This window comes from Pseudoalteromonas rubra, from assembly GCF_000238295.3.
GTDB classification, from domain to species: domain Bacteria; phylum Pseudomonadota; class Gammaproteobacteria; order Enterobacterales; family Alteromonadaceae; genus Pseudoalteromonas; species Pseudoalteromonas rubra.
The window spans coordinates 1153428-1211098 of sequence record NZ_AHCD03000044.1 but is presented as its reverse complement, the minus strand read 5'-3'; the positions used below and the strand labels follow the sequence as shown (position 1 = coordinate 1211098).

Below are 57671 nucleotides of genomic sequence, written 5' to 3'. Positions count from 1 at the left end.
AACTAACTGAGTGGCTGGTGTGACAGCAACATTTAACCTGCCATCGACACTGATAACCAGTGTTTTAAATACTTTGTCCGGTGTCAATGCCAGTGCCTGAGTCGCTTCGTGTGCGAATTCAGTGATATTTGGGTCGTGCTCGAACTTAAGTATTTCAAAGCTGACCTTATGCTTTTTAAGTAGCTGAATAGCGGGTGTCATACTGGTGCTTCCTGTCCTATATCATCAAAAAATCAATTCTGCTTCATCACCATTTAAGCCCAATTAGCTAAATACACAACACCCTAAAGACGAGAGAATTGCAGACCTTGTCGCCGGCTAATTAGGTGCCAGCATGGGCTTTGCAGACCTGCTGATGACGAGCTAAGGTGCTTACGTTGGAAATAATTTATCGCAAGTTACTTTTAATACCAATTTGCTTAATTAAGTGATCTATTTTGAGGCGAGAAAATAGGGTCGATAACAAGGCAAAAATTTTGCTATTTAGTTGTTCTAAATAAGAAATTTTTAACACTGTTAGCGTCCTATTAGCTACTTCAAATAGACCAAGTATTAAGTGAAATTGGTATAACCCTATCTTAAGGTAGACAAAACGCCAAATTAGACTAAAGTCTTATTAACTCTATACGCACTGTATTATTGCGCGGGAGAGTCGTTATGAACAAAGGTCTTGTTCGTATCGCAGCCGTATGTGCGGTTAGCTATTTTACTTTGTCTTTTTTGACTAACGAATATTATTTTTGGGAAAGCAGTGTGGCCTGTGCGTCCAAGTGTAAGCGACTAGGCTGTACCGACGGACTTCTTTTAACAGGACACAGTCGAACAGTACTGGCATGTAAGTGTACTGGAGATATGGACTATCTCATGCTGTTAAACTGAGAGAAAACGGCGCCGTTAAGCGCCGTTTTGTTTTTCTGATATGCCAGCAGGTTCAGAGGCATCCCCTGACATTATTTGGTCAGGTCATCAAAGAACTTCTTTACACCATCAAAGAAGCCTTGTGCCTTCGGACGATTTTTTCCAGCATCGCTGCCCATGCTCTCTTCGAGCTCCTTCAGCAACTCTTTTTGTCTCTCATTAAGATTAACCGGCGTTTCGATCACGACTTTACAGATCAAATCACCTACAGCACCGCTGCGAACCGACTTCACGCCTTTACCGCGCATACGGAACATCTTGCCAGTCTGGCTCTCAGAAGGCACTTTCAGGTTTGCACGACCATCGAGAGTAGGTACTTCAATCTCACCACCCAAAGCCGCTGTTGTATAACTAATCGGTACTTCACAGTAAAGATTGTTACCATCCCGAACAAAGATGGGGTGTTCTCTTACGCTCACCTGAACATACAAGTCACCTGCAGGTGCACCGTGCATGCCAGCCTCACCTTCTCCAGATAACCTGATACGATCGCCCGTATCAACACCCGCAGGGATTTTAACTGACAATGTTTTGGTTTTTTCAACGCGACCCTGACCGTGACAGCTATCACATGGATCAGAAATAACCTGCCCACTTCCCTGACAGGTAGGACAAGTTTGCTGAACGGCAAAGAAACCTTGTCTCATCTGAACCTGACCAGCACCATGACAAGTAGGACATGTCTTTGGTTTAGATCCAGACTTAGCACCGCTACCATCACAAGGCTTACAGGACACCCAGGTCGGTACCTGGATCTCGACTTCTTTGCCTCGTACTGCATCTTCCAGGCTCAGATCTAAACTATATCGTAGATCTGCACCGCGCTGCTGGCGTGATTGACGTCTCCCGCCACCAAAAATATCACCGAATACGTCCCCGAAAATATCACCAAAATCAGCACCGCCGCCAAATCCACCATGGCCTGCACCACCGTTTTGTTCAAAGGCAGCATGGCCGTATTGATCATACATCTGGCGTTTTTGACTATCTGATAAGACTTCGTAGGCTTCTTTTACTTCCTTAAACTTTGCTTCCAATTCAGCATCGCCCGCAGTTCTGTCTGGGTGATACTTCATTGCAAGTCGTTTATAGGCCTTTTTAATGTCACGTTCACCGGCGTCTTTTGATACCCCAAGAACGTCGTAATAGTCTTGTTTTGACATAGTTCTCACACAATTATTACTGAGCGATCAGCCATTGTGATGACCGCCTGGCGAATACGTGTTTGATTGCGCTGCTTACGAGACTTGCCAGCTCCAATCGCAATCTACTTATCGCCTAAATTTAAATACGTCAGAGCCTGCTTACCTCTGCCATTCGTTAGAACTTGAAGGATAAACAGGCCCTGTTTAGCACCGCAGGCTAAGCCTGTGGGCACTGATAAGTCAACAATTACTTGTCGTCTTTCACTTCTTCAAACTCGGCATCTACTACGTCGTCGTCAGCCTTGTTTGCTTGCTGCGCACCTGCGTCGCCGCCAGCTTGTTGCGCCTGAGCTTTCGCCTGAGCAATTTCCATTAGCTTCTGAGATTTTTCTGCAAGTGCCTGGGTCTTAGCATCGATGTCTTCTTTGCTTTCGCCTTTAATGGCTGTTTCCAACTCAGACAGTGCTGCTTCAATCGCAGTTTTGTCGTCAGCTGGCAAATCATCACCTGCTTCTTCAACTTGTTTGCGAGTCGCGTGAACCATAGCATCAGCCTGGTTACGAGCGCCAACTAGCTCTTCGAACTTCTTGTCTTCTTCAGCATTCGCTTCGGCATCACGAACCATGTTTTCAATTTCATCATCGCTCAGACCTGAAGATGCCTGAATAGTAATCTTCTGCTCTTTACCTGTGTCTTTGTCTTTCGCAGAGACATGCAAGATACCATCCGCGTCAACGTCAAAGGTTACTTCAATCTGAGGTACACCGCGCTGTGCAGGGCGAATACCTTCCAGGTTGAACTGGCCAAGAGACTTGTTGTCACTTGAACGCTTACGCTCACCTTGCAGTACATGAATTGTTACCGCAGACTGATTGTCTTCTGCTGTTGAGAAAGTTTGTGACTTCTTAGTAGGGATAGTCGTGTTTTTCTCAATAAGCGCAGTCATGACCTGACCCATAGTCTCGATACCCAGAGACAGAGGGCAAACGTCAAGTAGTAGTACGTCTTTCACGTCACCAGCCAGTACACCACCTTGAACCGCAGCACCAACTGCTACTGCTTCATCAGGGTTTACGTCCTTACGAGGCTCTTTACCGAAGAACTCAGCTACTTGTTTCTGCACCAATGGCATACGTGTTTGACCACCCACCAGGATGATATCGTTTACGTCGCTTACAGACAGGTCTGCATCAGCCAGTGCACGTTTCAGCGGCTCAATAGACTGTGCAACCAGATCTTCAACTAGTGACTCAAGTTTTGCACGCGTGAGCTTCACGTTCATGTGCTTAGGACCAGTTGCGTCAGCAGTAACGTAAGGCAGGTTCACCTCAGTTTGCTGTGCAGATGAAAGCTCGATTTTCGCTTTTTCTGCTGCTTCTTTCACACGCTGCATTGCCAGCGGGTCAGTTTTCAGATCAATACCCTGGTCTTTCTTGAATTCAGCAACCAGGTAATTGATTACGCGGTTGTCAAAGTCTTCACCACCAAGGTGTGTATCACCATTAGTCGCCAATACTTCAAACGTGTGCTCGCCTTCAACTTCGTCGATTTCGATGATCGAGATATCGAATGTACCACCACCTAAGTCGTACACTGCAACGACGTTGTCGCCTTGTTTTTTGTCCATACCGTAGGCAAGTGCCGCAGCTGTTGGCTCGTTGATGATACGTTTTACATCAAGACCAGCAATACGACCGGCATCTTTTGTTGCCTGACGCTGTGAATCGTTGAAGTAAGCAGGAACTGTGATTACCGCTTCTGTTACTTCTTCACCAAGGAAATCCTCAGCGGTCTTTTTCATCTTTTTCAAGACTTCAGCAGAGATCTGAGGTGCAGCGCGTTTTTCGCCGCGTACTTCAACCCAGGCATCACCGTTATCTGCTTTAGCAATTTTAAATGGCATGATGCTGATGTCACGCTGCACTTCTTCATCTTCAAAACGACGGCCAATCAAACGCTTGATTGCATACAGTGTGTTTTGAGGGTTAGTCACAGCCTGACGTTTTGCCGGTTGACCTACTAATGTTTCGCCCTCTTCGGTAAATGCAATAACCGATGGCGTTGTACGATCCCCTTCAGCGTTTTCGATAACGCGTGTCTTATCACCATCAAGTACCGCTACGCAAGAGTTAGTAGTACCTAAATCGATTCCAATAATTTTACCCATGTGAATCTTCTCCGACTTCAAAAATTCGTTGTTCTGTTAGATGACTTGATAAATAGGGGCGGCAATTTGTAATTCAAGCGTCACAACAAAAAAAAAGTGTTTTTTTTTGAAATTTTTTCGCCATGCCGTTTTTTTCATCAAAAATCAGCTAAATTTGACTTTTAAACTCTGGTATGACCAGATAAAAGAAATTCAAGACCAACCAAAAGTAAGTGCTATGACATTTGATCAACTCATTTCACGGCCTGACCTGAAACACGCTCAGGCCCAACTTTCCTTACCGGCAAGCTGGGGACAAGGTAGAACAGTCTTTGGCGGCCTTTCAGCTGCCCTGATGTTACAAAGCATGTTAAATCAACTGGACGACCAAAATAGGCGCCTGCTTTCTTTCAGTTGCAATTTTGTCGGTCCTCTTTTGACTGACATGCCATTTGAACTCAATACTCAACTATTACGTGCCGGTAAAAATGCAACTCAGATGCAAACCACTATTACTCAGAATGACCAGGTTTGTCTTGTTGCGCTCGCCTGCTTTGGCAAACCGCGTTCATCAGCTATCAAAGTCTCTGCACAAGATGAAAGCACACTTGCAGAGATTAACCATACGCAGACGCTTCCTTATATAGAAGGTGTAATGCCGGCCTTTATCCAACACATTGACCTAAATCTGCAACAAGGTGCAATGCCATTTAGTGGCGCCAATTCCAGTCATATAGGTGGCTGGATGAAATTTAAAGAAGCAGCACAACCGCATTTATCAGTGCTTCATTTACTTGCTCTGGCAGATGCCTGGCCCCCTACACTGCTGCAACTCTGTGAAGGCCCAACACCCGCAAGCAGCATGTCTTGGTACGTTGAATTTTTAGATGACATAGAATTAGCAGGCACTGAGTGGTTTGCCATGGAAGCTGTCACACATCAGGCTGAACATGGCTACGCCATAGAAGATGCTAAGCTATTCTCGCAAGATGGCAAATTACTGGCACTGAGCAGGCAGACGGTAGCCGTATTTGACAGTTGATAAAAACCTCTAAGTCACTCACACTATGTGCAGTAGTGAGCTTAGGTATTGGTTAAACAGTGATAGTCGCCTGTCAGCATTGTGATTTTTTAGTGTCCATTCAAGATCTGGGCGAACAGCAAAGAGCTGTTTGTCCGCATTGCGGCAATGTATTGGCAACGACCCAACGCAACTATACACAATGGATAGCCGCGTTTAGTCTTTCCTCTATTATCTTTCTGCTATTGAGCCTGCAACCGCATTTTATTTCCTATGCGCAGCATGGCCTTAAGCAGACCATAAGTTTAATGGCAGCAATAATGCAACTTGCCGAGCACTACAGTGTATTCCTGGCAGTTCTGCTAAGCACCAGTATTGTTATCCTGCCATTCATAGCCAGCGCCCTTATTCTCCTTGTGCATACACCTGTGTGGCAAAAAATGAACCCACATAATGCCCGGGTCGTTGCAAAATTTATCATGGCACTCAGGCCTCTCAATTTGGCCGATATCTTTCTGGTAGCGGTATTAATTAGTGCTTTTAAGCTTACGGCGTTCGCTGAGATTGAAGTAGGACTTGGCTTTTGGGCTTATATATTATTTGTTTTGTGTTTTATTGAGACTTTGTCTTTACTAAGCCAACACCAACTCTGGCAACTGCAGCAAGCACATTTCACCCCCTCTATTGAGCATTGCGCCAAACGTGCAAGTACACAAAGTCTCAAACAATGCCATGTCTGCCAGCAGATCAGCCGCAGTGCCCACTGCCCGCGCTGCATGGCGAAATTACGTTACCGCAAAGATAACTCTGTCGCGCGAAGCGCGGCCTGGATGCTCACTTCACTCATATTTATGATTCCAGCCCTGTCTTTTCCAATTATGGATACCATAAACCTGGGATTGCACACACCGGCAACCATTTATGGTGGTGTAGAAGTTTTGTGGAAAAATGGCTCATACCCGATCGCCATAGTGATTTTCATCGCGAGTATCTGCATCCCACTCATAAAAGCAGGCACATTGTTCTATTTGCTCTATCGCGTTAGCTACCCGACTAACCCAAAAGTGGCGGCTAAATTCTATCGTGCCCTCGAAGCGGTTGGTAAATGGTCAATGATCGACGTTTTCGTCGTGATCCTCTTGGTTTCTCTCGTTCAGCTTGGTACTGTACTGAGCGTAGAGCCACAGCCAGGTATCGTCTTTTTTACCGCCATGGTCATTTGTCAAATCTTTGCTGTGAACAATTTTGACCCTCGTTTACTTTGGGACTCTTTAAATAAACATGAATAAAGAAGCGCATATCGAGCCCAAACCCAGGCTTTCCGTTATCTGGGTCGTTCCCTTATTGGCCGTTTTGATTACGGGCTGGATGCTCTATCAGCATCAACAGAACAAGGGTCATCAGATTTACATCAAGATGAAGAGCGCCGATGGCATTATCGCTGGCAAAACGGAAATAAGAGTCCGCAGTGTTAAAGTCGGCGTTGTTGAATCACTCCGCCTGCAAGTAGAACAGAAAGCTGTCGTTGCCACAGTGCGCATAGAAAAACACTACGATAACTTGCTAACAGAAGATGCTAAGTTTTGGATAGTGAAACCACGCATTGATCAATCCGGCATAAGTGGACTTAACACCTTATTGTCTGGTGTTTATATAGAGTTGCTGCCCGGGGAAAGTAAGCGCCGAACCAGTCTATATACCCTTCAGGAACAGCCAGCGTTGATCTCTACGGACATTGAAGGTGTGCGCTACAAGCTCAGCTCAACCAGTGGCGAAGTGCTGGATGTGGGCACTGGGATCTTTTTCCGTAATTACCATGTGGGGCAAATTGAGAGCTCAGTGTTTAATACTGACTCTTTGCAAATGGAATACGGGGTTTTCATTCACTCCCCCTACGACCGTCTAATTACTCACAATGCCATTTTCTGGATCAATTCAGGAGTAGAACTTTCCCTCACCAGTGAAGGCATTAACCTCAATACAGGCTCACTTGCAAAAATGATTAAAGGCGGAATATCTGTTGATTATCCACCTGGGCAAAACGGTACAGAGATTGCCCAGGAAGGCAGAGCATTTACGCTACATCAAAATTTCGCCGTTGCGTTAGAGCGGCGCTTTGATTTGTTTGATCACTACCTGGTTGAGTTTGAACAGTCCATAAGAGGATTAAAACCCGGTGCGCCGGTTGAGTATCGGGGTATGCGCATTGGTACTGTCGAGCAGGTACCCGCCAGACTTGAACGAAACGGACAACCACTTTACTTCCAGCAAGGCAACACGTCCATTCCTGTGCTTATCAAAATTGAGTATGGGCGCATTTATGAAGTCGATGCCAAAGCCAAACAGTATTGGCAGGAAAATATAGAACAATGGATTAAAAATGGCCTAAGGGCGTCACTAAAAAGTGGTAATATTTTAACAGGTGCGGTATATATAGAGCTAGATTTTTACAATTCAACCCCTCCGACCAGCTTAGGGATGAATTTCGCGTACCCGGTGTTGCCGAGTGTACCGAGTGGATTTACAGCTTTATCAGAGCAAGTTATGGCTTTGTTGAACAAACTCAACAAACTGCCACTAGATAACTCGCTCAATGAAGCACAACAAACGATGCAGGCGTTCACAGCACTGGCAGAAGAAACGCAGGCACTGGTAAATAGTTTCAACACAACGAAAGTATCTGAGAAAGTGGAAAAAAATCTAACACAATTACAGGGAACGCTGGCACAACTCACTGCCAGCCTCAAACAATTTGAGCAGACACTAAACAACTATCAAAAAGGCTCAGGTATGGTCGAACAACTGACGGATACCCTGCAAGAACTTGAAAGTCTTAGTAACTCGCTCAAACCTGTATCAAAAGGCCTAAATGAACAGCCTAATATGCTGCTGTTCGATAAAGAGACTTTGGCAGATCCTGAACCCAGGAAGCAGCGCTAATGAGAGCGGTTATTGCGCTGCTGGCAATCATACTGACAGGCTGTGCGGGATCAGACCCAGCTCAATATCAGTACTACCGCTTTGATTCAGCGCTCGATACAAAGGAAAGCCCCCGCATTGGTGCCCCCAGGGTATACGTCGATGAGGTCAACATTGTTGGGGTTGCCGACCAGCAAGCACTGGTCCAGTATACTTCAGAGCATACTGTTCACATTGCTAACTATCATTATTGGGCAGAACACCCGAAGCTAATACTGACCAAAGAAACACTCAAGCACCTCGAAGGTAAAGGCTTGTCGCCCGTACTCTCTGCCCATGCCAGTGATTTCAATACTGGTGATTTCAGATTGCTTATTGAAGTCTCAGATCTGGCCGGTCATTACCAGCAAGGCGCCATTTTGAGAGGTGCCTGGCACCTATATCAAATAAGTGATAATGGTACCAGGCTGATCCGTGTTAAACACTTTGACTATCAATCAGCGCTCTCGCAAGATGGCTTCACGGCTCTGATAAGCGCTCACCAGGCTAACTGGCAGCTTTTGATGGCACAACTGCACGCTGAAATCGGGTCAGGGGATATTATCTCTCCAGCAGATTAACGTATAAGTTAGTCTGCGCCATACCCGGCACAAGCTCAAACCGGCCAACCAAAACAAAGTTGAGCTTTGCTAACAGCTTGTTACTCGCCGTATTTTCAGGGGTTGTAATAGCTCCGAGCGCCTTATACTTGCCACACTTATGAACAAATGACAGTAATGCCGCTGCCGCTTCGAAAGCATAGCCTTTACCACAATATCGATCGAGGAAAGCGTACCCCAGATCTGGAAACTCTAGATAGGGCCGCTGATAGAGACCACAAATACCAATCGCAGTTCCGTCATTTAGCGCGACAATGTAAGGGCTTGGCGCTGCCAGGTCGTATGGCGTAAAAAAAGCACTTTCAATGTACTTTTGCGCATCGGACAAGGTGCGGATCTGTTTATCCGCAACGTTATCGATAAAGCTCCGTTGGTTAAGCAGTTCAAAAATCAACTCCGCGTCTGCGATTTGAGCCCTGCGAATAATTAACCGCTCTGTGCGCGTCACTATGTCTGACATAACAATACTTCCTCAAGAAAGCGGGACAATTTGTCCCGCTAACGTTATATGCGTTTACTCAAAACGCGCCTTCTTATAGAGCTCAGACATTGAGTCGAGCTTCACTTCATTTGGTAAAGTAGCGAATGGTTTATCAGCAAACGTCTTACCACGGATCTGCACATTGATTCTTGATGCTTCAGTATTGAGCATACTTTGCTGGTAGTAAGACTGGATATCAGCCAGTGTCACCTGTTCTGTCGCAGCGATAAGCTTTGCTTTGGAGTCAAATGTCAGATTATCACGATACCAGTCTATCAGAATTGGCTGAGATTCTTCTGTCAAATTCTTTGGCACCTGCTTCAAAGACAAGAGCGCAGCCTGCTTGAGCTGTGCAAAGGTTTCTTCATTGAGCTCTTTCAATGCCAGTGCATATTCCTGCCGATAACGGTCAAACCGTGCTTGCATTGACTGCACATCCAATACAGGCGTCTGAATATAAAAGCCAAACGCCGAGTGTTCATCAATACTTTGAGCCACTGCGCCTACAGCATAGGCCAGCTGCTCCTCGGTTCGTAAAGCATTAAATAAATGGCTGCTCAAATGCGATTTAAGGATCTGGGCCGCTGCTTTTTGTGCATACCCAGGTTCCGGATGAACAAACATGTCAACAATGGCGACGTCTGCCGTCTCACTGTCTTGCTGCCAAACCAGTGCTTCACCGGCTTGTGGTTTTAGAAAATCAGCTCGGACATAGTCATTGCGCTCAACAGGCTTTGAGAGCGCTCCCTTCACTTGCTTCACTACCTCCGCGAGGAACTGTTTGTCGTAGTTACCATACCCAAAAATGCGCACGGTGTGATGATTCAAAATATCATTTTGAGCCTGACTAAATACATCTGTGGTCATCTTAGAGGCCGTATCAATCAGTCGAGCTTCATCGAAGTTGCCTGAACGGACAAGGGATTGATAACGACCGAATGCCTGGTAGAACGGAAATTGCTGGCGTTGATTTTGAATATTCCGGACAAATCGATCGACTGCTTGCTCAAGTTGCTTAGCCGTTGGTTGCACTTTTAACCCTTCCAGTGACTGAGACAACAGCATCCCCTGTTTGTCTGTAAACCCAGATAAGGTGAGCAATAAGCCGTTGTTCACGCTCATGCGCATCCCCATACCCGCAATCGATGCTTCTGTTTGCAATTTTGCTTTTTCGATTGCGTATAGGTCGGCCCAGAGTGCTGCTGCAACCCGAACCTGTATACTGTCTAACGTCAGTGGAGAGTTAATATGAACCAATAAGCGACCCTTTGGTTGCTCGCTGTATTTTTCGCTGGTCTTCTGCCAAACTGCGACCGTGCTGTCCTGATATATTTTATCGACTGTATCCGAACTTTCAGATTGAGTAACGATATCAAATTGTTCAGGAAGCAACCGATTAATACTTGGGAGCGACAACTCCGGAGCGGGTGCACCTTGCCAAGATGCAATTTCTTGCTCTGTAATATCAGCAACCTGATAACGACCATCATAAAAATGTAGTTTTTGGTCATTTGGCTCTTGCTTACTGATATACCAGACCCGAAGCTGTTGTGGGTTTAACTGCTCCAGGACATTTCTAACAGCTTGCTCGTTAAAATCGGCAAAGTGGTAAGGTGCATTTATTGCGTGGTTCAACGGGTATTTTTGCATGCTATCGGCTAAGTCCGACACATAACCAAATTCATCCCCCCGCTCCAGGAAACGAAACTGATTCGCTAGAGAAGTCTTAATTTCGTTAAAGTACTTGCTATCGATCCCCTGCTCTTTGATCAATGCAATATATTGCATAACAGTCGCAACGATTTGCTCACGTTGTTGCATACCGAGGTCGGTCAACTGGATATCTATGCTTAAAGCACCAAAGTTACCGTACAAATCTGGCGAAGCATTAGCTGTAAGCTCTGAGATCCACCCTTTTTGCTTCAGTACCTGTGCCGGGCTACCTTGCATTTCATTACTAAGCAGATACGTCACGAAATAATTCGGTTTAAAGGCAAATTCTTCGCGGTTATTGGCTATGGTGAAGTCCAGCTTCAGCGTCTTAACGTCTTCATTGGGCACATAATGAATACGCTTCTTTCCTAGCTTCGAGAAATCAAGCTCAGCCTCTACTTGTGGCTTTGCAATTTGTTTGTCTTCAATCGTGGCAAAATAGCGCTGCGCTTTTTCAGTCATATCTGACAAAGGTAAATTAGATATCATCGCCAGCTTCATGATGTTTGCTGAATAATATTTATTGTAAAAAGCAACGGTTTCCTGATGCAGGTTACTGCCTGGTTTGTCGCCCAAGGTCTCAAGATTACCTATCAAAAAACGATTCGCCGGGTGCGAGCCCATCATACTGCGGGACAGTTTATATTGACCAAAGAAGTCCAACTCCCGGCGCATTGACCATTCGGCATTAACTGCATTCTTCTCTTTGTCGGTATACTCTGGATAAAGCTTGGGTGCTTTAAAAAAATCAGAAAAGCGGTCGAGCGCTTCATCATAAGCCTGATTATTTACCTTGAACATATAGTTAGTGATGTCTAACCAGGTATAAGCATTGTGAGACCCGCCGTTACGGCTCATAAAGTCTTTGTAACCCTGTGTATCGGGAAAACGGTCAGTGCCCAGAAAAAGCATATGTTCCAGGTAATGCGCCATGCCTTGCTGTGACATAGGATCATGAAGTAAACCAACACCGACGCTTAACGCCGCTGCTGACTTTTCAACTTCAGGGTCTGAAACAAGAATGACCTCTATGCCATTTGACAGAGTAAGCGTCTTATACTGTCGATTGTCATTAGGGCTGACAACCAGCTCACTAGCTAAAGGTGCAACTGACGTATTCCCCGCTCCGTTGTGCGTTGCCACACACCCGGATAACAAAGCCAGCGTGATACTGGCCACTAACATCGTTTTTTTCATTAACTGTCCATCTCAATACTTTATTTTTAGCCCGGTTAATCTAAGGCTATTATCGATACTCAAACGCTACCATCTAACCCCGGTACAATTCAATTCTCCGCTAGATATTTTAGTCACTTACGGTCCAAATGGGTCGACCTCTCAGATGCTCAAGGCGTGCCCAACCGGCTTCCTTATGCTAATTAGTAATAATAATCACCAGCCTTAAAAGAATTTTTTATCACATAAGTTTATCCATTTGATAACATTAGGCGCGAAATATAATGACAACTACAGATCATCAGGGGCACACAATGGAAATAAATCAACCGATCTGCGATTTTGGGCTGCACAGCGGTGAACCATACTGCAAATTACCAGCGAGCTTTCTAAATTGGATGGTCGCAACCGGCCATGCCAAGCAAGCGTTAGCTAAAGATGAGCTTACTCGCAGGCACAATGCGGTATGTGACTCAAGAATGAAGTCAAAAGTTCAATAATCAGCTATGTTTACTTAGAGCTTTTAGTTTAAACTAGAGCGCATAGTTCGTCCCCACTGAAGTAAATTTATGCGCTTTATCATTCCGTCGCTGCTGGCACTATCGCTGACAGCGTGTTATTCGACACAACAGTCAACTAATCAATCTACTGACAATACAATCCGCTACCTCACTGTGCTACATACCAATGACCACCATGGTCGTTTTTGGCACAATGAAGATGGTGAGTATGGTATGGCAGCCAGGAAAACCCTGCTTGACCAGCTCAGAATCCAAGCCCATGCGCAAGGTCACAGTGTTGTATTACTATCCGGCGGAGATATTAATACAGGCGTGCCTGAGTCAGATTTACAACATGCCGAACCTGACTTCAAAGGCATGAGCCTGCTAGGCTATGATGCTATGGCCATTGGTAACCACGAATTTGACAATCCGCTGGATGTGCTTGAAAAACAAATTGCCTGGTCTAATTTCCCGCTTCTATCCGCCAATATTTTACACAAGCACAATGGCGAGCACGCCTATCAGCCTTATACTGTTATTGAGAAGCAAGGGCTTAAGATCGCAATTATTGGATTAACGACCGTTGATACGGTAAAAATTGCGAATCCAGAGTTTGTTGGGGACTTAGATTTTGTAGATCCTGCGCCTATCACGGCCCAGCTATCTCAGCAGATCAAATCACAATACAACCCTGACGTAACCATTGCAGTAACCCACATGGGCCATTACCACGACGCTTCTTTTGGAATTAACGCACCAGGTGACGTGACACTTGCCCGCAATGTGCCAGAAGGCACGCTCGATATGATCATCGGTGGTCATTCACAAGAACCCGTTTGTATCGACGAAAATGGTGCTGAGGACAATAATTTCGTACCAGGAAAGGCATGTAAACCAGACCAGCAAAATGGTATTTGGATAATGCAAGCTCATGAATGGGGTAAATACGTCGGTAAAGCGGTATTCAAAATTTCAGACGGCAAAAAAACACTGCAAAGTTATGAACTATTACCAGTTAACCTTAAAAACGACCAGGGAAATTGGGCAACAAATTACATCGAACATGATCCTGAATTGAAAGCGTTCCTTGCACCATTCCAAAAAGCAGGTGAAAGTAAAATTTCAGGCGCTGTCGGTGAAGTTGATGAATTTCTGGATGGACGCAGAAACACAGTTCGCTTTAAACAAAGTCCACTGGGTGATTTAGTTATCAAAGCGCAAATGGCGGCTGTCGGAGCGGATTTTGGTTTTATCAGTGGTGGCGGGATACGTGCCAGTATTAAAGCCGGAGAAATCAGTTATAAAGATATTCTCACAGTACACCCATTCAGAAACCGAATTACTTATATCGATTGGCGTGGCGAGCAGCTGCTCGACTACTTATCTGTCGTTAGCCGCTTTCCACCAGATTCAGGTGCCTATTTGCAATATCACGGTATCGAATTCGATTTGCTCAATGGTGAACTGGCGAACGTAACAATCCAGGGTAAGCGCGTTGAACCAGACAAGACCTATCGTATGAGTATCAATAGCTATAATGCTGCAGGAGGTGATGGCTACCCAGTCCTAACCGACAAGCCAGGGTTCACAGCGACAGATAGCACCGATGCTCAGGTCCTGAAAGACTATATAGAACGTCATAGTCCTATCAAGCGCTCGTCTCTATAATCATCGAACAGCGTTGGGGTATGCCAAATACTTACCCCGACCTTCTACTTTCCTATCACTTCAACGTCATTCACACCTAATGCTTTTAGCCCATAACTATGTAATTTAGAACGTGAACCTTCTCCATGTGCTTTAGGAGGATATAGCTTTAATCTTAGATCGGGTTGATGTGTCAATAACTCATCCAGTGCAGCTCGTATTTCACTGAGGGTTTTTTCCAGACTGTTCGAAAAGTTAGGACGTTTCCTGATGGTGTGTCCTAACGCCACTAAGCGATGAAAATACTTATCAGCAATATCCAACAACTCATCTGGCAGCTCTTTATTCTGATTCAATGACACTTTTGGGTTATGTAAACAAAACTCCAGTAAAGCAAGATAAAAACATAATGGCTTATTAGCCAGCTGAACCTGACACGCTTTGTCTCCGCTAAGACATAAGGTCTTTGAGTATAAATCCACAACCAGGTGCTGAGGTTGAGGTTTAGCCGCCACCGTTGTCGCAGTTTGCCGCTTGGCTTGCTCTCTTTTATTAGAAACAGATTTATAAAAGGCAAGATTTAACAGTGCGATTAAGATTGGAATAATGTACAGCCAATAGTTATGGCCGGTATTAGCCTGATAACCCACCGCCGTATCACCATCAGCACCTGACAGTAGCAACTGGCCTTCTTTCAACTCTCCATCACTGCTGGCGATACTCACTATCCGGATCCGACTGGTCTTCTTTTGTAAATTGTCGTTGAGCGCATCAATGTAAGCCTGCACCCGGGTCGCGTCACCAGCATAATTCAGATGCGGGACCGCAATGGGAAGCCTGTTCTTATCCAGCGCCACTCTTAACTTGATACTGTCTAAATCCTGCTCGATAGCGTGTCGAATTGCTTGTTCATGTGCAAAAACAAAAATCACCGTAAAAATGACACTATATATAGCAAAAGCAAGCATGCCTGTTTTACGACTCATTTTTTTCTCCAATAAAATAAACAGGTAACTCATTGCATTGCCAATACAAATCTAATTCGTCAAAGTAACTTGAGCCATTGTTTTTAGCAACTTCCTGCAATAAATTCTGTAACGCACAAGCCAGATCCGTGTTGTCGACATCCATTTTCATATACCAACGGCTACCGCTGATATTCTCTCCAATCGGTGTAATGTAATTAGCAGAAAAGCGGCTTTCGTCGCTTTCCTGCCAGTAGGTGGCGATAATGTCCAGCTCGCCAGATGACAGCTTTTCTCTCAGTACCTGATGAGAGCTGACGTACTGAATATCCAGAACACGCATATCCAGCTCAAGTCGTTTAAACATCTGTTTAGGAATAATGTGGCCGGAGCGGCTAGTAGGGTAATCGAGCAAGCCGATTTTTTTATCTAAAAAGTAAGCTTTGTCTAATCTGGGCTTTTCCCGATTTGAGATAAAAAAAGCTGTGTAGGTGGGATAACCTACGACTGGCATATAATTGTAAGTTGATTGTGCCTTCAGCGCCGCCATAACATTGTCTTTTGACAATGTCAGATCAGCAAGCCCCTTCGCGATATAGTCAATTTGCTCAGCCAGCTCACCACTATAACGCACTTCGACGTGGCCATACTGTTTGGCTACAACCTCATCCTGACACAAGGCAGGCGCCAGCCTGCGGGCCAATGGCTCAACGGGTACATGCACCCTGAACACGGCTTGGTTACTGCTGGAGCGTGTCTTACATGAGACGCTACTTTCAACCAGCTTTGGTAACTCACCAATGGGTCTGGCCGTGAGGTTACTGGCAAGTAACCAACAGCACCAGACTGACAGAAACAAAACTGTAACAATAGTTGTTTTATTGCTTAGAGAGTGATTATATTTCAAAACATCATATTTCTTTTATTGCGCGCCCCTATATTAGATCAATTTTTATTACTCATTGCAATAGGTAATCTTACTAAAAAGATATAAATAGTTGTTTTTACTGCTTTATTAACAAGAAATTATGAATCTCATTGAGTCCTTTTCTTTTTCTGAAAAATCCGGACAATTGGCCGCATTCCAAATGAGTAAACAATACCCATTTTAGGTAATGAGAGATTTTGATGTTACGAGCTTCTATTAAGGGTTTAGCGTTGTCAGCGCTACTTATAAGCACCAGTGCCTGGTCTTGGGGCATGAATGGTCACAGAGTAGTGGGCGAATTAGCCCAACAACACCTCACCCCGACGACAGAAAAAGCGGTAAAAGCCCTGTTATCTGAAGATTCTTTGGCCGAGGTGTCTACCTGGGCAGACGAAATGCGTGCCAACCCAGATACGTTTTGGAAAAAACAATCTGGCAAATGGCATTACATTAATATTAAAGATCCCAGCAAGATGGCTCAACACAATAAAGCGATTGAGCACAAACATCAGGTGAAGCATATTCTCGATGGGATCAACTACGCCGTAACCACACTCAAAAATATAAAAGCCTCTAAAGAAGACAAGCAGTTTGCCTTAAAGTTCCTGGTGCACCTGGTAGGCGATGCTCATCAACCTTTTCATGCCGGTCGCAGCGAAGATCGCGGTGGTAACTTAATTAAAGTGACCTTTTTTAAAGAAGAAACTAATCTACACTCCGTATTCGATACTAAACTCATTGAGCATCAGTCTCTGTCATATCGCGAGCTCAGCGATTTTATTATCACGCGCGACAAGAAGAAAATTGCTCAGATGTTAGACAGTCGCCCAGCTGACTGGCTTTTGGAGTCAAATCAAATAGCTGAAAAGATTTATGACAGCAATGAAACTGACATCAGCTGGGGGTATATTTACAGGTACACCCCCGTTGTAAAGTCTCGGCTTCTTCACGGTGGGATTAGACTGGCAGGATTGCTAAACCAAATTTTTGACAAAAATTCAAGGCCACTCGAAACTGCATTGAAAGCAGTTAAGTGAACTTGACGATTATTATTTAATAAACCTATAACACGGGAAACAACATAATGAAAACGCAACTACGCAAAACGGCCCTATCGCTTGCAGTCATTGCAGGTATTGGCGCTAGTGGTGCTGCATTCGCTAACGAAACCTCTTCATCTGTTAAAGGTCAGATCGTTGGCCCTAACGGCAACCCTGCCGTAGGCACAACTGTCACGATCATGCACTTACCAACTGGCTCTACAAAAGTCACAAGTGTTAACGATGCAGGTTACTTCAGTGCCAAAGGTCTGCGCGTTGGTGGTCCTTACCAAATTATCGTTGATTCAAACAAATATGAAGATCAGCTGCTTGAGAATGTTTACCTTTCTCTGGGCTCTGACTACCCAGTAAACGTTCAACTTCAGCCAGAATCGAGCATGGAGCAAATCGTTGTTACAGGTCGTCCAATCAGCCAAATGGCCGGTGGTACAGGCCCTGCTGCAACGTTTACGCTAGAAGATCTACAAGAAGCACCAGCTATCAACCGTGACCTGAAAGACATTGTTCGTGCAGACCCACGTGTATACGTTGATGAAACACGCGGCGCGATTCAGTGTGGTGGTGGTAACCCACGTTTCAATGCTTTGACTCTGGACGGCGTTCGCATGAACGACAACTTCGGTCTTAACGCAAATGGTTACCCAACAATTCGCGCACCATTCTCGTTTGACTCAATCGAGCAGGTTGCTGTTGAACTTGCACCTTTCGACGTTCAGTACGGCGGTTTCACCTCTTGTAACATCAATGCTGTAACTAAGACTGGTTCAAATGAAATCCACGGCGGCGTATTCTACGACTACACCAGTGATTCAATGAAAGGTGATAAGTCTAAAGACAAAGAGTACGATAATGGCGATTACGATGAGAAACGTTACGGTTTCAACGTTGGTATGCCAATCCTGAAAGATAAGCTTTTCCTTTTCACATCTTATGAAAAGCTTGAAGGTGTTCAACAGTTTAGCTACGACCCACTTAATTCGACTGTTAGCCAAGCTGACTTGAACCGTATTATCGACATCACCAAAAATGTCTATAACTACGACCCTGGTACTATGGTACCAAGCATGCCAGTTGAAGATGAAAAGCTGCTAGTAAAGCTTGACTGGAACATCAATGATTCTCACCGTGCAAACATTGTTTACAACTACAATGACGGCTTTGCACTTTCTCAGTCTGACTCTGGTAGCCGTGAGCTGTCTCTGAGCAACCACTTCTATGAGCGTGGCGCAGAATTTACCTCAATCGTAACTTCAATCTACTCAGACTGGAATGACGAATTCTCAACTGAAATCCGTGTTGGTAAAGCAGACCTTGACGCGCGTCAACAATCTCTAGATGCAGCAAGTGGCTTTGGTGAGTTCCAGGTTACTGCCGCTGACGGTGGTAAAGTTTACATTGGTCCGGATGACTCTCGTCAGGCGAATGACCTTGACTGGGATAACTTCACTGTAAAACTGGCAGGTACATACTACCTTGACCAACACACAATTACTGCGGGTTATGAGTATGAAGATCTGAACGTATTCAACCTGTTCATGCAGCACGTTCAGGGTGAGTTCCGTTTCGACTCTATCGAAAACTTCGAAAAGGGCTTGGCGCAGCAGGTTTACTATAACAACGCAGCGACAACAAACGATCCTAACGATGTAGCAGCTAACTTCTCATACCAGCAGCACACCTTCTACATTCAGGACGAGTATAGCTTCTCTGATATCGATGCAACATTGACTTATGGTCTTCGTTACGACAGATACACCAGTGACGACACACCAACTCCAAATGCACATTACGAAAGCATTTATGGCTTCTCTAACACCACTAACATGGATGGGGTTGACCTGTTACAACCGCGTGTAGGTTTCAACTGGTATGTTGATGATGCTCTAGAGGTACGTGGTGGTATCGGTCTGTACTCAGGTGGTAACCCGAATGTATGGTTGTCGAACTCATATTCTAGTGATGGTGCTACACAAGTATTTACCAGCCACAGAAAGAATGATGACAGAGGCATAGGTTATTACGATTTATTTGCCAACGAAATGACTAATTTCGACGGCGGTACACCTGGTTTTGACGTACCTAAAGAGCTATTCGACAAAGTTGCTGCAACTAAAGTTGAAGACGGCAAAGGTTCTGTAGACGCAACAGCTCCTAACTTCAAAATTCCTTCTGAATGGAAAATTTCTCTAGGTGCAACGTATACCACAGAAAACGAGTATGTTATCAGTGCTGACTGGTTGTACACTGAGAAGAAAGACTCAGCAATCGTCCGTCATATCGGTTACAAGCTATCAGGTGAAACGACCTTTGATGGCCGTCCAATCATGGTTGAGCGTGATCCTAACAACCCTCGCGGACGTGACTACTTATTGACTAACGTTTCAGGTCCAGATGGTGAGTCACAAGTCATGTCATTGTCTGTTGCAAAACGCTACGAAAACGGTATTAACTTCACCCTGTCGTATGCTTACACAGACGCTAAAGACATTACGCCAATGACCAGCTCAACGGCGTCGTCTAACTATGGTAACATCGCGCTTACTAACCCTTGGAGCCCAGAGCTGGCAACTTCTGATTATGAAGTACCGCACCGCTTTACTTTGCAGTTAGGCTACAAGCATGAGTTCTTCGATGGTTATGCGACTAAGTTCAACTTATTCGGCCAAATCAGTGAAGGACAACCGTACAGCTTCACATTCAATGAAAGTGATGGCATCTGGGGCGATAGCAACTCATCTGACGGTCGACAGCTGCTGTACGTTCCACTGGAAAACGATCCTAACGTAAGCTACGACATGACAGCTGAAGAGCTGAAAGAGTTCAACGACTTCATCGCTGCTGAAGGCCTGGAGCGCGGCACTATTCTTAGCCGTAACTCACAGAACGCTAAGTGGATGACTAAGGTTGACTTCAAAGTGACTCAGGAACTACCTGGTTTCATGGAAGGCCACAAAGGTGAAGTATTCTTCGTCATTGATAACCTGACAAACCTACTTAACGACGACTGGGGCACCATGTACAAAGGTGGCTTCGTAGGTAACCGTGTTGTTGATGCTAAGATGGTAGACGGCAAGTACGTTTACTCTAACTTCAACGGTGGCGCTATCTCACCTACAATCCAAAAAGATGCATCTCTTTGGGAAATGCGTGTAGGCGTTAAGTACACTTTCTAATATCTAAAACACGTAATTAGATAATCTCAAAGGTCAACTTCGGTTGACCTTTTTTCGTTTTAACTCTGTAATTATCAAATCGCTTGCGCTTAAGATATTTAAACAAAGCCAGAGTGATACAACAATTAGCAAAGCCATATCACATGTGAGGCCTGAAAAAGCGCTCTGTAACTCATTTATTGGAGAGTTCTGCCTCTTCAATTCATTGATGCTGAATGTAAATTGATACCTCAGGTTTAACGGGTGAGAAAGTGCCCTTCCAGCTTTTGCATCATTATTAATAGTGCCTGCTTTTCTTCGGGATTTAGTTCACTCAACAGTTTGCTTTCCCACGCCAGTGCTTCCGGCGTCAAAGTTTCGTACAACGCAACCCCTTGCGGGGTCAAATGCATTTCTGTCGCACGTTTATCTGTCTCGCTTTGCTGCGCCACCAACATACTCTGTTGCTGTAGCTGTTTAATAGCGCGCGACACCGTTGATTTGTCCATGCTTGCCAGATCGCATAGCTGCTTAGCTGTCGCACCCGGATGCTGAGCCAAATGAACCAGTACCCGCCACTGAGGCACAGTCAAACCAGCTTGCTCATACACTTCAGAAAAGGCTTCACTCATGGCATTCGCCAGTCGAACCATGCGATAAGGAAGAAATTCATTAATATCAAATGCCACTATCAAGCTCCTGGTACACCGGCCCAATTCCTGTACATAAAAATTTACACATCAATATTGGCCAAAGATTGAAAATACTCTCACATGAGAGTATCTTTACAAAAAACATCAACGGAGTCTATGCAAAATGAGTGCAGAATTCGAGTACATGAGTGGTTTTGGTAATGAATTTGAGACTGAAGCCTTGCCTGGTGCCCTGCCAGTCGGTCAGTTTTCACCACAAAAAGTAAAATATGATTTATACGCTGAGCAGTACAACACCACTGCTTTCACAGCACCACGCGCTGAAAATCGCAGAAACTGGTTTTACCGAATTCGCCCGTCAGTCGTACAAGGGGATTACCAGGCTATGGACAATGGCCTGTTGCGTACAGCGCCGATCACAGAAGTCCCGACACCGCCAACTATGTTGCGTTGGAACCCGGTTGAAGTTCCGGCTGAAAAAACAGACTTTGTCGATGGCTTAGTGACTATGGCAGCTAACGGCAGTGCGAATGGCCAGGCTGGTATAGGTATTCATGTCTACGTTGCGAACGCTTCTATGGAAGGTCGTTATTTTTACAACGCAGACGGCGAGCTGCTGTTTGTACCTCAGCTTGGAGAGCTGGTGCTGCACACTGAGTGTGGCAAGCTGGCAATTAAGCCAGGCGAAATTGCCGTAATCCCACGCGGTATTAAGTTCCGCGTTGAGCTACTGAGCGAACAAGTTCGTGGTTACATTTGCGAAAACTATGGTAACCCTTATATTTTACCTGAGCGTGGGCCAGTAGGCGCAAATGGCTATACAAACGAACGTGACTTCCTATATCCGGTTGCCTCTTTCGAAGACTTAGAAGGTGATTTCGAGCTCGTCGCTAAGTTCAATGGTAACCTGTTCCGCTGTGATATCGGACATTCTCCGTTAGATGTTGTTGCCTGGACTGGTAACAGTGCACCTTACAAATATGATCTGGCCCGTTTCAACGTGATGAACACCGTCAGTTTCGACCATCCGGATCCGTCAATTTTTACAGTACTGACTTCACCTTCTGGTACACCTGGTGTAGCAAACGTCGACTTTGTTATCTTCCCGCCACGCTGGATGGTTGCAGAAGATACGTTCCGCCCACCTTACTACCACCGCAATATCATGAGTGAGTTTATGGGTCTGATTGAAGGTGTTTATGATGCAAAAGAGCATGGTTTTGTACCTGGAGGCATGAGCTTGCATAACTGTATGTCGCCGCATGGTCCTGAGGCTGATGTTTTCGAAAAAGCGTCGAATGCAGAACTTGAGCCACAACGTTATGAAAATACACTGGCGTTCATGTTTGAATCGCGTTACGTCATTTCTCCGACCAAGTACGCACTGGAAGGTAAAGAGCGCCAGCCAAATTACCTTGATTGCTGGAAAGGCATCAAAAAGTACTACAAAGGTGCATAAAATAATTGGTAAATAACATATGACAGATTAAGCGGGCTCAATGCCCGCTTTTCATCGTATTTTATTCGACCTCAATACTGAGCAGGCTATTTTATAGCAGAGCCAACGTCGTGAACAAAAGGACCAAACATGAAACTGTATACTTATTTTCGCTCTTCTGCCGCATATCGTGTGCGAATTGCACTCAACCTAAAAGAACTAGATCATGAATTAATACCGGTTAACCTGCTAAAATCAGAACAACAAGGTACCGACTATCTGAGTAAAAACAATCAGGGACTACTGCCTGCGCTGGAAACAGATCAGGGCGTGCTGGCTCAATCATTGGCTATTCTGGAATGGCTGGAAGAAGCTTATGAAGCTGCTCCATTACTGCCTGCTGATAGCTGGGAAAAAGCACAAGTGCGCAACTTCTGTTACGCTATTGCTTGCGATATTCATCCGATCGACAACCTCAGAGTACTAAAATACCTGAGCAACGAGCTATCTGTATCAGATGAGCAAAAAAACACCTGGTATCGTCATTGGGTAATTGAAGGATTCAAGAAGTTAGAGGTAATGCTTGGTGACAGCCTGTTTTGTTTCGGTGATAAGCCAACGCTTGCTGATGTTTGCCTGGTACCTCAGGTTTATAATGCTTTGCGCTTCAAAGTCGATATGAACGATTTCCCTAAAATTGCACGTATCTACGAACACTGTAATACACTGCCTGCGTTTAATGATGCGGCACCGGAACACCAAGCCGACGCACCTAAGTAAAAACGGCTTCAGGAGCGTTAAGAATACGCTCCTGATACCGCTGGTCCAACTATTTAAGTGCACTGTGCACTTGGTCTAAGTGCACCAACAAATCGTGCCCGAGATCTGTTAGATAACCCCCGTCAGGCTGATCAATCACCCCTTTGGCATATAACCGCTCAGCTGCCGATAGAATATCCTGATCTGCATTTTTGTGTATTTTTATCCCCTGATGCAAGCTACTACGTGGAAATTTCACCAGTAGTTCCAGCTCAGCCATTAGTTTTTCATCAAATGCCATATTCCCTCCTGAGACCATAAAATAGGCCCGACTTCTGCATGTATTACAACAACTGACAACCCCAAAAAAAAAGGGTGTCAGCACATTACCAATAGCTAAGGTGTATAGTACATTAGCTTTACCCCCTTAAATTTAGCTCGAACTTGGAGTTATGCCATGAAAAATAAGCTAATTTGCTTTTTATTTACAATTTTATTGATTCCACTCAAAGGTGTAGCCTACGGCAACGAGACGAATCTCTACCTCGAGCAATTACAGGCGGTGTGCTGGTATCAGGATCTTCGTTATACGGAGGGCGCAGTAATCAAACAAGCCGAAATGTTGTATGTCTGTACTCATCGCTATAAAAACCAGCCGCAAAGCCCGCTGATATGGCTTAAGCTGGACGACAAGGGCGAACCAATCAGAGTAGAAATGAAAGGTAAAATCAGGGTACACTAGTCTCTTTAATTAAGCGAACAAAGCAGTATGAGTGGATCACAACCCAATAACCCTTTGCATGGGGTCAAACTTCAGGACATCGTAGAACGCTTGGTTGAGCAACTCGGTTGGCAAGCCATGGCAGAGGCAGTGGATATCAATTGTTTCAAAAAGGACCCTTCAGTGAAGTCCAGTCTCAAATTTCTGCGTAAAACGCCATGGGCAAGAGACAAGGTGGAGGCGCTGTATTTGGACACCTTCCATGGCTTCAGTTGGCCAGAGATTAAAAAGCCTTAGTATAAACGCTTGTATGCTGCCTGAATCCGGCTGATTATCCGTGTCGGCACTTTCTTATTACACGCGAAATAAAGCTGAGTGTTCATGTTATCTATTGTCATAACCGGTTCGAGTTCACTACTCATAGGTTCACTCTTGCTCTTATGCTCAAATTGCGCATCACTCAAAATGACCAGGTCAACAATATTCCGGCGCGTCGCAAGAAGCTGAAATACACGATCGAAAGATTGGATCAATAGCAATTGTTGGCCTTCAACAAACCCCTGACTTTTAAGATACTGGTGGCTAAAGTTGTCACGTATCACCGCAATTTTATACTGTCTGGCTTGATCGAGAGAGTCGATACTGATGTTTGCGGTCTTTAAGGCATAAAATGAGGTCGTAAAGGCACCAATGGGAAACACCCAGTTAAATAAGGCATTACGTTGCTCACTTTTGGCAATAGAAAAAATGCAGGTATTAGGATCGCGCTTAGCACTGTTGTAGGAACTACTCCAGTTATCAACAGAGATACGATAGTCTATTTGCGCCTCATTGAGCACAGCAATCACTTTCTCAGCAGCATGACCCGTCAGCTCACCCTCTCCGTTCACATACTGAAAATGTGCGAAGTTCTCAGTTACCAGAGTCAGTGTATAAGCAGATACGCTCGCATTACCTAAAGCCAGCCACAAAAAAACAAACCAGCGTACCAAGCATCGCTCCTTATGATCGATTCAGAATGCAATTTTTAATATAGGAAAATATTCGGATACTGTGAATATAAAAGTAGGTAAATTTTTGATGAGATAGCATAAATGCGCATGATATGCGGCCACAAAGAGGGCCTGGCGCCCTCTTTGTGCGTGTAATTAGCCTTTGTTGATGGCGTCAATCAGAAAAGCTGATAACTTAGCGCCTTCACGGAGCGTCGTTTCTGAGCTGGACAACCCAGCCAGCGAGCTATCCGTAAATGGGGCAATCTCCATCATATCAGCACCTGTGATAGGAAACTCTTTGCTCAGAGCCGTCAGTATTGTCATTGCCTCATCCGGCGTCATACCTCCTGATTCTGGTGTGCCCGTTGCCGCAGCAAACTGCTCATCCAACGCATCAATATCAAAACTCACGTACAGCTCGTCAACCTTGTCTTCCTTCAGCTGCTCAATCACTTGCGCCACAATGGCCTCAGCGCCTTGCTCACGGATCTCATTGGCCCAGTGCTGCTTAACACCGAATGTTGACTCCCAATGCTGTTTGCTCTTGCCACTTGAGCGGATCCCAAACTGGATCAAATGGTGCGGCGCTGGCAAAAACTCCAGAATGTGTGTACACCATGAGCCAAAGCACAGATCAATACCCAATCGCTCTACCAGCAGATCAGTGTGTGCATCAAAGTGAATAATCGCAGTGCGTTTACCCTGATCACGTTTCGCCTTAAGGTAGGCTTTGGTCAACGGATAGCTAATTGAGTGGTCGCCGCCGATACCAAAAATGCCTTTGTCAGGATAATTTGCGTAAAAGCCATCACAAACATCCTCTGTAATAGACAAAGGAGATACATGGTAATCGCTATTTTCGTCCTGGTAGAGCGCCTTTTGGCAGTTGCTGATTGTCCCTTCGTTCAGATATTTATCATGCAATAGGTGAGGGATAACACGCACATCACCCAGATCAAACGCACTCACTTGTGGCTGCTGAGTAAGCAATGTTGAGCGAAGGAATAACGGACCCCAGTTCGCGCCTCTCAGGATCCCACCACCACAGTCAGAGCTGATCCCCAAAATAGCGGCTTTGTGCTCACTTTCACCCAGTGCATTTAATGACGCTTTCCACAGAGGCTCAATGTTTTCAGTCTGCCCGTAGAGTTTTTCGCGTAACGCCGCTTTTCTTTCTTTTGCCGTGTTAACGGTAAACACGCCATCTCCCGGCGGACACAGACAGTTTTCTATTTTCTGATGAAATTTTGCTTTGCTATCACTCATTGAGACCTCCTCAGTCAACTGCATAAACATGCCACGCCGTTACTCACGGATTTATTGCCAGGTTCACTGAATAGACAGGGAAAATTCCCTAAAAATATCAAACACCTTTCACAACAAAAACATCAAAGCCATAGCTTTCAATGAGTTACGAATATAAAGTGGACTTTAAAACGCTAAAATATACTGTGCTGGTGTCGGTATAACATGGCTGGGAGATAAGTCAACCGCTCTGGCACCACCGAAGTTTGCCAAAGCGGTTGAATATGCAGGCTAAGTGTTTGCTTATTCGTATTTTCTGGGTTTTTTGGTTTTTATCGTTGCAATGTAACCATGCCAACTTGCATAGGCGAGTAACGGCATTATCACGATAAACCCGGCCGTGCCCGTTAAGAAGCCTACGATAACCAAAACACCAATCGTCGCGCCCCATACAATCATCGCCGCAGCATTGGATCTCACTGCGTGGATTGACGAAACCACGGCAGTCATAATGTCGACCCGACGCTCCATCATTATCTGTGGCGTGAACGCAGAAATGGCGAACACAGTCACAACCAATATACCCCCTACCAAGGTTCCTAACCCAAGGAATGCCGATAATTGCTCAAAGTTGGGGTTTGGCACATTGGGGTAGAGCGCATGAATGAGCGCAGCCAGGCGCATCCAGACAATCATTATCACCATAAGTAAAATAGCGAATCCCCATTCTCCTGCAGGATTTCTGAACATAGATTTGAGGCTATGACCGAGCGTTGGCTTGTGGCCTTTTTCCAGCTCCCAGGCTACATCATAAAGGCCAGCGGCAAATGCGGGGCCAATCAATGCAAATGCAACGGCGGCGGGTAAGATCACAAGGTGTGAATCAACTTCAAATGCCAGCCACATAATCGCAGCAGGTATTGTTGTGAAAACCAGTCCATATATAAGACTGAGTAAAGGTGCTCTGGCAATGTCTTTGAACGCCAATGCGAGCCAGTGAAAAGCCACTAAGGGGCTTAACTTGTTGCTTTCAAAACAGCGGGCAAACTCGGTGTGCTTGTCTATCGATTGTGTTGTAGGCATTGTAGGTATTCCCCATTTGCTTCTCCTTATTAAGGTTTAGAAGACAGTCGACAATGTTGCAAGCAATTGGTTAATTTGAATGATACCTTAGGTTACAAACGGCGCTGTTTCGCGCTAGTATCTTTGTATGATATTAGTGAGCAACCTATTGTTTAAGATGCCAATACACCTCAAATTAGCAATTTATCCAGAGCATTTATAGGATTTAAAGTAAAAAACACATTTGTCATGCTCAAAGATCAATATAAGGACATTCGTCCTGTACTTAAATGCAGGTAAAATTGACCATTGGGCTTTAGAACTATACAAGGTTTATATATGGAAAAGGTATTTCACCTGGGTCTTTCAAAAGCAGATCTCAACGGTGCAACACTGGCTATCGTACCTGGCGACCCTAAACGTTCAGAGCGTATTGCTTCGCAACTCGACAACCCCAAATGTCTGGCTCAAACCCGAGAATTTCATGTGTATCTTGGCGATATCAAAGGCCAATCCATCGTGATTTGCTCAACTGGTATTGGTGGACCTTCGACTTCGATTGCTATTGAAGAGCTGGCTCAACTGGGTGTAAATACCTTCCTTCGTATTGGTACCACTGGCGCTATCCAGCCACATATTAACGAAGGTGATATTCTGGTCAGCACAGCCTCTGTACGCCTTGATGGTGCCAGCCAGCACTTCGCACCTCTTGCCTACCCGGCTGTTTCTGACTTCCACTGTACCGCCGCCATGGTCGAGGCATGTGAACACATGGGTGTCACCTATCACACGGGCATTACCGCTTCGAGCGATACTTTCTATCCGGGCCAGGAACGATATGATACCTACTCAGGATATGTACCTAAAGCATTTCAGGGCTCGTGCGAAGAATGGCAAAAGCTCAATGTTATGAACTATGAAATGGAATCAGCTACCCTGTTTACCATGTGTGCTGCGCTGGGACTAAAAGCAGCCTGTGTTGCAGGCGTACTGGTTAACCGTACCCGTCAGGAAATCCCGAACGTGGATCATCAGATGGTTGAAAAAAATGCGGTCTCTGTCGTCATCAAAGCCGCTGAACTGGTACTGGACAAAGCAAAGCAGGCTTAAGCCTGCTTTGATTCTATCAGATAATAATGTAGCTTTAGCGTTTCGTTAAAGCTGCTTATTACCGCTTCTGTCACCGCGCGCTGATTTTCTCTTCCTTTTGTTTCCACCAAAGTTGCCCGTTCCAGCTTAGCCTCGGCTAGGATTTCACCACTCATAGCCAACTGGCTCAGTGCACTTTGCATCGGTGATAAACTTGGACTGTATGCAGCATTTTCAACATAACGACCATAAAAACGCTTGCCGTTTTCCATCACTAACTCAGCCGCTGCTATATTGTTGGTGTACGGTGCATAAACTTGGCTAAGGTGACTGACCAGCGTATCAGACAGCTCATCCACCTTATTGATAGCAATCGGCGCACTGTCAAATAGTGATTCCTGGTTACCTAAATCTGTGGGCCCAAAGTCTCCCGGCAGTAGTTGCGATAGCGTCGTCTCTCCCGTTGGCAAGGTGATTTTCAACTGTTTTGCATTACTTAATTCATTCATAAACTGGCGACAGTAGCCACATGGGGCAGCGGTGATATCCAGACTGGTGATTTCCTTAGCACCATTTAGCCACGCGTTGTTAATAGCAGCTTGCTCGGCATGCACCACCAAAGACAGCGCCCGGTGCGAAAACTCCAGGTTAGCACCCAGGAAATAATGATCGCTGTGTTTATCGTATGCTACTGCACCGACCAGAAAAGAAGAGATGGGGGCCTGAGCAAAGCTTGCTGCATAGGGCAACAACGCCTGTCCTAGCTGAGCTTTATTACAACCCAATAAGCCCTGAATGTAAGTTTGAAGTTCGGAATTTAACACGCCGTTGGCGGTTTTACACGCTTCCAGAACGGAAGGAATTAGCTTGTTGTCAGTATCTGCCATATATCGTTATTATTCGCACAGGCTCGCGCCTGTACAGCGCTGTTTTGCGCTTGTTTCATGGCAGACCAGTTTACGCCTGAATCAGCTTTTACTCAACCATTCCTTAGCACTTTTAAAGCACTCGAAATTCTCCGCGTTGATGCCAAATCGCTGTACCTTTTGTAAAAATAGATCATGCATAAACCCTTCAATACCAACCACTCGTGCAATCTGCATGTTTTTAACCTGATGTGCGACTTTTGGCATGATATTAACCACATCTATTGCTGCAAATCGGTGCTCCAACTCAGAAACATCTACCAACAACTTACTACTCTGGTGTTTTGAAGCATAATTGTTCGCTGCCCTGTAGGCATTAACAACATCATCTACCCCCGCTTTACCTCTGAGGGTCATCATGATCAGGGTTGTGGTTTCATCATATGTGATACTGGTTGAAAGCGTTGACATTTCAGCCTCTGACTATTGCCTTAATTAGTGATAAGCGCGTTTACAAGGTAGCAGGGGATTCTAGTTAATTAAGAATTGATGTCAACAAAACAACCATAAAAAACTAGATAAAATAAAAAAACCAGCCCTATAGGATTGGTTTTTGTTATGAGGGAATAAAACTGCTATTGCAGCAAATGAAATTAACCCGTATTTCTTAGTCCAGCCGCAATACCCATCATAGTGATCATCAATGCGCTGTCTAAGTCCTGATTATCTTTGTCCCGAGTCCGTTTAAGTAATTCAACCTGAAGTACATTAAGTGGGTCGGTATACGGATTTCGTAATTCGATTGATTCACGGATCCAAGGCTGTGCTGATAGTAGCGAGCCTTTTGGCGCATACTTTTCGATAAAGAGCGTAGCCTCTGTGAGTTCTTTTCGCAAAGATTCGCCAAGTGGTTGCAACTGCGCAGGCACCAGACGTGCGTCGTAATATTCGCTCAGCCAGAGATCTGTTTTACAAAATACCATTTCAAGCATTTCAAGACGTGTTCTGAAAAATGGCCACTGCTCACTCATCTCGCCCAGCAGCGTCTCACCATGCGCCTTCACAACACTTTGTATACCTGCCAAAGCACCAAGCCAGGCTGGTAACATTAAGCGATTCTGACTCCAGGCAAAGATCCAGGGAATGGCACGAAGACTTTCTATCCCACCCTGAGGTTTGCGTTTAGCCGGACGAGAACCCAAAGGTAGCTTCGCCAACTCAATTTCAGGCGTCGCGGCTCTAAAATAAGACACAAAGTCCGCATTACCGCGAACAAAATCCCGATACTGATTACAAGAGTGCTCACTTAGCAGTGCCATGGCATCGCGCCAGTCAGATTTAGGTTGTGGCGGCGGGTAAAGGTTATTTTCGATAATGGCACTGGCGTACAGAGACAAGCTTTGAATGGCGACCGGTGTCAGACCAAATTTGAAGCGGATCATCTCTCCTTGCTCTGTCACACGTAAACCATGACTCAATGACCCGGGAGGCTGAGAACGCAATGCCTGTGCAGCAGGTGCCCCACCCCGACCTATAGTGCCACCACGACCATGGAAAAGGTGCATTTCAACCTGATATTGCTCACCTACTTCAATGAGCTGCTCCATCGCAAGGTACTGTGCCCAGCCAGCTGCCATCATGCCTGCATCTTTGGCAGAATCGGAATACCCAATCATGACATACTGCTGCTGACCCACGTGTCCTTTATACCAGCTGGAGTCGAATAACTGCTGCATCACCTTCTGCGCATTATTCAGATCATCCAGTGTTTCAAATAATGGCGCTACAGGTAACTTAAACTGACAACCACTTTCCTGAAGTAACAGCTCAACAGCCAATACATCTGATGCCTCCCTGGCCATTGAGATAATATAGATCCCCAGAGCAGCTTTATCCTGATTTGCTATAACAGCAAAAGTATCAAGGACTTCTTGAACTTCCTCACTGGGTTGCCAGTGCTTAGGCAATAATGGGCGCCGCGACGATAATTCAGACAGCAAAAATGCCTGCTTGTCCTGCTCTGACCATTGGCCGTAATCACCTACTCCCAAATAGCGCGTGACTTCTGACAGCACATCACAATGTCTGCCTGAATCCTGACGAATATCCAGTTTACATAGCTGTACGCCGAAACACCTTAGCCTGTGCATAACATCCAGCAACATCCCATTTGCCACCACCTCCATTCCGCACTCGGTCAGTGAACGATAACAGGCATTTAACGGTGTCATCAGTTGTTCTGTGCAGCGGATCTTATCCTGATAAGAGCTGGGTTTATGTTTGATCTTGTGCTCCAGAGACAATATCGTCTCATTAATATCAGCCTTGAGCTGTTTAAGCAGCGCACGATAGGGCTCCGGATGATCCCCCGTCAGGTCTTTTAATTCCTTATTCGCCGGTGCCATTGATAGCTCGGAGCTCAACACATCTAAATCACGATAATACAAATCCAGCGCCATCCAGCGCCCATGATCGAGCACGCTCTGAGTTACTTGCGCAGTCACATTAGGATTACCGTCTCTGTCTCCTCCCATCCAGGAAGCCAGACTAATCGGTGCATAGTCCTCCGGGAGTGTAATACCAAGTTGACCTTCAGCAAGCTGGGTGAGCGTGCGGGTAAATTTTGGCACCGCATCCCACAGACTGTTTTCAATGACCGCAAAGCCCCACTTAGCTTCTTCAAGAGGAGTTGGACGCTTGTTTCTAATTTCATTAGTATGCCATGCCTGGCAGATCAGCTGCTCTATCCGCGCGATGACCTCATTTCGACACAAGCTGCTATCCTGACATGCAGCCAGTTCAGACAAACAATCGCTCAGCTCAACATGCTTACTGATCAAAGTGCGACGAGTTACTTCCGTTGGGTGTGCCGTTAGTACCAGTTCAACAGATAAATTTTTAATTACCTCAGAAACTTGATGCTGATCTGTCTCACCCTGATTTACTTTTCTCGTGATCTCAGACAAAGTGGTTTGCAGCGTCTCAAATGGACCTTGTGGGCACCCTGAGTCAGAAATAGTGTGTTGCTGCTCAGCAACGTTTGCCAGGTTAAGGAAATGGCTAAATGCCCGACATACTGGCAGTAGCTCTTCGTCAGGCAAGGACTGCAAGGTTTCAATTAACGTTTCTCTCGCCTGGGCATCACCACCGCGCGATGATTTAGCCAGGTGCCGGATCAACTCAACCTTTTCGAGTACCTCCGCGCCCTGGGAATGGGCGATTGTGGTGCCTAGCAGCTCGCCAAGCAGGCTCACGTTTCTTTTCAATTCTGTGTATTGCTGTTGCATAACATGCTCCCTGAACAATTTTCACTCATTCCAATATACTGACTATACAGAGAAAAAGAAAAGATACTTTGATGACAGGCACAGGCAAAAAGTTATAAAAGCCACGAATGCAATTAATTATCATTTAATGTTTGACATATAAACATTCACAAGTGATAATCATTCTCAATGAAGACCTGAACACCTCGTTGCTCGATTCTCCGTTTCCGGCTTCATTAACGTTGATATGCCAACAACTTTTCACAGGGGGAGTTGGCAAACGTACTCATTTACTTGCTACATTGCTCATATCAGTGACGGTTGATATGTATCAGAAAAGCCCGAAAGGGCTTTTTTTATTCTGCTTCAATCGCTTATACTATTCACTTGGCATTACTAATAGCTAAAACCGGCTCAACCCCAGACTGCTATACTCTGCACTTAGGTCTGGTGACTTACAACATCGGTTATGAAGGAGAACGCTCATGTGGCAAAAACTAACTTACGCACTGGCCTTTGTCGGCCTGCTAGCCAATACACCCGCTGCACAAGCCGGGCTCGAAGAAGGTATTGCAGCAGCCAATGCCGGACAATTTGATGTTGCGCTCAAAGAATTCAGATATCTTGCGGATATGGGATATGCACCGGGTATCTACGAGCTAGCCAAAATGTATGACGGTGGATATGGTGTACCAAGAAACCCACGTAAAGCAGCAGAGCTTATGCAGCAAGCGGTTAAACTTGGCAGTGCCGACGCCATGTTTTCACTGGCCGTGATGTATGAGCAAGGTAAGGGCGTAAAAATCGACAAGCAAAAAGCAGTCGATCTGTTTATGGCCGCTGCCAGAAAAAACATGCCTGCCGCGCAGTTCAATCTGGGCGTAATGCACGCCAACGGAGATGGAGTAACACAGGATTACAATCAGGCGAAGTTCTGGTATGAACGTGCTGCTGCAAATAACTATACACTGGCCATGTTCAATCTTGCGCTTCTGTACTATCAAGGCCTCGGTGGAGAGAAGAACGTTCAGCGCTCCTATATTTGGAACACTCTGGCAGAATATAATGGCTACCGCCCTGCTTCAACCAGCCGCAGACTGGATGAAAAAAGCATGTCCCGCTCACAGCGAGAAGATGCGCAGGAGATAGCTGATACCATTTATCATAAAATACAGGCCGGAACTTATATCGCAGGGTCGCAAATTACAGAAGACTGATCTGCCGCCTAAGCAATCCGTGCCAATCACTCATCACTGCACGGATTGCCAATCCCTCTTCCCTGATCTCTCCCACTTAGTGTTTACCTTACATTGTATGTCATGTCCTTCAGAAGTCTCTCTATAGAACCCGTCACCAGGCAATGTGAACATTAAAATGCCAGGAAACTAAACCATCACCACTTAGATAACAGTCTGTTAATATTGAACAATTTTGTCATTTAATGTTACCGCGTGAAGATTTCTACCACTCGATATGATTTAATCGCAGCCCTCCCAATATCGGGACATTTCAATAATTAATAAAATATAAAAGGACATATGGATGTTTAAGTATTCTAAAGTTGCTCTTGGTATTGCTACCTGTTTCGCACTCACAGGTTGTCTGGAAGTTGAAGATAACGATGACAATCAAAAACTGGTTGAGCAACTTGAACAACAGAACTCAATCATTCAGGAACAGCTTGATCTTACCAAGCAGCAACATGAAATCACTCAGGCACCGATTACAATAACGGGTAATGTCGTCAGCGCTTCCGAAGGCTTGTCTGCCAACGATGCTTCCATTAGTGTACTGGTAGGGGGGCAGTGGCGCGATTCAGTAGCTGTAGATGAGCAGGGACAATTTACCGTTGCAAAACTGCCGGCCAACACTGAGGTGCTCGTCAAGGTTTCCAGCACCAGTGATGCATTTCTAACACGTTACTTCGCTATCAATACGCCAAACTCATCCATCACCCGTGAAGTCTCGCATGATTTACTCGATCTTGAAGTTTCAGCAGGTTACACAAAAGAGTTTACAGTTCTAGAATCAGGTACAGGTGAGAATCTTAAGGCGCTTTCAATTTGGGCATCAGACATAGTCGTTGACGAAGGTATGCAAAGCCAGTCTATTCCGCGCGATGCGTATCTGGAGCAGATCACGAAAGAGTATGGACAAAAAGCGGTATTCAATGAAGACAAAGGTGTATACCAGATCACTTTGGCGAAAGACTTGCCATCTGCTTTGTATTATCAGGCAGATATTAACGAAGATAAAATTGCGGATTACCGTCCAGAGTTCACGAATTACAACACGGACACAGATTCTATGATGTTGGTGTCAGCCGACAACGTCATGGACACAGATACCTTCCATTTAGAGCCCATCGAGCAACAAGCCTATACATTAGCACTGACCGTGTTGGATCAAGATGGCAATGTAATTGAAGTGGACCGCGTTGTGGCGCAGGGCAACGACATGGGCGCACAATTTGCCACTCTCAATGCTGAAACCGGTCAGTATGAATTGGATGCAAAGTACTTTGGCGATTTAACACTACAAATCCCAGGTTTTGTTAGAGGTGATGTCGCTTTCAGCAGCGCTACTGTGCATATCTTCGACTACAACGAACAAAACGGGTCTTATAGAGTCAATACCAATGGCTCCAGTATCACGGTCGACCTGGTAAACAACACACTTAACCTGGTTGTGAGCGTGTTTGACAATCTCGTTGAGGAAACGAGCGTTACGCTAGTTCAAAGCAAGGCTATGCATACAGCGGAAGATTATGCTGAATTGTACTTTAACGTACCAGTCGCTGTTGAAGCTAATTCTGTTAAACTCAATAAGAGCCGAGATATAGTAATCAGCAGTGAAAACGGCATCACGACGGTTGTTGCACAGCCAGTAACTGTTGCTGCAAGCACATCTACAGACTTAAACAATACCCGCTTAAGAATCACACCAGAAACGACGCTCGAAGTTGGTAGTTCGTATTCAGTAGAACTGTCAGAAATACAAAACCTGGCATCAGGCAAAACGGAAAATATCTATTACAGACCTGGTTTTACATTGATCCAATCTGACAGTGATTTCGAGCCAGGCTCAATCGTAGCTGATAACAATAATTATCTCGAAAATGATAAGCTTATCACCACAAAGAATTCAGCCGGTGAAGAGAGTCAACACCATAGACCATACAGCAGTGTCGATTTGTATTTACCAATTAACTTCAGTAATGTTGAGCACTTTGGCATTCAACTTACAGGCTATACCGATGATGGTGAGCAGCATGACTACAACAGAGATATATCTATCATTGAAAGTGGTCAGATTGTAACGTGGAATGGCGTGGAAGTTGTACGCACACATCAACTCGCGCACAACGAGCACATTAACTATACCTATCATTACACTGAACTTAAAGCAGGTACAACTCTGACAAACGGCAACTATGTTCGTGTACGGACTCATGTTGCCTTGAACGACAACACAACCGAAACCACCAACGAAGTTTCATTTACCTACAGGCTACAGCTTAAGGATGATAAAACAATTAAAACCGGCACTATGACTTTACCGGTGAAATAACACGGTATCACAGTAAAAAACAAGCCGCATTTGCGGCTTGTTTTTTATCAACCTGAGCACTTGTCAAAAAGACTAATAGCCGAACAGCCGGCTTCCCACCAGCATAGTCAAAGTTGTAATCACCACTATGGCAAACAGGTTCATAACAAAACCCGCCTTGATCATATCGCGAATTTTTATCTCTCCGGAGCCAAACACAATGGCGTTTGGTGGTGTTGCCACTGGCATCATAAAGGCGCAACTTGCCGCCATAGCAGCAGGTATCACCCAAATGAGCGGTGTACCGGCAATTTGCTCAGCAACAGGGCCAAGCAAAGGTAAAAAGCCCGCAGCCGTTGCCGTATTACTGGTCAGCTCCGTTAAAAAGGTTATGAGCGCAGCAACCGCCAGTACTCCTAGTACCAAAGGTATCGCACTTGCGCCAGCCAGCATGTTGGCAATATACTCAGCCAGCCCTGACCCTTTAATTTGGGACGCCAACGTTAAACCGCCACCAAACAGCAACAAAATCCCCCAGGGCACTTGCTGCGCGGCCTGCCAGTCCATTAGTCGGGTGTCACTGCCACCCTTTGCTGGCAGTACAAACAACAGCAGTGCAGCCGCCATCGCAATTCCCGTATCGGTGATGTCCAGACCTGTCCAGCTCGCCAGGTATGGGCGGCTGATCCAGCTAACTGCAGCAAACACAAAAACAACCAGCACATTTTTTTCGGCCAGACTCATGCGGCCCAATTCACCCAATTGCTTAGTAAAAATTTGTGTCAAATCGGTGTCATTATTGGTTTTTTGCACTTTAAACGCAAAACGCGTCAACCACACCCAACACAATAAAATCATACCAAATGTGAATGGGACAGCCATCACCATCCATTGCGCAAAACCAATTTTGATCTGATAGTTTTCCCACAGATACGCGACCATTAACGCATTGGGAGCAGTGCCAATAATGGTTCCTACTCCGCCCAGGCTCGCGCTATAGGCAATCGCCAGTAACAGGGCAATACCATAGTTATTATCCTGAGATTGGTTATCCTTGAGGACATGGATCACTGACAAAGCAATTGGCAGCATCATTAATGTGGTCGCCGTATTGTTGATCCACATAGATAAAAACCCGCTGACCAGCATCATTGCCAGGATTTGAGTCTTTGGATTGTTACCGCTGCGCAACATGGTATGCAGTGCAATACGTTTATGTAGTTGCCACCTTTCCATAGCAATAGAAATCAAAAAACCGCCCAGAAACAAAAAGATCAGCGGATGTGCATATAAACTCGAAGCAGATTTAATATCGTTTATCCCAGCCAGGGGCACCACAAGCAAAGGCACCAGGGAAGTTGCAGGTATGGGCACAACCTCACTGACCCACCAGATCCCGAGCCATAGCGCAAGCCCGGCAGTACGCCATGCTTCAACACTCATCCCTTCCGGGGCTGCTGTCAAACACGTTAGCAGCATAAATGCTGGACCGAGCAGCAGACACAGCCTGTCGGTCCAGAGTTTCGACTTCTTCAAATTATCCATTACTTATATTTTTACCTGGATTTAACACTCTGGGGGTATTATGCCAGTAAAATAAGTACAGAGTATGGAAAATCTGTCTACTGTGCCGATATGGACAACGTCATTCCACTGGCACTTTGGTAGCCTTTTACACCAATAAACCAGTTACCCGCGCCCGGAGCATTGAAAGTGCAGGTTTCTGCGTTGCCGCTTTTGTAAGGACGACAATCGTAGCTATTGTCCCCAACTTCAGAGCCATATTTAACATATAAGTCACCGTCCCCCACTCCACCCGACAACGTCACAGTCAAAGACTGATACCCATTGCCCAGAGATTGAGAAAAGTTAACCCAACCGCCTTGCGACACTGATAGATTAGATTCGGTACGGTTGATAGGTTCCGGCGTGGTCCCACCTTGTTGATACTCGCCCACCAGAGAGACATTCTGAATCTCATTCCAGGCCTCAACCATGACATAATAGGTCCCTTCGCTAACGTTACTTATGGTGCAGGTTTCATTGCTGCTCGACGTAGTGCTTTTACAATCATAGCTTTGCAGTGTTGGCTTAGACCCGTACTTAACATACAGATCTGCATCTCCAGTGCCACCTGAGGTTTTAAAAGTCAGGTTGCTGCTGCCAGCAGGTACAGCCAGAGAAAAATCATGCTGAGATTTAGCTATGCCGCTGATCCCCGTTTTTGGCACACCATTTTGTAACTTACCGGGGTCAGGCGGTGGAGTAGAGCCGGCATTTTTACCCATTTCAGCCAGATAAGCGACCGCCAGTTTGGCAAATTTACTGGCATGCGTAGCGTCAAACGAAGTGTCATTGCTAGTGTGTATTTTTCTGTTTATTTCAGACATCCGCGATTCAAAGGGCATAGATGCTGCAAACTCCTGTTGATACCAGGAAGCATGATCTGAACAGCCATAACCACACTGATCATAGCCATAACTTAAGTTGGGTAAATAAGCATCAAGCAGCTGCGACAAAAATTGATTCTGGCCACTATTGGTGTAGTCCGTAATCATGGTGATGTCCTGCGTGCTGCCATTATTTCCGGTCATGTCAAACTGCACCATGCCGACCACATTTTTACCCTGAGACTTGTAATCTTGTGCAATGGCTTTAGAACCTCTCAGGCCCACTTCTTCAGCCGCGAAGCCCATGATCTGAATTGTCCGTTGAGGTTTATAATTCGCCGCAACCAGGGCTTTGAGCGCTTCAGTTAACACGGCAATGCCAGATGCGTTATCATCTGCCCCCGGAGCTCTGCCAGCAGCAGGGCTAGATTGATTGATAGAGTCAAGATGCCCACCAATGACGACGATTTCACTGGCATTTTCAGCTCCGTTGATCGTCACAACAACCGAAGATTGAGACCAGCTATGGTTATAAAAGTCAACGCTGATGTCACTACGAGACTGTGTGATTGATTGCCAGTTTTGCTTAATCCACTGAGCCGCATCTACCCCACTTTGCTGTGTGTAATAACGGTTATGGAACGAAGTCAGTTCCGCCACTGTGCTATCCAGGCTCGTCGTACTCACCTCTCCTATCATCGCGTTAACCATAGCTGGGTTATCTATGGTGTACGTCTGCAATGGTTGGCTGGTATGTGCCATACTCAGTTGCGACAGATACGCTTCAGCGTCAGCTTTCGATGCATGAGCAACAAACCCACCGCAGCGGTGGTAGTTTTCATGCATAAAGTGACTGAGTTCACCATGCTCGATTTCATCGAGCTGGGCTATGCTGACACCAGGGATCGTGCTCACCTGCGCGCTAACATGTTTACCTGTCAGCAGATTTTGTAACTGATAATGCTGCCCCGCCATGGTATCAATCGTGATCCAGGTTTTTTCGAGCTCCGCTGGTACACCAGCAAGCGCAGCACCATTGGAAAAAAGTATAACGTTCGCGGCCATTAATAAACTCAGCACACGAATGGGTCGTTGAGCTGTCATCGCAACACCCCTCAATAATTGTGATTGAACAAAAAAGGGAGCGATATGCTCCCTTATTCGATGATTAATTAGCCTGAATATTTACAGTGACACCACTGGCAGCTGAGTAGCCACGTAAGTCGATGTGCCACGTACCCGCTTGAGGGTTGGTAAAGGTACAAGTCTCACTATTGCCGTTGCGGTAAGGGCGGCATTGATAAGTGGATGTGGTTGACTGGCTACCATAGTTGACATACAGGTCGGCGTCGCCTGTGCCACCAGAGATAGTCACAGTCAGATTCGAATAACCTGCACTCAAGTCTTGCGTAAAGCGTTGCCATTGACCTGATCCCACACTGACATTGCTCTCAGTTCGGTCAATTGGGGGCGTCCCTGTGCCACCCGAGGTATACGAGCCAGTCAGCGACACGCCAGAAATGGCATTCCACGCCTCGACCATCACATAATAGGTGCCAGCCTGCACATTGCTGATGTTACACGTTTCGTTGCTACTAGACGTAGTGCTATTGCAGTCATAAGTTTGTAAAGAAGGACGGCTGCCAAACTTAACATAAAGATCAGCGTCACCAGTGCCGCCAGAAGTCACAAACGACAAGTTCGTCGCATCAGCCGGAACTTCCAAGCGGAAGAAGCTCTGTGCTTTTGACGCACCGCTGATCCCCGTGCGGGCAACACCATTGGTCAGTAGTTCATCCTGTGGTGGTTCAGTGGTGCCACATGAACTACCCGGGCTTAGCTGAGAAGTGACGCCCACAACTGCTAGTGCATCTTTAACATCTTCATGGTTGTAACCCAGGTCACAAGCCGCATCCATAACGCCGTTACCCGCCGTATCCCAGTCAGTGCTGGCCGTCCAGTATAATTGGTTTGCTTTTGCCATAACGATGAAAGCTTTCTTAGTATCCCAGCCTGTTTTATTCGCCAGGGTGTAGAATGCTTTGTTGAACACACCAGAGCTGTGGTGCACATCCATACTGGACGTATAATCTGACTGATGGCCAATAGAATTTCCATCTTTAGTCGGGTCATCCATATAGCGCAGTGCACCGGTGGATTTAAAGATCTCTTCACCGACCATCCAGTCATTGCTGCCTTTCATGTAGAACTCAGCGGCCTCACCTGCCATGTCAGAAAAAGCTTCATTCAGACCACCTGATTTATAACGATAAACCAGGCCGGAATTTTGCTCGGTAAAACCGTGACTGACTTCGTGTGCTGACACATCCAGGCTAACCAAAGGATAGAAACGATTCTGGCCATCGCCAAATGTCATCGCACTGCCATCCCAAAACGCGTTTTCGTAATTATTCCCATAATGAACACGCATCTTAAGCTGGAAAGTTAACGGCGCTGTACCTAACCAGTCGTTGTACATATTGAAAACGACGTTACCAAAATAGTGTGCATCATTTAACGGGGAATAGGCGCCGTTAATTTCCTTAACCGTATTCTCCGGACAGGTAAAACTGTGCGCCGCAGACCCACTGCTGCCATGATTGAGGTTAATGGTTTTCACGTTTGCATTATTCATCGTACAGGTGTTGCCCGACTGAGACACATCCAAATGTCCGTAGTCAGTGCCATACTGGTAACGACCTGTTTTTTGGTTGCCACCCGGCCCTGTTGCGTTAGCATGCTGGATGTTGTCAAACTCCATCAGCAATTCACCGCTGTTAGCATCAATAATTTTGTAAGGGCGTGAAGGCGACTTACCATAGGTAACATACGTCACCTCGTAAACCAGTCTGGCCTGAGACTGCTCATCAAGCCAGATACCTAGTCGACTGCTTTCGTTATGCTTTGCAAGCGCGATTTCTTCGCCATTTTGTTGTGCAGAAAACTGAGCCTCTAGTTGGCTTTGCATAGCCTGCATAGACAGTTTCGGCGTTACAGTATTCAGATCTGCCGCAATCTCATAGACAGCGGCACCATGAGCCCGCTTTAGTGCACCAGCATTGTTATAAGTCAGGCTGACTGTGTCGCCGATGACTGGCAAACCTTTGTACATTTGTTGATAGCGTGTCGTAACCGCACCATTGGCATGAGGGTATGACTTCAGCTCAACCAATGTGCTGCCTGCATCAAGCCCGATCAGCTGCTCGGGTTGTGCCGACAAAACGGCCGGAGCCGCAGACTCCAGCATCGCAGAAATAGTATTATGTGTGTTGAGGAAGCGCTTTTGAGCTGCATTTGCAGCGCCTGACACCAGCACCAGGCCGGCGGCTGTTGCCAAAGCTATTTTTGATAGTTTCACTTGATTTGCTCCATGATTACTTGTTGTTTTATGTGCAACCGGGATATTTCTACCCACAGCGCAAAACGCACATTTAACGAATGCGCAACATAGAGACTAGTGACAAAGCTAAAAAAATAAACTTTTATTAACTTTTAATTATTCTGTAATTTACACTCTGCTTGGATTAAAAATTAGCTTTATTTACATTTAGTTGAAGGCAACCTGCAGGCATTAAATTGAGCTTACTAAGCACTAAGTGTAATAAATTTGTTACACCTGGGGTAATATTGGTACTTGATAAGTACACTTTCAGGTTGCCAACTTGAGGTTGTTATACTATAACAAAACTCTTTTTGAGCGTGAAATTTTGACCAGAAGCTAGTCACTCTCACAGGTTTGACGAGCCGTAATTGCGTTGGCAATTAACGACCAGCCAAGTGACGTTTCTTTCAGCTGAGGCAAACTGCCAGGTTCTGTTTGCAAACATAATGACTGCTCTCCCTCTGCGGTTACCAGCAATAGTTCAACAGTCGCAAAAGCCAGTTCATCGTCTCCGCGCTGGGCTTGAAAATCCACCTTCAGCAAAGTGGCAGTCAAGACATCAGCGTATTGCTGAGCAAATTGGGCCGTTACCAGCTGGAACCCCTGATCTTTTGACTTTTCCATTGCCTCAGCTATGTCCTTACCTATGCCAACGTCAATGGCGAATCCAACCGCAATGCCGGCAGGACCTAACGCGCCCATCAACATGGGGCCAGCAGCAGCCCCCCTTCCCTGATAAGAGACACTTGGCATCTCAGACTTAACAACCGGTTTAGGCGGCACAGATGAGCAGGCACTCAGCAGTGTAAGTAACAATAAACAGATAAATAGTTTCATTTTAATAGCAAATACAAAAACAGAATCGGTACCGATATTATATGAGGGATATACAATTATGCATAGTAGAATCAAACCTTTATAAATAAAACCTGGAGAAGCGTAAGAAAAGAAACGAAAGGCGAGTAAATCAGGCCGTCTGAATCATGAACAGCAGTGAAGGCGCGTCAGCAAATTAAAACGAGTATGAATATTCCAGTGATAGTTGCTGTCCAGCTTGTGGTACACGACCGTCGAACACTCTCGGGTCAAACGCACTGGTTTGCTTATCAAACAAATTTTGTGCCTTAACCCTGATCTGCTTATTTGCAGCAAGGTGCCAGGTAACTGTGCCTCCAATTAGCCAGTGTGCTTCCTCATCATAATGTTGGAAGTCCGGATCATCCGGTATGAACACAGGGAAGACCTTGACCTGAGAACGCCACACCCCGTTAAGGCCGACCTGCCAACGACCAAACTTATGGTGCAGTTGCCACGAACCAAAACGTTTGTAGCTGGCACTGAACGGATCGTCAAAATGCTGGGTATAGTTTAATTTGAACCAGCTGGCTTCACTTAGCTCAAATGATGCACTGACCTCAAGCCCCTGCATGTTCGTCGAGTATGCATTATTAAACGTAAAACGGCTTTGTGCCATATCGACCGGCTCCAGAATGATAAAATCATCCAGCTGGTTTTCAAATAACACCAAGTCTAGCTGCCAGCGTGTGTAAGCCATATGCCAGACGAGCTCCGTTGTTTTGATATTCTCTGATTTGAGCTGCGCATTACCCTGGGTGATATCGTCATTGGAGTTGAGTTCATTACTCACCGGGATCCGAAACGACTCCCCGTATTGAAGCTTAAATGCATGTTGCGGGTTGAACTGATAAATGGTTGCAATACGCGGGGACAATTTGCTGTCTATGTCGATAAATTCGTCAAAACGCATCCCCGTAAACAGGGTCAATTGATCATTCAACACGTATTTCAGCTGCAGATAAGTGGCGTAGGAATCAAAATCCTGCTTCAGACTATCGAACGCAGCAAACTCATTAAGCGGCTTAATACCACCCAAATAGTATTGATCTTCAAGAATTATTTGCCCGCTAACAGGGTCAAAATGCGACGTATAAGTGCCTGCCCTGGACTGTTCCTCCAGTGAATACTCAAGCCCCCAGTTCAGCGCCAGGTCTGAGCTATGCTGATAAGCTAAGTCCCAATTAAGTGTCAGATCTTCTGAGCGCCATTTTGGCCCATTAAAAAAGTCCTGTTGCAGACCCAGCTCCTCGGCTGTCGCTATCAATCCGGCACTGTCTATGTCATGACGGATAAAACTCAACGTTAAGTCGCTATCCAGTTTGTCTGATAATCTGGCCTGATGATTTAACTTTGCCCCAATGTTACGACTGGTATGAAAATTGTCCTCACTGTAGCTGGACAAGTTCATAAACTCATCTAACGTCGTTCTGGTCAGGTGTAGAGACCCGCTAAACGCCCCCCATTTACCACCAAACTCCACAAAAAGACTCGATTGCGGGTCACGGGCTTGTTGGGCACGATAGCTTTCTCCATCCGTTGCAAAAGCACTGATATTGGCATGAAAGTGCCGTTCGGTATCAGGGCCATGGCTGTAATTTAATGAAGCATGCCTGCTATGATGCAGACCGGCACCAAGTTGTATCTGACGCGCAGACTGACGCGTTACGATATTCATTACCCCCAAAAACGCGTTACTGCCATACAGGGCTGAACCAGGACCACGAATAAACTCGACTTTTTCGACCACATCCACAGGAATAAAAGGGGCATAAACGGACGCTTTACCGAACGATGAATCATTGAGCCGCTGGCCATTTAACATCACCAGAATATTACCATTGTCGAGATAGACACCTCTGGCATGCTCTTTAGGCACGCTGCCCACCCAGTCTCCACGAGTTGACTGAAACCCGGGAACAAAGTTCATCAATTCATAGACGTTACGAATGCCAAGTAAAGTGATTTGTTGCTGAGAAAAAGAGGTGACGCTGGATGGGACGGACTGAGCTGTTTCGGCAGTTTTGCTCGCAAGCTCTACCGTGACGTCCATCAGCTCTTCAAACGACAGCTCGAACAGCTCTTCCTGACGGGCGCTTAAAGGTAAACTGAGCAAGATTAAACTTACAGGTAGCAGACTTTTTATCATACTCATTCGCTCAACGACACAATTACGGCTAAACAGTTGTCATGTAACACAAAAATCAAACAGCGATTTTTTATTTCAATTTTAATATTACGCAGACAGGGACAGTTCGCAAGTTTTTTGTGATATTTTAGTAAGTTAATGAGAAATGTTAGTAATAAAGCGCGAGGAAAGATAGTTGAATATGAATATATGTTGCATAAATAACAAAAAATAGAGTAATTGGTTTTATGCGTTTTGTGGAGCAGCACATACTGGATGCGCCGCCCTGCTAGTCAATTAGGCTGTCGCAAGTCTGCGTTTTTTAAAGTACTTGTACAGTCCAATCAAAGAGGCCACTATCCAGAATAACTCGATGACAAAACTTGCCAGATTAAAGTTATAGCAAAGACTGATAAGCAGCAAAATGGCACCACTGAGGTTCATCATATTGTACTTAATACCGTCGGGGCTTACTTTGTCCAACTGGAGTAAAAAGAACGCACCAACCACCAGGAAAGTACCCGTCATACCAATGATGTCAAACAATATGTCTATCATGTTTTTGTCCATATAAAATAGGCTCACCCAAACACGCTGGCCCGGATCCATGGGTAGGGTGATTTTCAGTCTTTGAAACAGCACAAACCTTCTTATGATAGGGTGCGAACTCTGCATATAACAGGATATTTGTCCGCTTCCGCCAGACCACTGCACGGTGCAGATTGGCCTTCATCTGTGACAGTGTGATGACACCCGGGTAAGATAATTCATTACTAGCTCAGTATGGCAAGCACGAACCCTATCAGGCAAAATTGAGCGGTATGGTAACCTGCATTGATAAGAAACAGCTTCAGAGGGCGTTGTTCAAACAAGTAGCTGGTACCCAGAGTGCTGGCAACAAAGCACACCCCAACGGCTAAGCCCAGCAACACTCCGTCCAAAATAGCGGGGCTTTTACCCAATAGCGCAGCCATTAACAGCGCCGCCAGTATGGATAAGAACATCGCGCCGCTAAAGACCAATTTATGGTCGGCATTTTGGATATCCAATTCCGTAAGACCCGCTTCTTCCAGCCAGGGTTTATGAAAAAGTAACGGTGAGTACCATATTCCCCCTAAGGCAAAGGAGGAGATCGCCGCAATCACAACGGCGACCACGTCTACATCAAACACAGTCACAGCACTTACCTCGATTATTTCACTAATTTCAATTTAGTTAATAACCTTTGGAAGAGCAAACCAGGCTGTGCATGGATTATTTAAGTACCGGGCGTTTCTGAAGTTTTCTTTGCAATGTCCGCCGGTGCATATTTAATTGTCTGGCAGTTTCAGAAATGTTGCCATCATTAGATTTCAGGGTTTGCTGTATATGTTCCCATTCAAGCCGTTCAGGTGACATGGTTGTGTCTGCAGTTTCAGACACGACAGCCTGTGTGCCTAACAGCGTTTTGGCTATCAACTGAGTGTCCGCAGGCTTTGTCAGGTATTCATCGGCACCCAGCTTAATTGCCTCAACGGCCGTCGCAATACTGGCAAACCCCGTCAGAAGTACAATTTTTGCGTCCGGGACGATGCCCCGGATCAAAGCGATGTGCTGTAAGCCGGAGCTCGCTGTTAACTTCATATCCAACAACACATATTGCGGCAAAAATGTCTGACACTGCGCCGCTATATCCAGTTCATCATGCACACACTGACAGTCAAAATTCAGCTTTGTCATTCTACGCGACAGCGTTGTGGCAAATGGTACATCATCCTCAATAATCAATAACTTCATAATTTATACTACAGGTAAAGTCACCACAGATACGGCACCCTGAGTCTGATGGTTAGACAGGTGTAAGGTCCCCTCAAGTCGCTCGATTGTAGCATGAGAAAGCAGCAGCGCCATGCCCAAACCAAATGAACTGTCCACCACTGACTTACCTATCAAAGCCAGTTTGTCCATTGCAATACCGGGACCGTGATCTCGGATCGACAAGGACCATGTGCGGTCACTGCCAGCTGAGGCCTGCTCTGACAAGCTTACACTGACTTCCAGGCTGAGCGCAGAACACTTCTCATTGGCCTTCGCCGCGTTCACAAACAGGTTAAACAACGCCGGGATCAGCATAGGATCACCACTGACTGAAAATGACTGAGGGGGTAACTGACAGGTAATGACCTGCTCAGGAAACTGCAACGTCAGCAGTTCATGAAGCTGCTGCCAGAGCGTTGTGAATGCCTGGCTGTTAACCTGGGCATGCGGCTTAAGTAGCTCGGTTTGGGCCCTGAAACCATCTAACTGTGTCTTACACTGGGCCAGAGGAGCCTGCATCTCCTGCACGGCCGGGTGCTGCGGAAAATCCTCACTTAACTCTTCATACAACAAACTCAAATGCGCGATGGGTGTGGCCAGTTGATGGGTTACCTGAGCAGCAGCACTGCCTAATGCGAGCACCTGCTCCTGTTGCAGTTGCTTTTCTCTGCTTTTCGCCAACGCCAGTTCTCGCTGCTGGATACGGCTGGCCAGAAAGGTCACGATCGTCACAATCACAATGACCATAAACACAAAATTCACCAGCATGCCAAGCAAGTGCTGGCCCATATGCATACCATGGTGATGCATTGGGACCACCGTATACAAGTACCCATATGCGGCTAAGGCTGCACCGGAGATAAATACTACAAACTTAGGTGGCACCGTAACCGCGGCAATGATGCAAGGTAACAACAGCAAAGAGACAAACGCGTTGCTCGCCCCACCCAGAAAGGATAGAAGAACGGTTAAAAATAAAATATCAGCCACCAGCTGCATCACCATAGCGCCGGGTGAAACATCACTCACTTTACGATAGGCATAAACACTCGCCAATTGAAACACAGATTCCAGCGCTATGACTGTAAAAATAGGCTGTTCGGGTAAATTTTTATCTAAAAACCACAGCGAAATGAGCACCAGAACCAACTGCAATACAATGGCGATGGAGCGCAGCAATAATAACTGGCCAAGCGCCGAGTTAGGAGAGAAATTAATTAACATTATATTTTACGCTTTACACTCAATAAATACGCAGACACCGGGTGTGCCTGCAGATTAGTTAACGCTTAGGTTGCCTGACAATGGCAAGCTGACCGTCGATATGCACATCACGCTGCGGAAAGGCCACCACAATATCATGCTCGGCAAATAACTCATCAAGACGAAAGCGGATTTTACTTCTCGCCTGTCTGAGCCCGCCTTCGACCGTAGAGTTGAGCCAGAAATTGACTTCAAATATCAGTGCGTTGTCACCAAAGTCTTCAAACGTAACCTGGGGTTTGGGGTCGTTCAGTACTTCAGGCTGCTCTTCGGTTGCCTGCAGGATCAAGGCAGCTACCTGTTTTGCGGGCGAGCCATACGCCACCCCGACACGTACCGATGTACGCATAAGTTTATCAACCAAAGTCCAGTTAATAACCGTGTTTTCAAGTAATTTACTGTTGGGGATAAGCATATGTACCCCATCTACCCGACGCAACCGAGTTGACCGCGTATTGATTTTTTCAACGATCCCTTTGGTGCCCTCCACTTCAAGAAAATCCCCAATACGAATGGGCTTTTCCCACATCAGGATCCAGCCACTGATGAAGTTGTTGATGATGTTTTGGGCCCCAAAACCAAACCCTATGGCAATCGCACCTGACAAAAAAGCAAAAGCTGTAATGGGTACATTAATCACATCTAATATAGTGATCACCGTAATGGCAATTGCCAGGACGTAGCACAGTCTTTGCACCAAATGCACCATGTTCGGGTCGGTATTGCCCGCTCTGAGGCGGTTGGTTAACTTACCAACCAAATAGCGGGTCAGCCAAATCCCTAATATCAATAACAGCGGGACAAGCAACAGCTTGCCGATTGTGAAAGAATGCTCTGCGTAAGTGAATAGTGAAAAGTTCAACCATTCGCTCAGTTTATCCGGGTAATACACTATACACCTCTGTGAATGCTCGGACGACACAGCGCCGGCGAGCTGAGTGGATTAAATTAAGATGCGGGTCGCACTTACTCATATTTGAGCTTAAATTCCGGGCAAGGCGTTCCCTGATGGAACATTAATTGCCAACTCGCTCCCTTGCAGCGCCAGATCGACATTCTGACGGAATAATTTAAATTAGAATAGGCATTTCGACGATAAGCAGCATGATAGGTGATCTGGGCCAGGTTGTCGGCGAGCATCTGGCCCTGAAAGTCCTGATTATAAAACTGTGGCACTTTCTCCCTGGGCAATCTGGCCAATACGTGAGATTTATTAAACATCAGCCCGTTAGCTGAAATTTCATAGAAGTCCTCATCTAACAACTGAGCCAGTCTTTGCGGATTTTCTCGCACAGCCGGGTCCAGTAACTCACGCTCCAGGTTTATGAGCATATCCAGCGTATCAAATTTAATTTTTTGCATTATAAACCAAGCAATTAACGCCACCACCTATTATCAGTCTAGTCAATTAGCCGATTTCGACAAGGGATAATTGGATGTAACCTAAGGCGGTTTACGATATACTGTGCCTTAGCCTACTGGTCGGATTTGAATAAGAGATAAAATGAAGTACGCAAAAATAACAGGATGGGGAAAAGCAATCCCCCCCGCCTCTATCACTAATGACGAACTAAGCAACATTGTTGACACCAATGACGAATGGATCAGCACCCGAACGGGCATCAAATCTCGCCGTGTCAGCCATGTGAGTACCGCAGAGTTAGCCACCTTTGCCAGTAAACAGGCGCTAGCCTGCGCCGGACTCAAAGGTGAGGACATTGATCTGGTCCTGCTGGCAACCTGTACTCCCTCCACTATGGTGGCCAATACCGCATCCCTGGTGCAAAAAAACATCGGTGCTGTTGGCGCAGCTGCGTGCGATACCAACGCGGCCTGCTCGGGCTTCCTGTACGCATTGCAAAATGCCACGGCTCAGATCCAGGCGGGTATGATCAAGCGCGCAGTGGTTGTGGCAGCTGAACGTATGACCTGGTATGTCAACTGGGCAAAACGCGACAGTGCGGTGCTATTTGGTGACGGCGCTGGCGCGGTGATCCTGGAAGCCAGCGATGAACCCAGTGGACTGCTAGGTACTAAAACCGGATGTGACAGTGAAGATCGCGGCATTTTACATATTCCGAACTACGGTACAGATCTAAGCCGCTACGAGCCAGCAGGCCCGTCAGACTTAGCTTTCGAAGGGCGAGAGATTTTTAAACGTGCGGTCACTGGTATGAGCGTTGCATGCGATGACGTCCTGGCACAAGCGAATTTGTCCCTGTCTGATATAGATGTGCTGGTTCCACATCAGGCAAACTTGCGGATCATTCAGGCAATCCAGAAAAAGCTCGATATTGCGGACGATAAAGTGATGGTCAATATCGACAAGTACGGTAATACCTCCGCAGCAACCATTGCCATTGCCTTGTGTGAAGCAGTGGAACAAGGGTTGGTTAAACCGCACGCAAACATCATGTCAGCCGCATTCGGCGCGGGCCTGACCTGGGCTGCCAGCTATATAAAGTGGGGTGAACGTGTCACGCCTGTGGCACACTACGAAGAGACATTGCCAGCCTGTGAAAAGTCAGGTGTGGAATTAATAGCGGATGCCGTCAAGGCATGCCAACAGTAAAGGGCTAATTCCTTTACAGGGCCAATTTAGCATTCACACTGAATTGGCCTTATCTGCTCGACCCTGAACACGCACGAGTGGTAAACTCCCCCCACTTTTTACCCACTTACCAGCAACACTGAACCACCAATCGTTCAGGCTGGAAGACAATAGCTCAAATAAGGGGAACCCGGTGTTTAAACCTCATTCCGACATCGCCAATTTGGCGCCTCAGATCGTATGGCAATTCTTTGATCAGATCTGCTCAATCCCTCACCCGTCAAAGCACGAAGAAGCATTGGCGACCTTTATTGTTGACTGGGCAAAGTCACAGGACCTGGCCGTTCGTCGTGATGAAACGGGCAATGTATTTATCAAAAAGCCCGCCACGCCTGGTATGGAAAATCGTAAACCTGTCGTGCTTCAGGCACATATCGACATGGTACCGCAAAAAAATGACGATACAGATCATAACTTTACCAAAGACCCAATTCGCCCCTATATAGATGGTGAGTGGGTTACAGCCCAAGGTACCACCCTGGGTGCTGACAACGGCATGGGTATGGCGTCTTGCCTTGCAGTACTGGCGTCTTCTGACATCCCGCATGGTCCACTGGAAGTGTTACTGACAGTAGATGAAGAAGCCGGAATGTCTGGTGCATTTGGTCTGCAAGCAGGCTGGCTGGAAGGCGACATTCTGCTCAATACCGATTCTGAGCAAGAAGGTGAGATTTACATGGGCTGTGCTGGTGGCGTAGATGCCAGCATGACAGTCAATATTTTGCGTCAACCAGTTGAACCAGGCCATCAGCTTGTAGAGGTCAGTTTAAAAGGACTAAAAGGCGGCCACTCTGGCGTTGATATCCATACCGGACGCGGTAACGCAAATAAGCTTCTGGCGCGTGCATTAAAGCATCACCTGAGTGGGGTGGACTTTAGCCTGGTGGCCTTTAAAGGCGGTTCACTGCGTAATGCTATTCCGCGAGAAGCGTATGCAACTATCGCAATAGCACCTGCACAGCGCAGTGTGCTGGAACAGCGCCTGAGTGAATTTAAAGCGGTACTGAGCAATGAGCTGGGTGCCATTGAAACCAGCCTGACCTTTGCAGTAACCGACACAGACAGCACGCTTAATGCAATGTCTGAACAGTCTAAAGACAGCCTGCTTGCGCTACTCAATGCCTGCCCGAATGGCGTTGTACGCATGAGTGATGATATTCAGGGCGTGGTTGAAACGTCACTGAACCTGGGTGTGATCACCACACAAGCCGACAAAGTCGAAGTGCTTTGCCTGATCCGTTCTTTGATTGATTCAGGTCGCACAGATGTCGAAGGCACACTGAGCTCACTGGCAAGCCTGGCAGGTGCAGAGATTGAGTTTTCAGGCGCATATCCTGGCTGGAAACCAGACCCGGACTCAGATTTGGTGCACATTTTCCGTGATATGTACGAAGGGATCTATGGTAACAAACCAGATATCATGGTGATCCACGCAGGACTGGAATGTGGCTTATTCAAAGAACCTTACCCTGACATGGATATGATTTCATTTGGTCCAACCATCAAGTTCCCGCACTCGCCTGACGAAAAAGTGCATATTGCATCGGTTGGCTTGTACTGGCAGCAAATGCAGGCATTACTGCAGAACATTCCAGAGCGCGACTAATATCGCTCAATAATTGATTCAGGCACCTTACAGTGCCTGAATCATGTTAAGCCAGGTTTTAATCCTGACAATGGATTGTAGCCTGCTTATCACCTGCCGGCTTTATACTGATGTCACTAAACGACAAGCTCATACTGCCAGTAGCAGACAGTTCAAATGGCATCACCATCTGGTCAAACATCACGCCCTGGCTGGCAAAGCATTGCAAGTCTATACTCAGCACTTGCCACTGCTGTGCTTCCAGCTTGTTCAGCTCAGCGCCAATATCAACCTGAGCCCGGCAGCTTCCCGACATATCCCCTTCACTTTCACAATGCATACTAACAAATGCTTGGTCTGCAACCGTGTTACCACGTTTTACGGTCATACTAAGCACACCACCCCCAGCCTGGTAACGGGCCAGATCTTCTCTGAAACCATTGCCACTAACAAACTGAACACCTGCTTTCTTGCCCTGCCAGTCAATCCGAAAGGCATCTTCCTGGATTTCCTTATCTATGGTTCTGTAACTCAGACTAGCCAGCGTCATACTGCTTGCGGTGACGGCAAGATTTTGCTTACCTGAGAACAACCTCAACTGCCAGGGTTGCTGAGTTTTACCGTTGAAAACCTCATACACGTCTGACGTATTCAGCGCAGCGCCAGTCTCCTCAGGCAAACTATCGCTCAGCGTCGAGGACATGCCATAACTCAGACCAAATCCGTAAGGAAGCAAAGGCGCATATTCCTGGTCGAAACGGTTAACTGGCTTACTTGGATGGGCAGGCCAGGAGAATGACAGACGACCAGTGAAATCGTGCTGTATCTTGCCCTCGCTGTTTTTTAGCAAAACATCGGCAACGGCTTCACCCTGTGAGCCCGGTAGCCAGGCGGCCACAAAGGCATCACTGGCGTTGAGCTCCGGGTTAACCCACATAGGCCTGCCACTGATAAACACAGAGACCACAGGAATACCTTGCGCTTTAAGCGACTTTAGTATAGCCAGGTCACGTTTATTGCCATGCTGATAAATCAAGGTTTCCCGATCACCGTGCCCTTCGGCATATGGCTCTTCACCAAATACCACAATGGCCACATCGGGTTTAGTGTCGAACTGGCCATTTTCGCTGAGTTCAACCTGACCTCCCGCCTGGGTTACCTGCCGGGCAAGTCCGTCGTATATTGACTGACCACCAGGAAAATCAGAATTCTGATTATTGGTACCCTGCCAGGTGATAGTCCAGCCCCCTGATTGCTTACCAATGTTGTTGGCAGCATCGCCGGCTATCAGAATGCGCTGATTGGATGCAAGCGGTAATAGCTGTTGCTTGTTTTTAAGTAACACCAATGACTCCCGCACCGCCTGGCGCGCAATTTCCCGGTGCGCGTCATGCCCGATCAATTGTGTATTGTTAGCATGAGGACGCTTTGCCGGGCTGGGCTTATCAAACAAGCCCGCGCGGAACTTCACCCGCAAAATACGACTGACAGCATCATCAATGCGAGACATTGGAATGATGCCCGCTCTGACCTGTGCAATGGTGTTCTCAAGCAGGGGTTTCCAGGCGTCGGTAGGCACCATGTATACGTCCAGACCCGCATTCACAGCCTGAGGGCAATTGTCATTACTACAACCGGGTATTTGCCCATGGCCATTCCAGTCACCCACCACAAAGCCATCAAATCCCATTTTATTTTTCAGCACATCGGTCAGCAGATATTGATGTCCGTGTATCTTTTCACCCTGCCAGCTGTTGAATGACGCCATCACCGATTGTGCCCCTGCCGTGAGACCGCCCACATAACCCTGAGCATGAATATCAAACAGCGCCTGTTCTGAGTCGATATTGTTACCCTGATCGTCACCTTTCACGGTGCCGCCATCACCTAAGAAGTGTTTCACCGTACTGATGACCCGGTCATCGCCCAAAAAGTCCTCTCTGGCATGTCCCTGCAAGCCATGCACAATGGCTGCGGCGTATGCTTTCACAATCTCGGGATCTTCCGAATAGCCTTCATAAGTGCGACCCCAACGATCATCACGTACTGTAGCCACTGTGGGCGCGAAGACCCAGTCAATGCCCGTGGCCATCACTTCTTTTGCCGTAGCCTGGGCAATTTGTTCAATCAGTTTGGGATTATTGGCCGCACCCAGCCCAATGTTATGAGGAAACAAAGTTGCCCCGATGACATTGTTGTGACCATGTACCGCGTCGGTCCCCCACATAGTAGGAATATCAATGCCATCCAATGAATCATCTACGGATGCCTGATACATAGCTTCTGCCAGATCAACCCAGTCTTTGACACTGGCATGCTTGTTGTTGCCGGGAAATGCTCCGCCACCATTGAGATAAGAGCCAAACCCGTAGCGCCGCATATCTTCCACCGTAATGTCACGGATCTCCGGCTGGATCATCTGCGCCACTTTCTGCTCCAACGTCATCTTGCTAAGTAGTACCGAAACCTGGCGCTCAATTTCAGAGTCCAGGGCCACCTCAGAGTGAATTTTGGGCCAGATATCAAGCCCTTTCTTAATTTCCGGCGAGGGTTGCCCGGCACCACATGCAGTTAAAATACCGGCAGCTAATACGCTGAGTGAAATCTTGCTTGTTGTTTTCTTCACTTTACTTCTCCGTAGATAGCAAAACAGGTCGGTGTCCTTTGAGCCCAAAATAACCGATAAATACATAACACAATGCCGGTAGCAGGAACGACAACTGTACGCCTGATGAGTCAGCCAACACCCCCTGTAGCAAAGGAATAATGGCACCGCCCACAATCGCCAGACATAGCACGCCGGCACCATGGCTGGCACTTTCTCCCAGCTTATCGATTGCCAGGCTGAAAATGGTAGGAAACATAATTGAATTGAACAGACCGACGGCCAGTACAGACCACATCGCCAAACGGCCTTCGGTCACGACAGCGACACACAACAGCACAATGACCATGACTGCGTTAAATGCCAGTACTTTACCAGCCGCAATTTTTTGCATCACCAGTGCACCAATGAAACGCCCGACCATAGCCCCGCCCCAGTAATAGGCGATAAGCTGTGCTGCCTGTGCTTCATTAAGGCCGGCAATACGAGGGTCGTGTAAGAAATTCACCAAAAAACTGCCAATGGCCACTTCTGCCCCAACATAGAGAAAAATCGCCACGGCTCCAAGCTTAAGGTGTTTATATTGCAGTGCTTTTTTCAACGACGGCGCGCCTTGGGACAGTACACCCAATGACGGCAACTTAATAAAGGCAAACACGATGGCCAGTATAGCAAGGGTGGCCGCTATCATTAGATAAGGAAATTGTACCGCAGAAGCATCAGCATGTGCCGGCTCGCTGCTGCCTGAGAAAATCAGCCAGGCACCAAAAAATGGCGCAACCGTAGTGCCAAGCGAATTAAATGCCTGCGTCATAGTCAGGCGCGACGAAGCCGTCCTGGCAGGACCAAGTGCACTCACAAAAGGGTTAGCGGAAACCTGTAACACGGTAATACCAGAGGCCAATACAAACAGCGCGCCTAAAAATAACCCATAAACACCGAGCTCAGCGGCCGGATAAAACAACAAACACCCAATGCTTGCGACACTCAGGCCTGTGATGATGCCTTTTTTGAAACCAATCCTGCCAACCAACATGCCGGCCGGCACAGAGACGATAAAATAGGCACCGAAGAAGCAAAACTGCACCAACATAGCCTGTGTATAAGTTAAATCGAATGCCCCTTTGAGATAAGGGATTAAAATGTCATTTAAGCAGGTAATAAAGCCCCACATAAAAAACAGAGTCGTCAGCGTAAACAGCGCAAATTTGTGCCCCTGAGCGGATTGCGACTCATGCTTGGTATCCAGTATCACGGATGAACTAGCCATAATGAATTTCCAAAAAATATATCCAGCAGGCTCTGGTCCTGCTTAACGCAAAAACCAGAGCGGATTCAGAATTAATTAAACTTATATCGGAAGCCCAGTGCATACCTGGGGCCGTATTGGCGGGCGAACAGGAATTGACGTTCATAACGACCAAAGCCCTGCTCGGTTTCATCATTGAGGTTCACGCCCTCGAAGAACACCGTCAGCTGCTCTGTCATATCGTAGTTGACGCTCATATCCCATTGACCAAAGGCCTTGGCAAATTGCGGCGGGTTATCGGAAGAACCCTGATCCTGGCCGACTCCGATCAGGTACTCATCACGCCAGGCATATGTCAGCTTCACAGATAGTCCATCAAGCTCATAAAACACCTGAAAATTTGCCGAGTCACTGAGCCCGGTAAGCGGGGTTTGTTGCTCCAGGCTGGCAACATCGAACTCCACATCGCCATTTACAAATGTCGCGTTCACCCCGACGCCAAACCCGGTTTCGCCAAACAGGTGCTGCACTGCCACTTCAAAGCCATCAACTGACTTGGTATCGGGCGCATTGAATGGCCGAGTAAAATCCCACACTATCAAAGGATCATCGGCGTTTGGTGTAATATAGCCCTGCTCATTGAGGGTTGCGCCATTGGCCTGCATCTGAGCAAAAATGGCATCGTTCGTGGCCTGCTCACCCCGGCTTTCAATATCCGCAACGGCTTGCAACCACCTTGGGCCCTGATAGATGTCGTTAAAGCCTTCAACAGTCGTTGAGTTTATCTGACTGCCAATGAAGTTTTTCACCGACTTATCGAAGTAACCAATGGCTGCGTAACTGCCTTCGGCATAATAGTACTCGAGGCTAAGGTCAAAGTTCGTCGACTCAAATGGTTGTAAATTGGTATTGCCTTCGCTGGCATTTCGAGAACCTATTTTAGGGCTGTTTGACAGACTCCGCCCGCCAACCAGATCTCCCAGTGGTGCCCGCGAAATGGTTTTGCCCCAGGACACTCGGGCAACCAGCTCATCAGTCACATCCACGCGTAAGTCCACCATTGGCAGAACCACATCATGTTCGCCTTCCACGGTAAAGAAGGCATCGCCATCAGGTAAATACTGGGTATGCCACTCACTGCCGCCTTTCCACCAGACAGCTGTAGGCGTAGGCTGGAAGGTGTTGCTGGTCACATCGGTTTGCTCGTAGCGAACACCAGCGTTTATCCGTACCGGATAATTGGCAACCTCAAATTCCCAAAAGCTTGACAAGTAAATACTGCTGGTTTCTTCCGTCACGCTTTCTCGCGATAAAGTCCCCATGTCGTGATACGCCGTAGTCGCAAAATAATCATTGCCACCGAGTAATTCATTGGTCAAAAAGGCTTCAGAGCGAGCAGCAACCTCATCAAAGTCAAAGGTATAGTAATAGTGTGGCTGCAGGGCACTGCCACCGCCATCAAATGCATTTAAGAAATCACTCGTGTCATGTTGGGTGAACATGCCATCCGGGAATAATTCCGGCCAGGCAGGGTTAAACAGGAACCCACCTATCAGACCACTCCAGGCATTCGAACCACTCATTTCCTGCTCTGTGCGTGCCACACCAAATTTTATGTTCACCAGAGCCCAACGGTCACTCAGGTTTTCCCAGACACCATCGAACTGTAACTGCTCAACGGTTGCTTTGCCGGGAGAGTGCACAAACTGGCTAAAGTGAGAGTCGATTT

At 46.3% G+C, this 57671-nt stretch carries 46 protein-coding genes (2 of these 46 cut by a window edge); 17 read left to right on the top strand and 29 right to left on the bottom strand.

Annotated elements, in window-relative coordinates; genetic code table 11:
* The 3 genes from ybaK to dnaK form a co-directional block, all read right to left on the bottom strand.
* Window positions 1-201 carry the start of a Cys-tRNA(Pro) deacylase gene (gene ybaK / locus PRUB_RS25670; protein ID WP_010381086.1) on the bottom strand. It extends 258 nt beyond the left edge of the window, so the window shows 201 of its 459 coding nt (coding positions 1-201); it begins with the start codon at window positions 199-201; its stop codon lies off the left edge, out of view.
* A 749-nt stretch (window positions 202-950) separates the two neighbouring features.
* Window positions 951-2081 (bottom strand): molecular chaperone DnaJ, encoded by a 1131-nt coding sequence (gene dnaJ, locus PRUB_RS25665; protein WP_010381085.1) that lies wholly within the window; start codon window positions 2079-2081, stop codon window positions 951-953.
* A gap of 229 nt (window positions 2082-2310) precedes the next feature.
* Window positions 2311-4251 (bottom strand): molecular chaperone DnaK, encoded by a 1941-nt coding sequence (dnaK, locus tag PRUB_RS25660; protein WP_339327538.1) that lies wholly within the window; start codon window positions 4249-4251, stop codon window positions 2311-2313.
* A 196-nt stretch (window positions 4252-4447) separates the two neighbouring features.
* Between dnaK and PRUB_RS25655 the strand changes: the two genes are divergently transcribed.
* The 4 genes from PRUB_RS25655 to PRUB_RS25640 are packed head-to-tail and all read left to right on the top strand — an operon-like array spanning window position 4448 to window position 8769.
* Entirely contained in the window at window positions 4448-5251 is an 804-nt protein-coding gene (locus PRUB_RS25655; RefSeq protein ID WP_040645686.1) for an acyl-CoA thioesterase, read from the top strand.
* 59 nt (window positions 5252-5310) lie between these two features.
* The gene (locus PRUB_RS25650; protein ID WP_021032938.1) at window positions 5311-6519 is read left to right on the top strand and encodes a paraquat-inducible protein A; all 1209 of its coding nucleotides are present in this window, start codon (window positions 5311-5313) and stop codon (window positions 6517-6519) included.
* Window positions 6512-8170 (top strand): intermembrane transport protein PqiB, encoded by a 1659-nt coding sequence (gene pqiB / locus PRUB_RS25645; protein WP_010381076.1) that lies wholly within the window; start codon window positions 6512-6514, stop codon window positions 8168-8170. The genes PRUB_RS25650 and pqiB overlap by 8 nt, the downstream gene beginning before the upstream one ends.
* A complete protein-coding gene (locus tag PRUB_RS25640) occupies window positions 8170-8769 on the top strand; it encodes a PqiC family protein (protein ID WP_010381074.1) in 600 nt (199 codons plus the stop codon). Before pqiB ends, PRUB_RS25640 begins: the two co-directional genes overlap by 1 nt.
* Here the strand turns inward: PRUB_RS25640 and PRUB_RS25635 are convergent.
* Entirely contained in the window at window positions 8750-9268 is a 519-nt protein-coding gene (locus tag PRUB_RS25635; RefSeq protein ID WP_010381072.1) for a GNAT family N-acetyltransferase, read from the bottom strand. The genes PRUB_RS25640 and PRUB_RS25635 overlap by 20 nt on opposite strands.
* A gap of 54 nt (window positions 9269-9322) precedes the next feature.
* Window positions 9323-12199, bottom strand: coding sequence for an insulinase family protein (locus PRUB_RS25630; protein WP_010381070.1), 2877 nt, complete (start codon window positions 12197-12199; stop codon window positions 9323-9325).
* Window positions 12200-12492: 293 nt separating this feature from the next.
* On the opposite strand from PRUB_RS25630, the gene PRUB_RS25625 reads away from it, so the two are divergent.
* Window positions 12493-12678, top strand: a complete 186-nt coding sequence (locus PRUB_RS25625; RefSeq protein ID WP_021032937.1) for a hypothetical protein — start codon at window positions 12493-12495, stop codon at window positions 12676-12678.
* Window positions 12679-12747: 69 nt separating this feature from the next.
* A complete protein-coding gene (gene ushA / locus PRUB_RS25620) occupies window positions 12748-14349 on the top strand; it encodes a bifunctional UDP-sugar hydrolase/5'-nucleotidase UshA (RefSeq protein ID WP_010381068.1) in 1602 nt (533 codons plus the stop codon).
* Between the two features lie 44 nt (window positions 14350-14393).
* Here ushA and PRUB_RS25615 read toward each other — a convergent pair whose 3' ends face one another.
* Together PRUB_RS25615 and PRUB_RS25610 are read right to left on the bottom strand one after the other, a co-directional pair.
* Window positions 14394-15314: a hypothetical protein gene (locus tag PRUB_RS25615; protein WP_010381066.1), complete on the bottom strand. Its 921-nt coding sequence runs from the start codon at window positions 15312-15314 to the stop codon at window positions 14394-14396.
* Window positions 15304-16200: a PhnD/SsuA/transferrin family substrate-binding protein gene (locus tag PRUB_RS25610; RefSeq protein ID WP_010381062.1), complete on the bottom strand. Its 897-nt coding sequence runs from the start codon at window positions 16198-16200 to the stop codon at window positions 15304-15306. Before PRUB_RS25610 ends, PRUB_RS25615 begins: the two co-directional genes overlap by 11 nt.
* A gap of 221 nt (window positions 16201-16421) precedes the next feature.
* Here PRUB_RS25610 and PRUB_RS25605 point away from each other — a divergent pair, with 221 nt between their 5' ends.
* Both PRUB_RS25605 and PRUB_RS25600 read left to right on the top strand, forming a co-directional pair.
* On the top strand, window positions 16422-17258 hold the full coding sequence (locus tag PRUB_RS25605; protein WP_010381059.1) for a S1/P1 nuclease: 837 nt from the start codon (window positions 16422-16424) through the stop codon (window positions 17256-17258).
* A gap of 47 nt (window positions 17259-17305) precedes the next feature.
* On the top strand, window positions 17306-20455 hold the full coding sequence (locus PRUB_RS25600) for a TonB-dependent receptor (RefSeq protein WP_010381057.1): 3150 nt from the start codon (window positions 17306-17308) through the stop codon (window positions 20453-20455).
* Between the two features lie 236 nt (window positions 20456-20691).
* Here the strand turns inward: PRUB_RS25600 and PRUB_RS25595 are convergent, their stop codons facing one another.
* Window positions 20692-21123, bottom strand: coding sequence for a MarR family winged helix-turn-helix transcriptional regulator (locus tag PRUB_RS25595; RefSeq protein WP_010381055.1), 432 nt, complete (start codon window positions 21121-21123; stop codon window positions 20692-20694).
* A 127-nt stretch (window positions 21124-21250) separates the two neighbouring features.
* Here PRUB_RS25595 and hmgA point away from each other — a divergent pair, with 127 nt between their 5' ends.
* A complete protein-coding gene (hmgA, locus tag PRUB_RS25590; RefSeq protein WP_010381053.1) occupies window positions 21251-22546 on the top strand; it encodes a homogentisate 1,2-dioxygenase in 1296 nt (431 codons plus the stop codon).
* A gap of 129 nt (window positions 22547-22675) precedes the next feature.
* Window positions 22676-23305: a maleylacetoacetate isomerase gene (gene maiA / locus PRUB_RS25585; RefSeq protein WP_010381052.1), complete on the top strand. Its 630-nt coding sequence runs from the start codon at window positions 22676-22678 to the stop codon at window positions 23303-23305.
* Window positions 23306-23354: 49 nt separating this feature from the next.
* On the opposite strand, the gene PRUB_RS25580 is transcribed toward maiA, so the two are convergent.
* Window positions 23355-23585 carry a TIGR02647 family protein gene (locus PRUB_RS25580; RefSeq protein WP_010381049.1) on the bottom strand — a complete coding sequence of 77 codons (231 nt, stop codon included), beginning with the start codon at window positions 23583-23585 and terminating at the stop codon, window positions 23355-23357.
* A 156-nt stretch (window positions 23586-23741) separates the two neighbouring features.
* Between PRUB_RS25580 and PRUB_RS25575 the strand changes: the two genes are divergently transcribed.
* On the top strand, window positions 23742-24026 hold the full coding sequence (locus PRUB_RS25575) for a DUF1496 domain-containing protein (RefSeq protein ID WP_010381046.1): 285 nt from the start codon (window positions 23742-23744) through the stop codon (window positions 24024-24026).
* Window positions 24027-24053: 27 nt separating this feature from the next.
* Entirely contained in the window at window positions 24054-24302 is a 249-nt protein-coding gene (locus tag PRUB_RS25570; RefSeq protein WP_010381045.1) for a VF530 family protein, read from the top strand.
* Here PRUB_RS25570 and PRUB_RS25565 read toward each other — a convergent pair.
* The 3 genes from PRUB_RS25565 to PRUB_RS25555 form a co-directional block, all read right to left on the bottom strand.
* Window positions 24299-24997: a type 2 periplasmic-binding domain-containing protein gene (locus PRUB_RS25565; protein ID WP_010381042.1), complete on the bottom strand. Its 699-nt coding sequence runs from the start codon at window positions 24995-24997 to the stop codon at window positions 24299-24301. The genes PRUB_RS25570 and PRUB_RS25565 overlap by 4 nt on opposite strands.
* Window positions 24998-25153: 156 nt before the next feature.
* Window positions 25154-26266 carry an arginase family protein gene (locus PRUB_RS25560; RefSeq protein ID WP_010381040.1) on the bottom strand — a complete coding sequence of 371 codons (1113 nt, stop codon included), beginning with the start codon at window positions 26264-26266 and terminating at the stop codon, window positions 25154-25156.
* Between the two features lie 282 nt (window positions 26267-26548).
* Window positions 26549-27328, bottom strand: a complete 780-nt coding sequence (locus tag PRUB_RS25555; RefSeq protein ID WP_010381039.1) for a DUF2189 domain-containing protein — start codon at window positions 27326-27328, stop codon at window positions 26549-26551.
* Between the two features lie 318 nt (window positions 27329-27646).
* Here PRUB_RS25555 and udp point away from each other — a divergent pair, with 318 nt between their 5' ends.
* Window positions 27647-28417, top strand: a complete 771-nt coding sequence (udp, locus tag PRUB_RS25550; protein WP_010381037.1) for a uridine phosphorylase — start codon at window positions 27647-27649, stop codon at window positions 28415-28417.
* Here the strand turns inward: udp and cdd are convergent.
* The 3 genes from cdd to ppc all read right to left on the bottom strand — a co-directional run bounded on the left by cdd (window position 28414) and on the right by ppc (window position 32549).
* A complete protein-coding gene (cdd, locus tag PRUB_RS25545; RefSeq protein WP_010381035.1) occupies window positions 28414-29283 on the bottom strand; it encodes a cytidine deaminase in 870 nt (289 codons plus the stop codon). The genes udp and cdd overlap by 4 nt on opposite strands.
* An 81-nt stretch (window positions 29284-29364) precedes the next feature.
* Complete coding sequence (locus PRUB_RS25540; protein WP_010381034.1) at window positions 29365-29733, bottom strand: hypothetical protein; 369 nt, start codon at window positions 29731-29733, stop codon at window positions 29365-29367.
* Between the two features lie 182 nt (window positions 29734-29915).
* The gene (gene ppc / locus PRUB_RS25535) at window positions 29916-32549 is read right to left on the bottom strand and encodes a phosphoenolpyruvate carboxylase (protein ID WP_010381032.1); all 2634 of its coding nucleotides are present in this window, start codon (window positions 32547-32549) and stop codon (window positions 29916-29918) included.
* A 464-nt stretch (window positions 32550-33013) separates the two neighbouring features.
* On the opposite strand from ppc, the gene PRUB_RS25530 reads away from it, so the two are divergent.
* Complete coding sequence (locus PRUB_RS25530; RefSeq protein WP_010381030.1) at window positions 33014-33745, top strand: tetratricopeptide repeat protein; 732 nt, start codon at window positions 33014-33016, stop codon at window positions 33743-33745.
* Between the two features lie 325 nt (window positions 33746-34070).
* Window positions 34071-36098, top strand: coding sequence for a hypothetical protein (locus PRUB_RS25525; protein ID WP_010381026.1), 2028 nt, complete (start codon window positions 34071-34073; stop codon window positions 36096-36098).
* 72 nt (window positions 36099-36170) lie between these two features.
* On the opposite strand, the gene PRUB_RS25520 is transcribed toward PRUB_RS25525, so the two are convergent.
* From PRUB_RS25520 to PRUB_RS25470, 11 genes are all read right to left on the bottom strand, one after another.
* Complete coding sequence (locus PRUB_RS25520) at window positions 36171-37622, bottom strand: SLC13 family permease (protein WP_010381023.1); 1452 nt, start codon at window positions 37620-37622, stop codon at window positions 36171-36173.
* 77 nt (window positions 37623-37699) lie between these two features.
* Complete coding sequence (locus PRUB_RS25515; protein ID WP_010381021.1) at window positions 37700-39571, bottom strand: M28 family metallopeptidase; 1872 nt, start codon at window positions 39569-39571, stop codon at window positions 37700-37702.
* Window positions 39572-39635: 64 nt separating this feature from the next.
* Window positions 39636-41825, bottom strand: a complete 2190-nt coding sequence (locus tag PRUB_RS25510) for a M4 family metallopeptidase (protein WP_010381020.1) — start codon at window positions 41823-41825, stop codon at window positions 39636-39638.
* A 360-nt stretch (window positions 41826-42185) separates the two neighbouring features.
* Window positions 42186-42686 carry a hypothetical protein gene (locus PRUB_RS25505; RefSeq protein ID WP_021032936.1) on the bottom strand — a complete coding sequence of 167 codons (501 nt, stop codon included), beginning with the start codon at window positions 42684-42686 and terminating at the stop codon, window positions 42186-42188.
* 175 nt (window positions 42687-42861) lie between these two features.
* A complete protein-coding gene (locus PRUB_RS25500) occupies window positions 42862-44853 on the bottom strand; it encodes a TonB-dependent receptor plug domain-containing protein (protein WP_010381018.1) in 1992 nt (663 codons plus the stop codon).
* A gap of 276 nt (window positions 44854-45129) precedes the next feature.
* Complete coding sequence (locus tag PRUB_RS25495; protein ID WP_040645681.1) at window positions 45130-45390, bottom strand: CBU_0592 family membrane protein; 261 nt, start codon at window positions 45388-45390, stop codon at window positions 45130-45132.
* 215 nt (window positions 45391-45605) lie between these two features.
* Window positions 45606-46010 carry a DUF1761 domain-containing protein gene (locus PRUB_RS25490; protein ID WP_010381015.1) on the bottom strand — a complete coding sequence of 135 codons (405 nt, stop codon included), beginning with the start codon at window positions 46008-46010 and terminating at the stop codon, window positions 45606-45608.
* Between the two features lie 76 nt (window positions 46011-46086).
* Window positions 46087-46608: a response regulator transcription factor gene (locus tag PRUB_RS25485; protein ID WP_010381013.1), complete on the bottom strand. Its 522-nt coding sequence runs from the start codon at window positions 46606-46608 to the stop codon at window positions 46087-46089.
* Window positions 46609-46611: 3 nt separating this feature from the next.
* Window positions 46612-47853 (bottom strand): sensor histidine kinase, encoded by a 1242-nt coding sequence (locus PRUB_RS25480; RefSeq protein ID WP_010381011.1) that lies wholly within the window; start codon window positions 47851-47853, stop codon window positions 46612-46614.
* A gap of 58 nt (window positions 47854-47911) precedes the next feature.
* Window positions 47912-48784, bottom strand: coding sequence for a mechanosensitive ion channel family protein (locus PRUB_RS25475; RefSeq protein ID WP_010381010.1), 873 nt, complete (start codon window positions 48782-48784; stop codon window positions 47912-47914).
* A 74-nt stretch (window positions 48785-48858) separates the two neighbouring features.
* Window positions 48859-49254: a nuclear transport factor 2 family protein gene (locus PRUB_RS25470; protein ID WP_010381009.1), complete on the bottom strand. Its 396-nt coding sequence runs from the start codon at window positions 49252-49254 to the stop codon at window positions 48859-48861.
* A 142-nt stretch (window positions 49255-49396) separates the two neighbouring features.
* On the opposite strand from PRUB_RS25470, the gene PRUB_RS25465 reads away from it, so the two are divergent.
* Together PRUB_RS25465 and PRUB_RS25460 are read left to right on the top strand one after the other, a co-directional pair.
* Window positions 49397-50464, top strand: coding sequence for a ketoacyl-ACP synthase III (locus PRUB_RS25465; RefSeq protein ID WP_010381008.1), 1068 nt, complete (start codon window positions 49397-49399; stop codon window positions 50462-50464).
* A gap of 172 nt (window positions 50465-50636) precedes the next feature.
* Entirely contained in the window at window positions 50637-52109 is a 1473-nt protein-coding gene (locus PRUB_RS25460; protein WP_010381007.1) for an aminoacyl-histidine dipeptidase, read from the top strand.
* A 58-nt stretch (window positions 52110-52167) separates the two neighbouring features.
* Here PRUB_RS25460 and PRUB_RS25455 read toward each other — a convergent pair whose 3' ends face one another.
* From PRUB_RS25455 to PRUB_RS25445, 3 genes are all read right to left on the bottom strand, one after another.
* Entirely contained in the window at window positions 52168-54714 is a 2547-nt protein-coding gene (locus tag PRUB_RS25455; protein ID WP_010381006.1) for a glycoside hydrolase family 3 protein, read from the bottom strand.
* 1 nt (window position 54715) lies between these two features.
* Window positions 54716-55963 (bottom strand): sugar MFS transporter, encoded by a 1248-nt coding sequence (locus tag PRUB_RS25450; protein ID WP_010381005.1) that lies wholly within the window; start codon window positions 55961-55963, stop codon window positions 54716-54718.
* A gap of 71 nt (window positions 55964-56034) precedes the next feature.
* A protein-coding gene (locus tag PRUB_RS25445; protein WP_010381004.1) for a TonB-dependent receptor crosses the window boundary here: on the bottom strand, window positions 56035-57671 show its 3' portion. Its footprint extends 1321 nt past the window's final position; the window shows 1637 of its 2958 coding nt (coding positions 1322-2958); its start codon lies off the right edge, out of view — the gene reads right to left on this strand; the stop codon is at window positions 56035-56037.

What these genes read in the sequence shown, in the direction of transcription:
- PRUB_RS25485 (WP_010381013.1), bottom strand. Translation starts at nt 46,608, where the DNA reads ATGAAGTTATTGATTATTGAGGATGATGTACCATTTGCCACAACGCTG.
- PRUB_RS25495 (WP_040645681.1), bottom strand. Translation starts at nt 45,390, where the DNA reads ATGATAGACATATTGTTTGACATCATTGGTATGACGGGTACTTTCCTG.
- PRUB_RS25640 (WP_010381074.1), top strand. Translation starts at nt 8,170, where the DNA reads ATGAGAGCGGTTATTGCGCTGCTGGCAATCATACTGACAGGCTGTGCG.
- cdd (WP_010381035.1), bottom strand. Translation starts at nt 29,283, where the DNA reads ATGGCAGATACTGACAACAAGCTAATTCCTTCCGTTCTGGAAGCGTGT.
- PRUB_RS25575 (WP_010381046.1), top strand. Translation starts at nt 23,742, where the DNA reads ATGAAAAATAAGCTAATTTGCTTTTTATTTACAATTTTATTGATTCCA.
- PRUB_RS25635 (WP_010381072.1), bottom strand. Translation starts at nt 9,268, where the DNA reads ATGTCAGACATAGTGACGCGCACAGAGCGGTTAATTATTCGCAGGGCT.
- PRUB_RS25655 (WP_040645686.1), top strand. Translation starts at nt 4,448, where the DNA reads ATGACATTTGATCAACTCATTTCACGGCCTGACCTGAAACACGCTCAG.
- PRUB_RS25480 (WP_010381011.1), bottom strand. Translation starts at nt 47,853, where the DNA reads ATGTTAATTAATTTCTCTCCTAACTCGGCGCTTGGCCAGTTATTATTG.
- PRUB_RS25465 (WP_010381008.1), top strand. Translation starts at nt 49,397, where the DNA reads ATGAAGTACGCAAAAATAACAGGATGGGGAAAAGCAATCCCCCCCGCC.
- PRUB_RS25615 (WP_010381066.1), bottom strand. Translation starts at nt 15,314, where the DNA reads ATGAGTCGTAAAACAGGCATGCTTGCTTTTGCTATATATAGTGTCATT.
- PRUB_RS25580 (WP_010381049.1), bottom strand. Translation starts at nt 23,585, where the DNA reads ATGGCATTTGATGAAAAACTAATGGCTGAGCTGGAACTACTGGTGAAA.
- PRUB_RS25520 (WP_010381023.1), bottom strand. Translation starts at nt 37,622, where the DNA reads ATGGATAATTTGAAGAAGTCGAAACTCTGGACCGACAGGCTGTGTCTG.
- PRUB_RS25525 (WP_010381026.1), top strand. Translation starts at nt 34,071, where the DNA reads ATGTTTAAGTATTCTAAAGTTGCTCTTGGTATTGCTACCTGTTTCGCA.
- PRUB_RS25555 (WP_010381039.1), bottom strand. Translation starts at nt 27,328, where the DNA reads ATGCCTACAACACAATCGATAGACAAGCACACCGAGTTTGCCCGCTGT.
- PRUB_RS25515 (WP_010381021.1), bottom strand. Translation starts at nt 39,571, where the DNA reads ATGACAGCTCAACGACCCATTCGTGTGCTGAGTTTATTAATGGCCGCG.
- PRUB_RS25530 (WP_010381030.1), top strand. Translation starts at nt 33,014, where the DNA reads ATGTGGCAAAAACTAACTTACGCACTGGCCTTTGTCGGCCTGCTAGCC.
- hmgA (WP_010381053.1), top strand. Translation starts at nt 21,251, where the DNA reads ATGAGTGCAGAATTCGAGTACATGAGTGGTTTTGGTAATGAATTTGAG.
- PRUB_RS25605 (WP_010381059.1), top strand. Translation starts at nt 16,422, where the DNA reads ATGTTACGAGCTTCTATTAAGGGTTTAGCGTTGTCAGCGCTACTTATA.
- PRUB_RS25625 (WP_021032937.1), top strand. Translation starts at nt 12,493, where the DNA reads ATGGAAATAAATCAACCGATCTGCGATTTTGGGCTGCACAGCGGTGAA.
- PRUB_RS25540 (WP_010381034.1), bottom strand. Translation starts at nt 29,733, where the DNA reads ATGTCAACGCTTTCAACCAGTATCACATATGATGAAACCACAACCCTG.
- dnaJ (WP_010381085.1), bottom strand. Translation starts at nt 2,081, where the DNA reads ATGTCAAAACAAGACTATTACGACGTTCTTGGGGTATCAAAAGACGCC.
- pqiB (WP_010381076.1), top strand. Translation starts at nt 6,512, where the DNA reads ATGAATAAAGAAGCGCATATCGAGCCCAAACCCAGGCTTTCCGTTATC.
- PRUB_RS25450 (WP_010381005.1), bottom strand. Translation starts at nt 55,963, where the DNA reads ATGGCTAGTTCATCCGTGATACTGGATACCAAGCATGAGTCGCAATCC.
- PRUB_RS25505 (WP_021032936.1), bottom strand. Translation starts at nt 42,686, where the DNA reads ATGAAACTATTTATCTGTTTATTGTTACTTACACTGCTGAGTGCCTGC.
- PRUB_RS25500 (WP_010381018.1), bottom strand. Translation starts at nt 44,853, where the DNA reads ATGATAAAAAGTCTGCTACCTGTAAGTTTAATCTTGCTCAGTTTACCT.
- PRUB_RS25470 (WP_010381009.1), bottom strand. Translation starts at nt 49,254, where the DNA reads ATGCAAAAAATTAAATTTGATACGCTGGATATGCTCATAAACCTGGAG.
- udp (WP_010381037.1), top strand. Translation starts at nt 27,647, where the DNA reads ATGGAAAAGGTATTTCACCTGGGTCTTTCAAAAGCAGATCTCAACGGT.
- PRUB_RS25630 (WP_010381070.1), bottom strand. Translation starts at nt 12,199, where the DNA reads ATGAAAAAAACGATGTTAGTGGCCAGTATCACGCTGGCTTTGTTATCC.
- ushA (WP_010381068.1), top strand. Translation starts at nt 12,748, where the DNA reads ATGCGCTTTATCATTCCGTCGCTGCTGGCACTATCGCTGACAGCGTGT.
- PRUB_RS25600 (WP_010381057.1), top strand. Translation starts at nt 17,306, where the DNA reads ATGAAAACGCAACTACGCAAAACGGCCCTATCGCTTGCAGTCATTGCA.
- PRUB_RS25570 (WP_010381045.1), top strand. Translation starts at nt 24,054, where the DNA reads ATGAGTGGATCACAACCCAATAACCCTTTGCATGGGGTCAAACTTCAG.
- maiA (WP_010381052.1), top strand. Translation starts at nt 22,676, where the DNA reads ATGAAACTGTATACTTATTTTCGCTCTTCTGCCGCATATCGTGTGCGA.
- ppc (WP_010381032.1), bottom strand. Translation starts at nt 32,549, where the DNA reads ATGCAACAGCAATACACAGAATTGAAAAGAAACGTGAGCCTGCTTGGC.
- PRUB_RS25560 (WP_010381040.1), bottom strand. Translation starts at nt 26,266, where the DNA reads ATGAGTGATAGCAAAGCAAAATTTCATCAGAAAATAGAAAACTGTCTG.